The organism is Streptomyces roseoviridis (genome assembly GCF_039535235.1).
Classification (GTDB): domain Bacteria; phylum Actinomycetota; class Actinomycetes; order Streptomycetales; family Streptomycetaceae; genus Streptomyces; species Streptomyces roseoviridis.
The window spans coordinates 2,288,697-2,344,508 of the sequence record NZ_BAAAWU010000001.1 but is presented as its reverse complement, the minus strand read 5'-3'; the positions used below and the strand labels follow the sequence as shown (position 1 = coordinate 2,344,508).

Genomic DNA, 55,812 nt, shown 5'->3' with positions numbered 1-55,812 from the left:
CCTCCTCCCGCGCTACGTCGAGAGCCGCATCTACAACGCGCTGCTTCAGTCCTCGGCCTCGAAGCACGCCGCCACGCGGCGCGCGATGAAGTCGGCGACCGACAACGCGGGTGAGCTGATCACCAATCTCACCCGACTTGCCAACGCGGCCCGCCAGGCCGACATCACCCAGGAAATCAGCGAGATCGTCGGTGGCACCGCAGCCCTGGCCGACGCGACCGCGGGGAGTGACAAGTAATGACGACCACTGTTGAGACGGCCGCCGCCACGGGCCGCGTCGCCCGGGTCATCGGCCCGGTCGTCGACGTGGAGTTCCCCGTCGACGCGATGCCGGAGATCTACAACGCGCTGAACGTCCAGGTGCCGGACCCGTCCGGCGAGGGCACCAAGACGCTGACCCTCGAGGTCGCGCAGCACCTCGGTGACGGCATGGTCCGCACCATCTCGATGCAGCCCACCGACGGTCTGGTCCGCCAGGCCCCGGTGACCGACACGGGCGACGCGATCACCGTCCCCGTCGGTGACGTCACCAAGGGCAAGGTGTTCAACACCCTGGGCGAGGTCCTCAACGAGGACCCCTCCACGGTCGCGGACGCCGAGCGCTGGGGGATCCACCGCAAGGCCCCGGCCTTCGACCAGCTCGAGTCCAAGACCGAGATGTTCGAGACCGGCCTGAAGGTCGTCGACCTCCTCACCCCGTACGTCAAGGGTGGAAAGATCGGTCTGTTCGGTGGTGCCGGTGTCGGCAAGACCGTTCTGATCCAGGAAATGATCATGCGTGTGGCGAAGCTGCACGAGGGTGTGTCGGTCTTCGCGGGCGTCGGCGAGCGCACCCGTGAGGGCAACGACCTCATGGTCGAGATGGAGGAGGCCGGCGTTCTCGACAAGACCGCGCTGGTCTTCGGCCAGATGGACGAGCCCCCGGGCACCCGTCTGCGCGTGGCCCTCGCCGGTCTGACCATGGCGGAGTACTTCCGCGATGTGCAGAAGCAGGACGTGCTGTTCTTCATCGACAACATCTTCCGCTTCACCCAGGCCGGTTCCGAGGTGTCGACCCTGCTCGGCCGCATGCCCTCCGCGGTGGGTTACCAGCCGAACCTGGCCGACGAGATGGGTCTCCTCCAGGAGCGCATCACCTCGACCCGTGGTCACTCGATCACCTCGATGCAGGCGATCTACGTCCCCGCCGACGACCTCACCGACCCGGCGCCGGCGACCACCTTCGCCCACCTCGACGCGACGACGGTTCTCTCCCGTCCGATCTCCGAGAAGGGCATCTACCCGGCCGTGGACCCGCTGGACTCCACGTCCCGGATCCTGGACCCGCGTTACATCGCGCAGGACCACTACGACACCGCCATGCGGGTCAAGGGCATCCTGCAGAAGTACAAGGACCTCCAGGACATCATCGCGATCCTCGGTATCGACGAGCTGAGCGAGGAGGACAAGCTGGTCGTCCACCGCGCCCGGCGTGTCGAGCGCTTCCTGTCCCAGAACACCCACGCGGCGAAGCAGTTCACCGGTGTGGACGGTTCGGACGTTCCGCTCGACGAGTCGATCTCCGCGTTCAACGCGATCTGCGACGGAGAGTTCGACCACTTCCCGGAGCAGGCCTTCTTCATGTGTGGTGGTCTCGAGGACCTCAAGAAGAACGCCAAGGAGCTCGGCGTCTCCTGAGCCCCGTGCTCGCCTGAGGGGGGCGGGATCGGTCCCGCCCCCCTCGTCACGCCCACTAGAATTGATCCCAACACCCGGCAGCACCGCCGGGTGGTGACCCGAGGAGCCAACCTTGGCTGCTGAGCTGCACGTCGAGCTGGTCGCCGCTGACCGGAGTGTCTGGTCCGGCGAGGCCACCCTGGTCATCGCGCGTACCACCTCCGGCGACATCGGCGTCATGCCCGGTCACCAGCCGCTGCTCGGTGTGCTGGAGTCGGGCCCGGTGACGATCCGCACGAGCGAGGGCGGCACCGTCGTCGTCGCCGTCCACGGCGGGTTCATCTCCTTCGCCGATGACAAGCTGTCTCTGCTCGCGGAGATCGCCGAGCTGGCGGACGAGATCGACGCCCAGCGTGCCGAGCGCGCGCTGGAGCGGGCCAAGGCCGAGGAGGACGCCGCCGCCGAGCGGCGCGCCGAGGTCCGGCTGCGCGCGGTAGCGGTCCGCTAGCGGACCGCGCCGAGAGTTGTTTCCTCAGCCGCGGCACGGCTGGAATTTTCCAGACCGTGCCGCGGCTGAGGCGATGCAGATGCAGGTTGTATTCGGTCAGACCGGGTCCACCGGTCACGGGAAGCGGCGAGGAGGTCGGTGAAGATGTTCCTCGCGCTGCTTGTCTGCGGCCTGGTCGTCGCACTGGTGGTGATCGGGCTCTTCGTCTTCGGCTTGCGACGGAGACTGATCCAGCGCGCCGGCGGCACCTTCGACTGTTCCCTGCGCTGGAACGTGCCGGAGACGCCGGACACCACCGGCAAGGGCTGGGTCTACGGCGTCGCCCGCTACAGCGGTGACGAGATCGCCTGGTTCCGTGTCTTCTCGTACGCGCCCCGCCCGCGCCGGGTCCTGGAGCGCTCGGCCATCGAGGTCCTGGAGCGCCGGATGCCGGAGGGCGAGGAGGAGCTGGCCCTGCTGTCGGACTCCGTGATCCAGGGCTGTCTGGTGAAGGGCACCCGCCTGGAGCTGGCGATGAGCGAGGACGCGCTCACCGGCTTCCTGGCCTGGCTGGAGGCGGCGCCTCCGGGGCAGAGGGTCAACGTCGCCTGATCATGACCGCCGATTCCGCCCCCGATGTTCTTGTACGGCCCGGTGAGTGCCACGTGTGGACCGCCCGGGCCGTTTCCGTTTCCCCGGACCGGCTGCGGCTGCTCGACGACCGCGAGCGGCGGGTGTACGAGTCGCTGCTGCGTCCGGGTGAACGCGCGCTGTACCTGACCGCGCACGCCCTGCTGCGGCTGGTCCTGGGGGAGGCGCTGGGCCGGGATCCGGCGGGGCTGGTCTTCGCGGCCGGTCCGCACGGCAAGCCGTACCTGGAGGACGCTCCGGTCGAGTTCTCGCTCTCGCACTCGGGGGAGCGGGTGGCGGTGGCGCTGACCTCGGGCACCCCGGTGGGCGTGGACGTGGAGCGGGTCACCCGTCCGGCCGAGCTGCCGCTTCCGGTGCTGTCCGAGGAGGAGCGGGTCGCGTTCGATCGCGTGCCGGGGCCGGAGCGCGCGGCCGCCTTCACCGCGTACTGGGTGCGCAAGGAGGCGGTCCTGAAGGCGACCGGGGAGGGCCTGCGGGTCGATCCGGCCCGGCTGACCGTCTCGGCCCCCGACCGGCCGGCGAGGCTGATCGGCTGGCGGGGGCGAAACGACGTACAGCCGCACCGGACGGTGCGGCTGTACGACCTGGACGCGGGGGAGGACTACCGGGGGGCCGTCGCCCTGCTGGGGGGCGGGGCCCACCGGATCGTGCGGCGGACGGTCAGCTCAGTCCGCTGTTGAGGGCGCCGACCAGCTCGCCGTTCGAGGTGTCGCCGCTGAACTCCCAGAAGAAGGCGCCGCCCAGGCCCTGGTTCTTGGCCCAGCCCATCTTCGAGGTGACGGTGGCGGGGGTGTCGTAGCTCCACCAGTTGGTGCCGCAGTGGGCGTAGGCGGTGCCGGCGACGGTGCCGTTGGCCGGGCAGGAGTTCTTGAGGACCTTGTAGTCCTCGATGCCCTGCTCGTAGGTGCCGGCGGCGGGCCCGGTGGCGGTGCCGCCCGGCTCCTTCTGGGTGACTCCGGTCCAGCCCCGGCCGTAGAAGCCGATGCCGAGCAGCAGCTTGTTCGCCGGGACGCCCTTGGCCTTGAACTTGGCGATCGCCTCGGCGGAGTTGAAGCCCGCCTGCGGGATGCCGGGGTACGAGGTGAGCGGGGAGTGCGGGGCCGTCGGACCCTTCGCCGCCCAGGCGCCGAAGAAGTCGTACGTCATCACGTTGAACCAGTCCATGTACGGCGCGGCGCCCGCGTAGTCGGTGGCGTCGATCTTGCCGCCGGCGGAGGCGTCGGCCGTGACGGCCGCGGTGACCAGGTTGTTCGCGCCGAACTTGGCGCGCATGGCCTGCATCATGTTCTTGAAGGCGTTCGGACCGCTGGTGTCACAGGACAGACCGCAGGCGTTGGGGTACTCCCAGTCGAGGTCGATGCCGTCGAAGACATCGGCCCAGCGCGGGTCCTCCACCAGGTCGTAGCAGGACTGCGCGAAGGCGGTCGGGTTCTGCACGGCCTGGCCGAAGCCGCCGGACCAGGTCCAGCCGCCGAAGGACCAGAGGACCTTGATGTGCGGGTAGGCCTTCTTCAGCTTGCGCAGCTGGTTGAAGTTGCCGCGCAGCGGCTGGTCCCAGGTGTCGGCGACGCCGTCGACGGACTGGTCGGCGGTGTAGGCCTTGTCGTAGTCGGCGTAGGCGTCGCCGATGGTGCACTTGCCGCCGGTGACGTTGCCGAAGGCGTAGTTGATGTGGGTGATCTTGGACGCGGAGCCCGAGGTCACGATGTTCTTGACGTGGTAGTTGCGCCCGTAGACGCCCCAGTTGGTGAAGTAGCCCATCTTCACCGCGCTGCCGGGCTGGGGGTTGCCCCCGCCGCCCGTGGTGCGCACGGAGACGGCTCCGCTGGCCGGGCCGGTCTGGTCGGCGGTGTCGCGGGCGACGACGGTGTAGGTGTAGTCGGTGCCCGCGGTCAGTCCGGTGTTGGTGTAGGTCAGCCCGGTGACGGTGGCGACGGTGGTCCCGTTGCGCTTGACGTCGTAGTTCTTGATGCCCTTGTCGTCGGTGGCCGCGGTCCAGGTGAGCTTCACCGAGGTGTCGGTGACGCCGGAGGCCACGGGCGTGCCGGGGGCGGAGGGGGCGCTGTCGCCGGGCTGGGTGGAGCCGTCGCAGGAGCCGCCGTTGACCTTACAGCCGCTGGGCGAACCGGAGCCGGTGCCGTTGAAGCCGAAGGAGACGGTGGCGCCGGGGGCGAGGGTGCCGTTCCAGCCGATGTTCTTGGCGGTCCAGTGGGTGCCGGAGCCGGTGACGGTGGCGTCCCAGGCCGAGGTGACCGCGGTGCCGGAGGGGAAGTCCCACTCGACGGTCCAGGAGGAGAGGGTGGTGGTGCCGGTGTTCTTCACCGTCCACTTGCCCTCGAAGCCGGATCCCCAGTCGGAGACCTTGGTGTAGGTGGCGGTGGCGGAGGTGGCCGCCTCGGCGGGGGCGGCGAGACCGACCATGGCGGCCAGGGGCAGGGCGAGGGCGGTCAGACCGGCGGCGATCCGGTGTCTGAAGCCTGCTCTGCGCGTCGGTGCTTGAGTGCTCAACGGTGCTCCTCAAGTTGCGGACGGACAAAGTGGGGGGTGGTCCGTGGAGATGCGCGCGCCCCGCGAGCGTAGGAAGGTCTGGACCAATCGTCAAGAGGTCCAGACCAACGTCGCCCAGGCTTCTACAACCCCAACTCCCTGGCCAGAACCGCCGCTTGCACCCTGCTTCGCAGCTCCAGCTTGCCGAGCACCTTCGACACATGGGTCTTCACGGTCGCCTCCGCCATCTCCAGGCGCACCGCGATCTCCGCGTTGGACAGCCCCGCGCCGAGCGCCGCGAGCACCTCCCGCTCCCGGGGCGTCAGCGCGTCGAGGGCACCCGGGGGCGCGGCGGCCGGCCGGGTCGGCGCCGCGAACTCGGCGATCAGCCGCCGGGTCACCGCCGGCGCGATCAGTCCCTCGCCGCGCGCCACCGTCCGCACCGCCTCCACCAGGTCCTTCGCGTCCGTGTTCTTCAGCAGGAAGCCCGCGGCGCCCGCCCGCAGCGCCCCGAACACGTACTCGTCGAGATCGAAGGTGGTCAGCACCAGGACGTCGGCGAGCCCCTCCGCCACCACCTGCCGGGTCGCCGACACCCCGTCGAGCCTCGGCATCTGCACGTCCATCAGGACCAGGTCGGGGCGCAGCTCGCGCGCCAGCTCCACCGCCCGCTCGCCGTCCGCCGCCTCGCCCACCACCTCGATGTCGGGCGCGCTGCCCAGGATCAGCACGAGCCCCGCCCGTACCGCGCTCTGGTCCTCGGCGACCACGATCCGGATCGTCATCCCTCCGGCGTCCTCTCCTCGGCGGGCAGCACGGCCCGCACCTGCCAGGTCTTCGTCCCGTCCCCGTCCGGCACGGGCCCCGCCTCGAACGTGCCGCCGAGCAGCGCCACCCGCTCCCGCATGCCGACGAGGCCGGCCCCCGAACCCGGCGCACGAGGGCCCGGACGGTCCCCGAACGGGCTGGTCACCCGTACCGTCAGCGCTCCGGCGTCCCGGGCCAGGTGCACGACGACCGGTCCGGCGGAGGCGTGCTTGAGGGCGTTGGTCAGCGACTCCTGCACGATCCGGTACGCGGCGAGCTCGACCGGCGCGGGTAGCCGCTCGCCCGTCTCCTCGCGGGTGTCGTCGAGGACGAAGGCGAGACCGCTGGAGGAGCCGTTCGTCCCGGCCTGCGCGAGCAGCGCGTCCAGGCCGGCGAGCGTGGGCGCGGCCGCCGGTTCGGCGTCCCCGCTGCTGTCCCGCAGCAGGCCGATCAGGCGGCGCATCTCGGCGAGACCCGCGACGCTGTTCTCCCGGATCACGCCCAGCGCGGTCCGGGTGGTGTCCGGGTCGTCGAGCGACAGCGCCGCCGTGGAGTGGATGGCGATCGCCGAGAGGTGGTTGGCCACCATGTCGTGCAGCTCGCGGGCCATCCGGGCGCGCTCGGCGGTCACCGCCTGGATGCGGTCCTTCTCGGCGAGCAGCGCCGTCTGCTCGGCGCGCAGCCGGGCGGCGTCGGCGGCCTGCCGGTGGTTGCGCACCACGGCGCCGGTGAGCGCCGGCAGGAAGCAGACGATGCCGCTGGCGAGGCCGACCAGGAGGGCGATGGCGTTCTGCCACCACACCAGGAAGCCGACGGTGACGCCGACGGTGATCAGACCGGTCGTGTACGGGATGCGGCGGGCCGAGGCGGGCGGGCCGTACACGACGGCGGCGTAGACCACGTCGGTGAACATCAGGATGGTCAGGACGTTGCCGTGGGTGAACTCGTTCGCCACGACGGTGACCGTGCCGACGAGCAGGGCGGTGCGCGGCAGGGAGCGGCGGACCGTCTCCGCCGCGGTCATCACCAGCAGCGGGATCAGCGGCGCCCAGCGGGTCTCGACGAGGGCGTCCGTACGGACGACCATGCCGAAGCCCCACAGCAGCAGGCCGCAGGCCAGGCCACAGGCGGCGATGAGCAGGTCGACGCGGTGCGGGCGGGGGAGTCTCACCCTCCTATCCAACACGCCGCCGGCCGCCCGGGCGTCGCCGTCCGGGCCGATCCGCGGCGTGCCGCCCCTCCGTCGAAGGATGTAGACGCACCTCGTCGCGCGCGACGACGAAACGGGCCCGGCGGCACGGGAGGCTGGGAGGGACAACGGGGGGACCGGAAGGAGCCTGGTCGTGATCGTCACGCTCATCGTCGTCTGCGAGGTCGGGTTCTGGGTGCTGCTGGCAGCCGGACTCGCCACCCGCTACCTGCTGAAGATGCCGCGCACCGGCCTCGCACTGCTGCTGTGCGAGCCGCTGCTCGAGGTCCTGCTGCTCGTCGTGACGGCGGTCGACCTCAAGAACGGTGCCGAGCCGAGCTGGCGGCACGGCCTGGCCGCCGTCTACATCGGCTACACCGTCGGCCACGGCCACCGCACCGTGAAGTGGCTCGACGGCCATGCCGCCCACCGCCTGGGCGGCGGCCCGCGGCCGGCCGGCCCGCCGAAGTACGGCCGGGCCCGCGCCCGCCACGAGGGCGAGATCTGGCTCGGCTCGCTGGTCGCCGGCGCCGTCGCGAGCGCCCTGCTGCTCGCCGCCGTCTGGTACGTGGGCGGCGACGGCGACACGTCCTCGCTGAAGAGCTGGATCTACGGGGCCTGGCGGGCCGTCGGCATCCACGGACTGATCGCCCTCAGCTACGCGATCTGGCCGAAGAAGGCGCCGGAGGGGACGGCGCCAAAGACGCGGGAGGAGACGCCGGCCGGGAAGGGCTCAGCGGTCGCCGCCCGGCACCCACAGGACGTCGCCGACCTCCCGGTTGGCGGTCCGCGCAAGGATGAAGAGCAGGTCTGAGAGCCGGTTGAGGTACGTGGCGGTCAGCGGGTTCATCGTCTCGCCGTGTACCTCCATGGCCGCCCAGGTCGAGCGCTCCGCGCGCCGGACCACCGTGCACGCCTGGTGCAGCAGCGCCGCACCGGGCGTGCCGCCGGGCAGGATGAAGGAGCGCAGCTTCTCCAGCGGCTCCAGGAAGCGGTCGCAGTCCGCCTCCAGCTTGTCGACGTACGACTGCTCCACCCGCAGCGGCGGGTACTCCGGGTTCTCGACGACCGGCGTGGCCAGATCGGCGCCCACGTCGAACAGGTCGTTCTGGACCCGGACGAGGACCTTCACGACCTCCTCGTCGAGCTGCCCCAGCGCGACGGCCGTGCCGATCACGGCGTTGGCCTCGTTGGCGTCGGCGTAGGCCGCGATCCGCAGATCGGTCTTGGCGGTCCGGCTCATGTCGCCGAGGGCGGTGGTGCCCTGGTCGCCGGTGCGGGTGTAGATGCGCGTCAGATTGACCATGCGACCAGCCTAGTTTCGCGCCGGCCTCCCGGAACGCCCCTGTGCCGATGGTCACGGCGCCGGGGTGCCGGGCTACGCCGTGCGGGGGCAGCCGGCCTGTCGCGAGTGTGACGTCCGTCAAACGGGACGTGACGCGCCTTACTTCTCGGTCACAACGCCGCCCGCGCCCGCTAATCTCCGCCGAAGAGCCAGAAGTGAACAGTCGTCGAGGGCATTGAGGGGTGGAAGACGTGGCCAGGAAGCTCGCCGTCATCGGGGCCGGACTCATGGGGTCCGGCATCGCGCAGGTTTCGGCCCAGGCAGGCTGGGACGTCGTCCTGCGCGACGTCACCGACGCCGCGCTGGTCCGGGGCACCGACGCCATCAAGACCTCCTACGAGCGCTTCGTCGCCAAGGGCAAGCTCGACGCCGCCGACGCCGAGGCCGCGCTCGGCCGGATCACCGCGACCACCGAGCTCGACGCGGTCGCCGACGCCGATGTCGTCGTCGAGGCCGTCTTCGAGAAGCTCGAGGTCAAGCACGAGATCTTCCGCTCCCTCGACAAGGTCGCCAAGGACGGCGCCGTCCTCGCCTCCAACACCTCCGCCATCCCGATCACCAAGATCGCCGCGGTGACGGAGCGCCCGGAGGCCGTCGTCGGCACCCACTTCTTCTCGCCGGTCCCGATGATGCAGCTGTGCGAGCTCGTGCGCGGCTACAAGACCAGCGACGAAACCCTCGCCACCGCCCGCGAGTTCGCCGAGTCCGTCGGCAAGACCTGTATCGTCGTCAACCGCGACGTGGCCGGCTTCGTCACCACCCGCCTCATCACGGCGCTCGTCGTCGAGGCCGCCAAGCTCTACGAGTCGGGCGTGGCCACCGCCGAGGACATCGACATCGCCTGCAAGCTCGGCTTCGGGCACGCCATGGGCCCGCTCGCCACCACCGACCTGACCGGCGTCGACATCCTCGTCAACGCCACCAGCAACATCTACGCCGAGACCCAGGACGAGAAGTTCGCCCCGCCGGAGCTGATGCGCCGGATGGTGGACGCGGGTGACATCGGCCGCAAGAGCGGGCAGGGCTTCTACAGCTACTGAGCCGCACACCGGTTCCGCACAGGGGTCCGACCGCCCCCGCACCATCGCCCTCAGGGGTGAATTTCGATATCGGTTCGCTTACAAGGCGCAACGCTTCTGCCGATCCGGCAGTCAAGCGTTGCGTGGACGGGCACACGACGGAGCACTCTCGGGGAGCGCATATGCACATCAGGGGCGACCACGCCGAGCTGGTCGTCGGGGGCCGCCTCGACGTCCGCAGCGCGGCGGACGCCCGAACGGTCCTGCACTCGGCGGTCGACGACGGAGTCGGCGACCTCGTGCTCGACCTGACCGGCCTCGACTCCTGGGACGCCACCGGGCTCGGCGTCATCATGGGCGCCCACCGCCGGGCCGGCCGCTGCGGCCGCCGCCTGGTGCTGCGCGGAGTGCCGCCCCAGATGCAGCGCCTCCTCGTCGCCACCCGACTCCACCGCATCCTCGCCATCGAGGGCGGCCTGGCCGCCGAGTCGCTGCCCCGCGTCTGAACGGACGTCACGTCACAGCCGCGACACGCGGCTGTGAAGCCACTGTGAGAACCAGGCGTCACGCGCAATCCTCACAAGACCGTGACGTCTTGGGCTCGGTGCCACCCCGACTGTTCCCGGAGGTCGGACAACCGTCTAGGGTCGGCTCGCCTGCACATCGCCCGCCGCTTGGGAGCTTGGACCATGGACCCGACCAACCGGGGACCGGAGGAGTACGGTCACGACGCCGAGGGCGCGGACACCCGCCCCGGACACGCCGTACCCACGCCCGCGTCCACCGCCCCCGCCCGGGTGCGCACCGCCCGGATCGTCTCCGGCGGCCTCCTGCTCAACGTCAACCCCCTCGACGGCAGCGAGATCGAGGTCTGCCCGCCCGGAGAACAGCCCCCGGCCCCCCGCCGCCGCACCGACCGGGAGCGCGCCGAGGCCGCCCGCGCGGCCCACCCGCCCGTACCGCCCGGCCCCGCGGCACCCGCCCTTCCCCTGCTCGAACGGCAGGAACAGCGCGACCAGCTCGTCCACCACCTCAGCCGGGGCCGCTCCGCCCGGCTCACCGGCCCCGCCGGCTCCGGCCGCAGCACCCTCCTCGACGCCGTCGCCGCCGACTGCGCGGACATCGCCCCCGACGGCGTCGTCCGGCTCTCCGGACACCACCGCACGCCCACCGACCTGCTGTACGAGCTCTTCCACGCCGTCCAGCACGCCCCCGGCTACCGGCCCGACCGCGAGGAACTCCTCATCGAGGTCCGCGGCATCGGCGCCATCGTCGTCGTCGACGACCTGGAGTTCGGTGGCGCCGCCCTCGACGAACTGCTCGCCGCCACCCCCGACTGCGCCTTCCTCCTCGCCGCCACCCCCGACACCCCCGCCGCCTCGCCGGAGGCCGCCCTCGAGGAGGTCGAGCTCCCCGGACTCGGCCGCGCCGCCGCCGTCACCCTCCTGGAGAGCGCCGTCGGCCGCTCGCTGACCGAGGACGAGGCCAACTGGGCCGGCGACCTCTGGTTCGAGTCCGAAGGGCTGCCGCTCCGCTTCGTCCAGGCCGGCGCCCTGCTCCGGCAGCGCGACCGGCTCCGGGTCGGTCCCGCCGAGTTCGACGCCTTCGGCGCCCTGGAGGAGGCATTCGGCCCGTCCGCCGGCACCGGTGCCGCCGGCCCGCGCGCGACGGCAGGACCGCCCGAGGACCCCGACGTCGAGGTCCGCGACATACCGCTGCCCAGCCTCGGCGAGGGCGCCGCCCCGGCCGCCCTCCTCGCCTCCCGGCTCAGCCGCGCCGCCCAGGAAACCCTGCGCTTCGCCGTCGCCCTCGGCGGCGAGGTGCCCCACCAGGCGCACCTGCCCGCCCTCGTCGGCGACACCCACGCCGACGCCGCCGTCGGCGAGCTCATGTCCTGCGGTCTGCTCTCCCCGGTCGGCACCCGCTACCGGCTCGCCGCCGGCGTCCTCACCCAGCTCCTCGCGCGGAACTACGAGCCCGACCCCGCGGCCCGCGCCCACACCGTCGCCCAGCACTACGCCTGGTGGGCCGGACACCCCTCCGTCAGCGCCGAGCGCGCCACCGCCGAGGCCGACTCCCTGCTCGCCGCCCTCACCGTGCTGATCACCGGCACCGCACCCGAACACCCGGCCACCGCCGTCCAGCTCGCCCGCGCCGCCGCCCCCGCCTTCGCCGCCGGACTGCACTGGAGCGCCTGGGAACGCGCCCTGCGCGGCGGCCAGGAGGCCGCCCGCCTCGCCGGCGAGGTCGCCGAAGAGGCTTTCTTCCACCACGAGTTGGGCATCCTCGCGCTCTGCCGGGGCAGCCTGCAGCGGGCCCGTGCCGAGCTGGAGGCATCCATCGCCCTGCGCGGCGCCCTCGCCGACAAGCGCGGCACGGTCGCCGGCCGCCGGGCCCTCGCGCTCGTCGCCGACCTGGCCGGCGAGCCCGCTCCCGTGGAACCGGCCGCCCCTGCCACGCCGCCCGCGGGCACCCCGACCGCCGCGCCGGCCGCCCGGCCCCCGGCCCTGCCGCGCCGCGAAGGCCCCGCCTCGCCGCCCCGCGGCATCCCGGCGAACGCCCCGCTCCCGGCCAGGTCCGCGAAGCCGGCCTTCCCGGAGCTCGCCCCGCCGACCCCGCCGCGTTCCTTCCCGGCCGTCATCACGGAGCCCCCGACCGTCGTCGGCGGCGCGGGCAGCGCCGTGGGCGCCGCCACGGCCCCGATCCCCTCCGGCGACCGGGACGGGGGCCGGGACCGGGACGACGACCGGCCGGGCGGCCTGCGCAAGGGCATCCTCACCGGAGCCCGCCGCAACCTGGCCGCCGTGGGCGCGGGCGCCCTCCTCGTCGCCGTACTCGGCACGGTGGTCACCCTCGGCGCCACCTCCGGCGACGGCACCGAGCCCGGCGCCGACCGGGTCACCTCCGACAGCAGCGCGACCCCGGACGGCACGGACGACGGCACCGGTGGCGAACCCGAGCCCACCGACGACGCCACCGACCGCCCCGCCGACCCGGCGTCCCCCGGGCCGACCGGCACGGCGGCACCGGGCGCGACCGGCCCGGCCACCGGTTCGCCGAGGCCGACGGACTCGCCGTCCGCGACGGACAGCGGTGAGCCGGGCGACCCGACGAAGACGCCGCCGCGCCCGACGATGTCGCCGACGGGAACGACGTCCCCGACGCCCACTCCGTCGTCCTCGTCGACCACGCCGAGCACGCCGAGCACGTCTCCGTCGACGGGGACGTCGAACCCGACGCCCACCGGCACCCCCAGCGGCTCCACCTCCACCTCCGCCTCGGCCTCCGGCTCCCAGTCCGCCCCCTCCACCGGCAGCGGCGCCCCGGCCTGACCCGCGTACGCCGAAGGCCCGGGTGCGCTCACCGCACCCGGGCCTTCGCCGTGTCCCTGTCCGTACGTACGTACCGGGGGTCAGAACAGCCGCAGCTTGTCGTCCTCGATCCCGCGCAGCGCGTCGTAGTCCAGCACCACGCAGTCGATCCCGCGGTCGGTCGCGAGCACCCGGGCCTGCGGCTTGATCTCCTGGGCCGCGAAGATGCCCTTCACCGGCGCCAGGTGCGGGTCGCGGTTGAGCAGCTCCAGATAGCGGGTCAGCTGCTCCACGCCGTCGATCTCGCCGCGCCGCTTGATCTCCACCGCGACCGTCGCCCCGTCGGCGTCCCGGCACAGGATGTCCACCGGGCCGATGGCGGTCGGGTACTCCCGGCGGACCAGGGTCCAGCCCTCGCCCAGCGTCTCGATGCGGTCCGCGAGGAGCTCCTGGAGGTGCGCTTCCACGCCGTCCTTGATGAGACCCGGGTCGACACCCAGTTCGTGCGAGGAATCGTGGAGGATCTCCTCCATCGTGATGATCAGTTTCTCGCCCGCTTTGTTGATCACGGTCCAGACCGCGGCCGCCCCGTTCTCCACGGCCTCGCCGTCGACGGATTCCTTCAGCGTGCAGGGCGGCGACATCCAGTTGAGCGGTTTGTACGCCCGGTCGTCCGCGTGGATGGAGACGCTGCCGTCGGCCTTGACCAGGATCAGACGGGGCGCGGAGGGCAGGTGGGCCGTGAGCCGGCCCGCGTAGTCCACGGAGCAACGGGCAATGACGAGACGCATGGTCCGCAACGCTACAAGACGCACGCCGCTCTACGCGATTCGGGCCGTAACGCCCGCCGGGCGTACGCCCAACACCCGTCGCTTATTGGCCGGTTGTGTGCCCAATCTCCTGGTGCGGTCAGGACCCGGCGCTTACCGTGGAGGACAGGAGGTCGTCGCCCGTGCACGCTGCGTGCGCGTCACCGGCCCCTGCCCCTGCCCGCAAGACCCCGCTCGCGGGGTCGCGAGAGGAGAACCCATGTCGCTCGACGTCTCACCGGCGCTGTTGGAACAGGCCGAGCGAGGCGAGGTCGACGAAGCCGACTTCGTCGACTGCGTCCGGACCTCCCTGCCCTACGCGTGGGAGATGATCAGTTCTCTGGTGGCACAGCTGAAGGTCGACGGCGGAGAGTTCGCCGACAACCAGACGCCGCCGCCGAACGAGCAGGCACGCGGTCAGCTGCTGCGTGCCCTCGCGAGCGATGCCATCCGCGGTGCGCTGCAGCGGCACTTCGGGGTGCGTCTCGCCTTCCAGAACTGCCACCGGGTGGCGGTCTTCCCGCTGGACCCGTCGGTGGACGAGCGGCTCGCCCGCTTCACCTCCGTCCGGGGGCAGCTTCTCAACCAGTCGCCGGAACTGCGCGACTGCTGACGGACCTGGCCGTCGCCGCTCCGCATCGCGGGAGAAGGAAAAGGATGCCGGAGCGGCGGCGCGGTCCCGCACCGCCACGAGCCGTCACGCCGCATGAACCGTCACGCCAGCAGGGGCAGCACCTCGGCGCCCAGCCGCCGCACGTTCTCCTCCGTCGCCGTGAGGTCACCCGAGCCCTCGGCGAGCAGCGCGAAGCGGGTGATGCCGGTGCGCTCGGCGGTCGCCGCGAGCCGGTCCGCCGCGAGCCGGGGCGTGCCCACCGGGTGCAGCCCGCACAGCAGCTCCGTGTACGCGACCGGGTCGCGCATCGCGCGCTGCCGGCCGTCCACCGTCACATGCGCGTCCAGGCCCTGCTTCAGCCAACCGGGCATCGCCTTCACCAGTGCCTCCGCCGCGTCGGCGGTGCGGTCGGCGACCTGGGCCACCCCGGCCGACACGTGGCCGGCGCCGATGCGCGCGATCTCGTCCGGGTCGCGTCCGGCCTCCCGCGCGCACCGCTCCCAGCAGGCCACCATCTCGGCCTTCTCCTCGTCCCCGCAGTGCATGCCGAGCAGCATCGGCAGGCCCCGCTCGGCGGCCAGCCGCACACTGTGCTGCGAGGTGCAGGCGACCACCACCTCGGGGGCGGCCGGGCCGCCGATCAGCTCGCCCGGAGCGGGCACGACCGCCACCTCGCGGAAAGCGAATCGTTCCCCCTGGGCGCCGACCCGGGGCTCGGACAGCCAGCGGAGCAGCAGATCGAGCGACTCGGGGAAGTCCCGCTCGTACGCGGGCAGTCCCGAACCGAAGACCTCCAGGTCCACCCAGGGCCCGCCCCGGCCCACCCCGAGGGTGAACCGGCCGCCCGAGGTGACGTGCAGCAGCGCCGCCTGCTCGCCCAGCGCCACCGGGTGGACGCTCGGCAGCACGCTGACCGCCGTGCCGACCCGGATCCGGCGGGTGCGGCCCAGGAGCAGCGCCGCCAGCGTGACCGCGGAGGGGCACACCCCGTACGGCACGAAGTGGTGCTCGGCCAGCCAGACGGAGTCGAGCCCCGCCTCCTCGGCGACCTCGGCGGTCCGCACCGCGCGATGCAGTGCTTCCCCCTGGCCCTGGCCCGGGAACTGGGCGGCCAGTACGAACGTACCCACGCGCATCGTTTCTGCCTCCTCGCGGACGGCGCGTCTCCCCCCTCGGACTTCCCCACGTACCGGCAACAACGTCTGACACGTGCCAAAGGCAACGGCCCTTCATGAAGTTCTTGCGATTTTCCGCTCATCCCTGTCAGGCGGGGGAGTGGGCACCCCGTCGCGGCCCGTACGCTGGACGGAACCTTCCGTGTTCCGTCCCCCCAGCGAGGTGTCGAAGTGTCCCCGCGCCACAACCGCCCCCGTGGCGGCGCGAAGCCCACAGCACAGGGTGATCCGGGAGAGCGGTACGGCGGTGTGCAGCGCACCGAGAGCTGGCAGGGCGAGGAGTGGTACGTCCGCCTGGTGGCCGGCGCGAGCGCGCCCGGCAAGCGCTACCGCTGCCCGGGCTGCGACCAGGAGATCCCCTCCGGCGCCCCGCACCTGGTGGCCTGGCCGGAGTACGGCGGCGTGGACGACCGCCGCCACTGGCACAAGGCCTGCTGGAACGCCAAGGACCGCCGCACCACCCGGGTGCAGCGGTCCCGCAACGCGCCTCGCTACTGAGCGGCCCGTGTCCCGGGCCCCTCGGACGGCTACACGTCCCGGCTGTTGAGCAGCGCGAACGCGCTGCCGAGGACGGCCGCGGTGAGCCCGGCGACGATCAGCACCGGCTCCCAGCCGGCCGGACCCTGGTCGTTGAACGGCGCCGACTCGCTGTAGAGCGCGATCATCTGCGAGGGGATCGCGTACATGAACAGCGTCTCCTGCACCGAGCGCAGCGCCTGGGAGAACATGAACAGCGCCGCGACCAGCGGCAGCAGCAGCACCCCGATCATCACCGTGATCGCACCGGCCGAGTGCCGCATGATCGCGCCGACGGCCATCGCCAGCAGACCCAGCAGCGCCAGGAAGAGCCCCACGCCGACGGTGGCCCGCAGCCACTGCGCACCGGTCGGCTGGGCCGCGTCGACCATGGCCACCTGGGCCGCGGCGACCACCGCCGCCATCGCCGTGACCAGCGAGAAGACCAGCACGAAGAAGACGATGGCCTTCGCCGTGAGCACCCGCGACCGGCTGGGGCAGGCGGTCAGCGTCGTACGGATCATGCCCGTGCCGTACTCGGAGCTGATGCTGAGCACGCCCAGGGTCATCACACAGATCGAGGCCGGCAGCATGCCGAAGAAGCCGAGCCCCAGCGCGGACTCCTCCGACATCTCCGGGCCCGCGGCGGCGGCGACCGCACCCACCGCGAGGCCGATGCCGAGCATCAGCAGCACCATGATCCCCACCGTCCACATCGTGGAGCGCACCGAGCGGATCTTGGTCCACTCGGAGGCGAGCGCGTCGCCGAGGTGCGCCCGGCGGACCGGGATGGGGGAGACGTACGAGTACGGGGCCGGCGGCGGGGTGGTCATCGGGCGTCCTCGGGGTTCTGGCTCTGCTGCGGGCTCTGCGCGTAGGGGTTCGGCCCGTCCGGGTTCTGCGCGTACGGGTTCTGTCCGGGCGGCGGCGGGGCGTACCAGCCCTGCTGCGGCACCTCGGGGATCACGTATCCCTGGTCCTGCGGCTGCTGGTGCGGCGGCAGCGGCGGCTGGAGGTGGGCCAGCCGGTCGTCGGTGGAGCGGTAGTCCACGGCGCCCTGCGTCATGCGCATGTACGCCTCCTCCAGCGACGCCTGGTGCGGCGAGAGCTCCCACAGCCGCACGTCCGCCTCGTGCGCCAGGTCGCTGATCCGCGGCAGCGCGAGCCCGGTCACCCGCAGCGCCCCGTCCGGCTCCGACAGCACGCTGCCGCCGGCCTCGGTAAGCACCGCGGTCAGCTTCTCCCGCTGCTGCGGCTCGGCCTGCGGGGTCCGCACCCGGGCGAAGTCCGCCGAGTTCGCCGAGATGAAGTCCTTCACGCTCATGTCCGCGAGCAGCTGCCCGCGGCCGATCACGATCAGGTGGTCCGCCGTCAGCGCCATCTCGCTCATCAGATGGCTGGAGACGAAGACCGTCCGGCCCTCGGCCGCCAGCTTCTTCATCAGGTTGCGCACCCAGAGGATGCCCTCCGGGTCGAGGCCGTTGACCGGCTCGTCGAAGAGCAGCACCTGCGGGTCGCCGAGCAGCGCCGCCGCGATCCCGAGCCGCTGGCCCATACCGAGCGAGAAGCCCTTGGAGCGGCGCCGGGCGACGTCCTGGAGGCCGACGACGCCGAGCACCTCGTCGACCCGCTGCGCCGGGATGCCGGCGAGCTGGGCGAGCGACAGCAGGTGGTTGCGGGCGCTGCGCCCGCCGTGCACCGCCTTCGCGTCGAGCAGCGCGCCGACCTGCCGGGGAGCGTTGGGAAGCTGCCGGAAGGGGTGCCCGCCGATGGTGACATGCCCGGACGTCGGCCGGTCAAGGCCGAGGATCATGCGCATGGTCGTCGACTTGCCCGAGCCGTTGGGACCCAGGAAGCCCGTGACGTGCCCGGGCCTCACCTGGAAGGAAAGGTTGTACACGGCCGTCTTGGCGCCGTAGCGCTTCGTCAGGCCGACTGCCTCGATCATTCTCCAGCCCCATCGACAGGTCAGGTCGTCGTCGGGGCGTCACGGCCGGCGGCCGGAGCCCCCCGTACGAGCGAAGAGCTTATCCAGCCGTTCACGGTTCCGCCGATGCGCGAATCGTGACCTGGGGGCGGACCAGGGACGTCTCAGGGTCGGCTCAGGGTCGGCTCCGGACGGTCTCAGGGTCGGCTCCGGGACGGTCTCGGGGTCGGCTCCGGGACGTCTCGGGGGCGGGCAGCGGGGCCGTCCCGGAACACCCCCTCAGCCCCCGGGGCTCCGTCAGGCGTCCCGCTCCTTCAGCACCAGGTAGCCGCCGACCAGCGCCGCCACCACCCAGACCAGCATGATCCCGAGACCGCCCCACGGCCCGTACGGCGCCTTCTCCGAGCCCATCGCGTCCGGCACCACCTGCATGATCTTCGAGCCGGCCTGGTCGGGGAAGTAACGGGCGACCTCCTTGGCCTTCGGCACCGCCGACAGGATCTGCGAGATCAGGAAGAAGAACGGCACCAGGATGCCGAGCGACAGCATCGAGGAGCGCAGCATCGCCGCCACGCCCATCGAGAAGACGGCGATCAGCCCCATGTAGAGCCCGCCGCCGACCACGGCCCGCAGCACGTTGTCCGCGCCCAGCGTGGTGCGGTGCTCACCGAGCAGCGCCTGGCCGAGGAAGAAGGACAGGAAGCTGGTCGCGAGGCCCACCGCCAGGGCGAGGGCACCGGCCACGGCGATCTTGGAGAAGAGGAAGCTCGCCCGCTGCGGGACGGCCGCCAGGGACGTGCGGATCATCCCCGACGAGTACTCGGTCCCCACCACGAGGACGCCGAAGACCACCATCGCCAGCTGCCCGAGCATCATCCCCGAGAAACTGAGGAAGGTCGGGTCGAAGGTCGCCCGCTCCACCTCGGAGAGGTTGTCGAACTCCGACCTCATCAGCGCGCACAGCGCCGCACTCATCGCCACCGTCACCAGCAGGGCGCTCGCCAGCGTCCACACCGTCGACGAGACCGTCCTGATCTTGGTCCACTCCGACTGGAGGACCGCGGATGCCGCTGCCATCGTTCAGGCTCCCTCGAAGGTCTCGCCCCACCGGGGCCCGGCCGCGCCACCGCCGCCGTGTACGTCCGTCCCGTGCGCGTGGTACTCCACCGCGCCCGCCGTCATCTGCATGAACGCCTCCTCCAAGGAGGCCCGCTGGGAACTCAGTTCGTGCAGCACGATCTGGTGCGCGGCCGCCAGCTCGCCCAGCGTCTCCGTCGTCGTCCCGTCGACCTCCAGGACGCCCCCGCCCGCCTCGACCGCCACAAAACCGCCTGCGTGCAGCGCGTCCCGCAGGCGTTCCTGCTGCGGCGAGCGCAACCGGACGTAACTCCGGGAATTCTGCTGGATGAAATCCGCCATCGACGTGTCGGCCAGCAGCTTTCCCTGCCCGATCACGATCAGATGATCGGCCGTCAGCGCCATTTCACTCATCAGATGGCTGGAAACGAAGATCGTCCGTCCCTCCGCGGCCAGCGCCTTCATCAGATTGCGGATCCAGTGAATTCCCTCGGGGTCCAGACCATTGACGGGTTCGTCGAACATCAGGATCTCCGGATCCCCCAGCAACGCCGAGGCGATTCCGAGGCGTTGGCCCATGCCGAGCGAGAAGCCCTTCGACTTCTTCTTCGCGACCGGCGTCAGACCCACCAGATCGAGCACCTCGTCGACCCGGCGCCGCGGAATGCGGTTCGCCTGGGCCAGACACAGCAGGTTGTTGTACGCGGAGCGGCCGCCGTGCATCGCCTTGGCGTCCAGCAGCGCCCCGATGTACTTCAGCGGCTCCTGCAACTCCCGGTAGTGCCTGCCGTCGATCCGGACCGTCCCGCTCGTCGGGTTGTCCAGACCGAGCACCATCCGCATCGTGGTCGACTTGCCCGCCCCGTTCGGCCCCAGGAAGCCGGTGACCACGCCCGGCCGTACGGTGAAGGTGAGATGGTCGACCGCCGTCTTCTGCCCGTACCGCTTGGTGAGGCCCTCAAGCTCGATCATGCGTACCAACCTACGGGCACGCAAAACCCCCCGCCACCGGAATGACGGGGGGTCTGCTACGCGTCGGAACCCCGGGGCTCCGGTCAGCGCGACTGCTGGGCCGGGACGCCCGCGGTGCGCTCGTCGTCGATCGGGGAGCCGGCCGCCGCGACCGCGGCACCGGTCAGCGTCGCCAGCATCTCGCGGACGTTGGTCAGCTGCGCGTTGATGGAGTCGCGGCGGTTCGTCAGCGCCGCCAGCTCGCGCTCCGATTCGCTGCGGATCCGGTCCGCCTTGGCGTTGGCGTCGGCCACGATGTCCTCGGCCTGGCGCTGCGCGGTCTCCACCGTCTGACGGGCGCGGCGCTCCGCGTCCGTACGCAGCTTCTCGGCCTCCAGGCGCAGCTGCTCCGCCCGGTGCTCGATCTCCGCGAGGCGCTTCTCCGCCTTCGCCTGACGCGAGGCCAGGTCGCGCTCCGACTGCTCGCGGCGCTTGGCCAGGTTCGTCTCGAAGTCCGCGGCGGCCTGGGCGGCCTTGGCGCGGGTCTCCTCGAAGAGCGCGTCGGCCTCCTCGCGCTTCGACTGCGCGTCCTTCTGGGCCTCGGCACGCAGCGAGTTGGCCTCGCCCTGCGCCTTCTCGACGATCCGGACGCCCTCGTCCTCGGCCTTCGCCTTGCGCTCGGCCGCGAACGCCTCGGCGTCGTTGCGGACCTGCTGGGCGGCGGACTCGGCCAGCTCACGGTGCTGCTCGGCGGCGCGACGGGCCTCCTCGCGCAGGTCCTTCGCCTCCTCCTCGGCCAGCCGGAGGATCTTCTCGACGCGGGCGCCGAGACCGGCGTACGACGGCTCGGCGTCGGTGACCTGCGCCTGGGCGTTCTGCGTTTCGAGGTGCAGTTCCTCGATGCGCTTTTCCAGAGAGGTGATTCGGGCCAGAGCACTGTCACGGTCGGCGACGAGCTTGGTAATGCGGTCGTCCACCTGACCGCGGTCGTAACCACGCCGCACGAGCTCGAAGCCGAAGGGGGAGGAAGTGTCGCTCATGGGGTTCCTGTCGAATGAGACCGGTGAGGTGTTAGAGGGAATCCTAGGGGTCGAAGCGGCGTGTCATCGAGCGTATGCCCGTTTGATCTGGAGAATGTCCAGCCTTTTGAGTGGCTAGCCGTCGGAGGACTTGCCACCCGAACGGGTGGACCCCACCGACGCGGCTGCCTTGGCCCCTTCCCGCACGGCGGACTTGTCCCCGCCGGACGGCGTCTCGAAAGACTCCAACGCTTCGAGGACGTCCTGGACACGGGAGATCTCGGCATTGATGTCCTCGCGCCGGCGCACCAGCACGTCCAGCTCGCGCTTGCCCTCCGACACCGTCTCCTCGGCCTCCCGTTCGGCCTCCGCCTTGATCCGCTCCGCCTCCGCGATGAGCGACGCCTTCTTCTGCTCGGCCTCCTTCAGGAGCGCCTCGGCCTTCTTCACGGCGGCGATGCGCACCTTGCTCGCCTCCGAACTCGCCTCGGACACCAGCTCCCTGGCCTTCTCCTCGGCTTCCGCCCGCTGCTCCTCGGCGGCCTTCACCAGCTTGTCCACGCGCTCGCCGGCCGTCTTCATCTGCTCGGCCGTCTCGCGCCGCGCCCGCTCGTGCAGCTCCTCGATCTCGGCCTCGACCCGGGAACGCAGCTCCTCCGCCCGCTCCCTTATGGCCGTCGCGTCGCTGCGCGCCCCGACGAGCAGCTCGTCGGCGTCCGTACGGGCCTTCTCCACCAGCGAGTTGCCCTCGATGGTCGCCTCGGCGACGATCCGCTCGGCCTCCTTGCGGGCCGCGCCGACCATCGTGTCCGCCTGCGCCTCCGCCTCGGTGGTGGCGCGCAGCGCCTCCTCCTGGGCCTTGGCCATCAGCTGGTCCGCCTGCTCGGCCGCGTCCGCGCGCCGCTTGGCACCGGCCTCCCGCGCCTCGTCGAGCGTGCGGTCGGCCTCGGCGCGCGCGTCCGCCCGCATCTCCTCGGCCGCGGCCTCCGCCTCCGCCTTGACCCGCTCCGCCTCCGCGGCGATCCGCTCGGCCTCGGCCGTGGCCTCGCCCACGAGGGCGTCGGCCTGCTCGGCGGCCTCGGACCGGCGCTGGTCGGCGGCCTTGCGGGCCTCGTCCAGGATCCGGTCGGCGTCCGCGAGCGCGGCACTGCGCAGCGCCTGCGCGTGCGCCTCGCCGTCGACCTTGACCTGCTCGGCCTCGGTCCGCAGCCGCAGGGCCTCCTGCTCGGTCGACTCCAGGAGCTCGGCGGCCTCCGTCGTGATCCGCTCGGCTTCGGCGGTCGCCTCGCCGATGAGGGTGTCGGCCTGTTCGGCGGCGTCGGTGCGGCGCTGGTCGGCGGCCTTGCGGGCCTCGTCGAGGACCTGTTCGCCGTCGGCGCGGGCGGCGGCGCGCAGGGCTTCGGCCTCGGCGACGCCGTCGGCCTTGACCTGCTCGGCCTCCGTGAGGAGCCGTTCGGCTTCGGCGGCGATCCGCTCGGCTTCGGCGGTCGCCTCGCCGATGAGGGTGTCGGCCTGTTCGGCGGCGTCGGTGCGGCGCTGGTCGGCGGCCTTGCGGGCCTCGTCGAGGACCTGTTCGCCGTCGGCGCGGGCGGCGGCGCGCAGGGCTTCGGCCTCGGCGACGCCGTCGGCCTTGACCTGCTCGGCCTCCGTGAGGAGCCGTTCGGCTTCGGCGGCGATCCGCTCGGCCTCGGCGGTCGCCTCGCCGATGAGGCTGTCGGCCTGCTCGGCGGCGTCCGCGCGGCGCTTGTCGGCCGCCTCGCGGGCCTCGTCCAGGGTCCGCGACGCCTCCTCGCCGATCCGCTCCGCCTCCGCACGGGCCTCGCCGACCACCGTCTCCGCCTGCGCGGCCGCCTCCGAACGGATCCGGTTGGCGTCCTCGCGGGCGTCCGCACGGGTGCGGGCCGCGTCCTGCTCGGCCGACGCCAGGGCGTCCGTCGCCTCGGTCCGTACCCGCTGCGCGTACTCGGCGGTGTCCGAGCGCAGCTTCTCCGCCTCGGCCAGCGCGTCCGTGACGGTCCGCTCGGCCAGCGCCTTCGCCGCCTCGGACTCCTCCTGGGCCCGCTCGCGGATGCGGTTCGCGTCCTCGGTGGCCCGCTCCCGCTCCTCGTACGCGTCGGCGCGGACCCGGTCCGCCTCCTCCTGCGCCTCCGTGCGGGTGCGCTCGGCCGCGTGCTCGGCCGCGCTGCGCAGCCCGGCGATCTCCTCCTCGGCCGTCTCCCGCAGACCCGCGACCGAGTCACGGACCTCCTGCGCGGTCTGCTCGGCCGCCGACACCATCTCGGTGGCGCGGGCGTCCGCCTCCTCGACCAGACGGTGCGCCTCGGCCTGTGCCTCCTCGACCCGCTTGCGGGCGGAGGCCAGCAGCTCCTCGCTCTGTTCGCGGGCGAGCTCGCGCTCCCGGCCGGCCTCGGAACGGGCCGAGTCCAGCGTCTCCTCGGCCTCCCGGCGGCGCCGGTTGGCCTCCTCCTGCGCGGCGGCGAGCGCCTCCGCGGCCTCCGCGGCGATCCGCTCGGCCGCGGCCGCGGCCTCGGCCCGTACCCGGTCGGCCGTCTCCTGCGCCTCCGAGCGCAGCCGCTCGGCCTCGGCCTGCGCCTCCTCGCGCAGCGCGGTGGCCGCGGCCTCCGCCTCGGAGCGGGCGGTCGACGCGTCCGTCGCCGCCTCCGTCCGCAGCCGCTCGGCCTCCTGCTCGGCCTGCGCCTGGAGCGTACGGATCCGCTCGGCGGCCTCGGTCCGCAGCCGCTCGGTCTCCTCGGCGGCCTCGCGGCGGATCCGCTCGCCCTCGGCGCGCGCGTCGTCAAGCTCCTGACCGGCCGACGACAGCTTCGTCTCGGCCTCGGTGTGCAGCCGCGCCAGCTCCTCGGCGGCCTCCGCCTGCCGGGCCGCGGCGGCCCGCTCGGCCTCCTCGCGCAGCCGGGCCGCGGCGGCCTCCGCCGCCTCCTTGACCGACTCGGCCTGCTCCTCGGCCTCGGCGCGCATCCGCTCCGCCTCGGCGCGGGTCCGCTCCAGGGTCTCCTCGGCCTGGGTGCGCAGCGTCTGCGCCCGCTCCATGGCCTCGCCGCGCACCCGCTCGCTCTCGGCGCCCGCGCTGGTGCGCAGCTCGTCGGCGTCCTTGCGGGCCTTGGCGAGCAGCTCCTCGGCGGTCTTCGCCGCCTCCTCGATCTGCTGGACGGCCTCGCGCCGGGCCTCGCCGCGGATCCGCTCGCCCTCGGCGACGGCCTCGGCGCGCAGCTGCTCGGCCTCGCCGCGCAGCCGGCGCGCCTCCTCCTGCAGCTCGACCGTCTTGGCGCGGTACTCCTTGGTGTCGTCCTTCGCCGAACCGAGCAGCTCGTCGGCCTGCTCCTCGGCCCGGGAACGCAGCCGGTCGGCCTCCGCCTCGGCCTCGCGGCGGATCCGCTCGGCCTCCTCGGCGGCCTTGCGGGTGGTCTCCTGGGCGTCCTGGGACGCCTTGTTCAGGACCTCCTCGGCGGTACGGGCGGCCTTGGCGAGGGCCGCGGCGGAGTCCTCCGCGGCGACCGTACGGGCCTTCTCGGCCGCTTCCGCGACCATCTTCTCGGCCTCGGCGGTCGCCTCGCGCAGCTTCTCCTCGGCCTGCTCCTTGAGGGCCTCGGCCTCCTTGGTGGCCTCGCCGACGAGCCGGGCGATCTCCGTCTTGGCGGTACGGGTGCGCTGCTCGTTGACGGACTCGGCGGTGGCGAGCTGCCGGGCCGCCGTCTCCTTGGCCTCGGCAAGGGTGCGCTCCGCCTCCGCCCTGGCCTCGCGCAGCCGCTCCTCGGCAGCCTGGACGCGCAGCTCGGCGGCGCGGGACAGCTCGGCGGCCTCACGGCGGGCCTGCTCGGTCTCGGCGGTCGTCGAGGAACGCAGCTGTTCGGCGTGGCTGGTGGCCTCCTGCGCCTGGCTGGAGGCGGCGTTCAGCAGCCGCTCGGCGTCCTTGCGGGCCCGCAGCAGAATCGCTTCGGCCTCGGCACGGGCCGCCTCCGCCTCGGAACCCACCCGGCGGCGGGTCTCCTCCGCGATCCGGGCGGCCTCGGCGCGCGCGGCGGCGAGCGACTGCTCGGCCTCGGCGCGGGACTCCTCCAGCAGGCGGCGGGCCTGGGACTCGGTGCGGGCGCGCAGCTGCTCGGCCCACGCCACGTTCTCGTTGACGTGCGACTCGACGGTCTGACGGCGCTCGTTCAGCTCCTGGTCGAGCTGCTGACGGCGCTGGACGGCCTCGTTGTGCAGCTCCGCCTGGAGGCGGGCCTGCTGCTCGGCGTGCTCCTGGAGGATGCGCTGCGTCTGGGCACGGGCCTCCCGCAGCTCGCGCTCGGCGTCCTGGCGCAGCTGCTCGGCCTGGATCTGCGCGTTGCGCAGCATCTGTTCGGCCTGGTAGCCGATGTCCGCGCTGTCGTAGGCGGGACGGGTCGCGATGGTGCGCCGCGCCTCGTGGAGCTTGGCGCGCAACACCTCGACCTGGTACCCGAGGTCCTCGGCGTGCTGGACGGCCTTCTCTCGCTCCTTCTTCAGCCGGTCCATCTCGGCTTCGAACCGCGAAAGATGGTCGTCTTCAGCTCGGTGGCTCTCCTGGCGTTCGTAGCCCCGCACTGCGCGGTCCATCCTTCCCCGAGCTCTCCGAGCAGGGGAGACCCCAACCCTGCTCGCAACTCCAACGAGCACCGTTCACCGGACAGAACGGCCCCCCGGGGAATCGTGGCAGATCGGACGACCCCGACATCCCGACTTCGGTGCCGTGCGCACACGGCTCCGACCGGCCCCGGCCCGGAGTGGCCCACTCTACCGGGCCGGGAATCCGGAGGTCAGTGCTCCGCTGAGGAGTGGTCAGCCGAGGGCTTCGCCGAAGTGACCAGTTCCGTCAGGACGCCGTGGCAGTCCTTGGGGTGGAGGAAGGTGATGCGGGAGCCCATGGAGCCGATCCGCGGCTCGTCGTAGAGCACCCGGACGCCCTTGGAGCGGATGGCCTCGGCGTCGCCGTCGACGTCGGCGGTCCCGAAGGCGATGTGGTGCACGCCCTCGCCGTTCTTGGCCAGCCACTTGCCCACCGCCGAGTCCTCGCGGGTGGGCTCCAGGAGCTGGAGGTAGGAGGCCCCGCCGTCGGAGGTCTCGTTGATCTTGAGCATGGCCTCCCGGACGCCCTGCTCCTCGTTGACCTCCTCGTGGAAGACCTCGAAGCCGTACGTGGCCCGGTAGAACTCGACGGTCTCGTCGAGGTTCCGGCAGGCGATCCCGATGTGGTCGATTCGCGTCAGCATGCCTCCAGTGCAGCGCCGACCGGATGGTTACGCAACGTGCGCGCGATCACACCGGCAGGCCGGTGACCCGGTGAGGCACCGCTCAGTACATTGGCGGTAAACCCTCGTTCACTCCTCATCCCAAGGGGCCGTGCCTCATGTCTGGAACGACCGGTACCACCTCAGTGATCGTCGCGGGCGCCCGCACGCCCATGGGTCGCCTGCTGGGCTCGCTCAAGTCCTTCTCCGGCGCCGACCTCGGCGGCTTCGCCATCAAGGCCGCCCTGGACCGCGCCGGCATCGGCGGCGACCAGGTGCAGTACGTGATCATGGGCCAGGTGCTCCAGGCGGGCGCCGGGCAGATCCCCGCCCGCCAGGCCGCCGTCAAGGCCGGCATCCCGATGAACGTCCCCGCCCTCACCGTCAACAAGGTCTGCCTCTCCGGCCTCGACGCCATCGCGCTCGCCGACCAGCTGATCCGCGCGGGCGAATTCGACGTGATCGTCGCCGGCGGCCAGGAGTCCATGACCAACGCCCCGCACCTGCTCCCGAAGTCCCGCGAGGGCTACAAGTACGGCGCCATCGAGATGCTCGACGCGATGGCGTACGACGGCCTCACCGACTCCTTCGAGGGCATCGCCATGGGCGAGTCCACCGAGAAGCACAACACGCGCCTCGGCATCCCGCGCGAGGTGCAGGACGAGATCGCCGCCCTCTCGCACCAGCGCGCCGCCGCCGCCCAGAAGAACGGCATCTTCGAGGCCGAGATCACCCCGGTCGAGATCCCGCAGCGCAAGGGCGAGCCGGTCGTCTTCTCCCAGGACGAGGGCATCCGCGCCGAGACCACCGCCGAGTCCCTCGCCAAGCTCCGCCCGGCCTTCGCCAAGGACGGCACGATCACCGCCGGCACGTCCTCGCAGATCTCCGACGGCGCCGCCGCCGTGGTCGTGATGAGCAAGGCCAAGGCCCAGGAGCTCGGCCTGGAGTGGATCGCCGAGATCGGCGCCCACGGCAACGTGGCCGGCCCGGACAACTCCCTGCAGTCCCAGCCGTCCAACGCGATCCGCCACGCCCTGAAGAAGGAGGGCCTCCAGGTCGAGGACCTCGACCTGATCGAGATCAACGAGGCCTTCGCCGCGGTCGCCCACCAGTCAATGAAGGACCTCGGCGTCACCCCCGAAAAGGTGAACGTCAACGGTGGCGCCATCGCGCTCGGCCACCCCATCGGCATGTCCGGCGCCCGCGTGGTGCTGCACCTTGCCCTGGAGCTCAAGCGCCGCGGCGGCGGCGTGGGCGCGGCGGCCCTGTGCGGTGGCGGCGGCCAGGGCGACGCGCTGATCCTCAAGGTCCCGGGCAAGTAAGTCACCCACGTACAGCGCAAGGAGCTCGACTGATGGTGGACGTCCCCGCTCTGGTCGCCCAGGCACGGGAGGGCCGGCCGCGTGCCGTGGCCCGCTTGATCTCGCTGGTGGAGGGGGCGTCCCCGCAGCTGCGCGAGGTGATGGCGGCGCTCGCCCCGCTCACGGGCGGCGCCTACGTGGTGGGCCTGACCGGCTCGCCCGGCGTGGGCAAGTCCACGTCGACCTCGGCGCTGGTCTCCGCGTACCGCAGGGCGGGCAAGCGGGTCGGCGTGCTCGCCGTCGACCCGTCCTCGCCGTTCAGCGGCGGCGCGCTCCTCGGCGACCGGGTGCGGATGTCGGAGCACGCCTCCGACCCGGGCGTCTACATCCGCTCCATGGCGACCCGCGGCCACCTCGGCGGCCTGGCCTGGGCGGCCCCGCAGGCCATCCGCGTCCTGGACGCGGCCGGCTGCGAGGTGATCCTGGTGGAGACCGTCGGCGTCGGCCAGTCCGAGGTGGAGATCGCCTCCCAGGCCGACACCTCGGTGGTGCTGCTCGCGCCCGGCATGGGCGACGGCATCCAGGCCGCGAAGGCGGGCATCCTGGAGATCGGCGACGTGTACGTGGTCAACAAGGCCGACCGGGACGGTGCCGACGCCACCGCCCGGGAGCTCAACCACATGCTGGGCCTCGGCGAGGCCCGCGCCCCGGGCGACTGGCGGCCGCCGATCGTGAAGACGGTCGCGGCCCGCGGCGAGGGTGTGGACGAGGTCGTGGAGGCCCTGGAGAAGCACCGCGCGTGGATGGAGGAGCACGGCGTCCTCGCCGAGCGCCGCCGCTCCCGCGCGGCCCGCGAGGTCGAGACGATCACGATCACGGCCCTGCGCGAGCGGATCGGCGACCTGCGCGGCGACCGCCGCCTCGGCGCCCTCGCGGAGCGCATCACGGCGGGCGAGCTGGACCCGTACGCGGCGTCCGACGAGCTGGTGGCGAGCCTGACGGGCAGCTGAGCGGCTCGCGGCGCGGCGGGTGAGCGAAGGGCGCCGGCGACGCGCGCCGAGGGCGCCCGGAGGCGCACCGAGCCGCAGGAAAGAGACAAGGGCCTTCCCGGACGACCGGGAAGGCCCTTCTCGTATCGGCGTCGAATGTGTCAGGTCGTACGGGTCACGGCTTGCCGCGGCGCCCTCGGAGCTGCTCGGAGATGGGCTTCAGCGACTCGTGGAGGTCGCCGAGGGCCTCGGGGCTGAGCTGGTCGATGAAGTGCTTGCGGACCGACTCGACGTGGTGCGGGGCGACCTTGTGCATGGTCGCCATGCCCTCGTCGGTGAGCACCGCGTACAGCCCGCGCCGGTCCGACTCGCAGTTCTCCCGCCGGACCAGGCCGGCGTTCTCCATCCGGGTGATCTGGTGGGAGAGCCGGCTCTTGGACTGGAGGGTGGCCGACGCCAGGTCGCTCATCCGCAGACGCCGCTCCGCCGACTCCGAGAGGTTCACGAGGATCTCGTAGTCGTTGATCGTCAGGCCGAAGGGCTGGAGGTCCTTCTCCAGCTGGTACATCAGCATCCTGTTGACGTCCAGGTAGGTGCGCCAGGCGCACTGCTCGGCATCGGTGAGCCAGGGGGTGGCCGTCTCGGTCTCCATATATGGATTCTACCTAAGAAGTTGAATACTTGACGAATTCTGGGAGTGTGTTCGACGCGTCACTCTCCGCAGACTACCGCTCACAGGCCGAAGCGACGCTGCAGGTCCCCGAGCTGACCGGGAAGACGCGGTACCGAACCCGCCCCGCCCTGGCCGGAACCATGCCCTCCCGGCCCGCCGTGACCGCCCGGACCGCCACCGGGCTCCCCGATGCTCCGCTCCGGCATCAGCAGCTCCGTCGACTGGAGCAGCACCGTGCCCGCCCCCACGAACTCGAACTGGTGCTCCTCGCCCGAGGTGCCCCCGATGCCCGTCAGCGCGCGTACGCCGCCCATCACGCCCGTCAGATAGCCGTGGTCGTAGTGGTGGCAGGGGGAAGGGCAGTCGGCCCAGCCGACCAGCGCCTGCGGGTCCACCCGCAGCGGGGGCTCCATGAAGACCACCGGACCGTTGGACGCGGCGACGAACTTGCCCGTGCCGATCAGCGTCACGAAGCCCGGCACGATCGACTGCTTCAGCGCCAGCGACGGCTGGTAGGCGAGCAGGTTGCCGGAGCGGATCGTCAGATTGCCCTCGTCCAGGTCGAAGGAGTTCACGTCGAAGGCCCGGTCGGCGAGCAGCATCTTGCCGCTGCCCTCCGCCACCACCCAGTCGCTCGCGTGCAGCGGCGAGTGGAAGGAGGTGCGCACCAGCCGGTCGAGCCGGCCGTGACCGATGCCGTTGAACTCGATCTGCCCGTAGTAGGCGATCATCTTGCCCTTCTGCAGGAACCACTGGGAGCCCTTGAGCTCCACGCAGAAGGTGTACGGATTGACGTTGTCGTCGCTCGGCAGCGTCATCGGGTCATGCATCACGGGGGCGTTCACAGCTTCTCCTCCGACGCCTGGACGTACACCGCACCGCTGCCGCTCAGCTCCAGCTGGAACGCCTCGCCCGAGCCGCGGCCCACCATGTCGCGCCAGCCGAGCGCCGTGGACAGCTTGTTGCGCACGTCGCCGTGGTGGGCGACGTACGCCTGGGGATCCACGTGGACCGGCCGGCCGGGGGCGATCGGGAGCTCGATGACGCCGCCGTGGGCCATCACGGCCACGGCGCCGTGGCCCCTGAGGGTGGTCGTGAACAGGCCCTGGCCGGTCACCTGGCCCCGCACCATGCCCATCACGCCGCCCTGCGAGCCCATGAACATCGTGCCCTGCTCCAGGGTGCCGTCGAAGGCGAGGAGGCGGTCGGCCTCGACGTAGAGGGTGTCGCCGGTCATCCGGATCACCTGGATGTGGTGCCCGCCGTGCCCGAACATCACGGTGCCGTTGCCCTCGACCGTCATCAGCGGGGTCGCCTCGCCGGCCACCCGGCGGCCGATCATCGACATCAGGCCGCCCTGGCCGCCGGTGAGGTTCGGCGTGAAAGTGACGTCGCCGCGGTAGGCGAGCATCGCGCCACGCTGGCTGAACATGCGCTGCCCCGGCACGACCGTGGCCTCGACCATCTTCGAGTTGATCTCCCGGAACGGCATCAGACGTCCCCTCCGATCGTGTTCCGCTCGCTCGGCTGGACGTAGACGAGTCCGTCGCCTTCGAAGCGGATCTGGAACGCCTCGCCGCCGCCCTCGCCCAGGAACGTGCGGAAGGTCACACCGGACTGGAAGTGCTGCTGGAGGTTGCCCTGGTGGGCGATGTACGCGCCGGGGTCGACGGAGAGCGGGTACTGCGGGGTCACCCGGAGCACCACCGCCGGGCCGTCGGACATGATCGCGGCCTGGCCGGTGCCCTCGACGGTCGTCGTGAACAGACCGTTTCCGGTCGCGCCGCCGCGCAGGCCCGTGAAGGTGGTGCCGGTGCGCAGGCCCGCGTCGGTGCAGAGCAGATTGCTCGCCTCGACGTAGAGCTTGTCGCCGTGCAGCTGGACGAGGTTGATCTCGGAGGCGCGGTCGGCGAACCAGCAGGTGCCCTGCCCGCGGACCTCCATCACCTCCATCTGCTCCCCGGTGAGCCGGCGCGCCACCATGCCGCGCAGGCCCTCACCGCCGCCGGACATCTTCTTGAAGGCCATCTGGCCGTCGTAGGCGACCATGGAGCCGTTTTTCGCCTTGACGGCGTCGCCGGTCATGGTCACGGCGAGCACTTTGCTGCCCTGGAGTCGGAACGTTGCCACGAAGGGACGGTACTTGCCCCCCGGATAAAGAGACAGCAAAGTCGCCGTGCACAATAGGACGGCCCTTGTGCATCCGTTCACAAGATCGAACGAAGGTGACCCCTGTCGTGGACATCAAGACCGCCTCCTCCCTGCACCGGCTCCGGCTCGTCTCCGCGCCGGAAGCCGTGTCGTTCCTGCTGCTGCTCGTCTGCTCGGTGCTGAAGCGGACCACGGACTTCAACGCGGTGCCGGTCATGGGCGCGATCCACGGCCTCCTCTTCGTCCTCTACGTGCTCTTCTGGCTGGACGCCTGGAACCGCACCAAGTGGTCCTTCAAGACGGCGGCCCTCTACTTCGTCCTGTCCGTCCTGCCCTTCGGCGGCTTCTTCGCGGAGCGCAAGCTGAAGGCCGAGGCCGAGGCCGCGGTGATCGCCTCCCGCGCCCGCCGCGAGGGAGTGGTCAACGCATGATCGTCGCCTTCTCCGTGACCCCGCTGGGCGTGGGCGAGGAGGTCGGCGAGTACGTCGCCGACGCGGTGCGGGTCGTGCGCGAGTCGGGCCTGCCGAACCGTACGGACGCGATGTTCACGTCCGTCGAGGGCGACTGGGACGAGGTCATGGACGTCGTCAAGCGCGCGGTCGCCGCCGTGGAGGCGCGGGCGCCGCGGGTCTCCCTCGTCCTCAAGGCCGACATCCGCCCCGGCGTCACCGACGGCCTGACCTCGAAGGTCGAGACGGTGGAACGGCACCTGGGCGCCTGAGGCCCGTCCTGTTCCTCCGGCCCGACCGGGCCGGAGGAACGTTCATCCGCCCAGGCCCTGGAAGCCCTGCAAGCCCTGCAAGCCCTGGCCCTCAGGTCGCTCAGGCCAGCTTCTTGTACATGTGGACGTCCTCGGCCCCGCCGGGGATGCCCAGCGTCCTGCCCGTCTCGACGTAGCCGTGGCGCTGGTAGAACGCCGGCGCCTGGAACGTGAACGACGACACGCAGGCGCGGTCGCAGCCCCGGCGGCGCGCCTCGTCCTCCGCGGCCCGCAGCAGCTCGCCGCCCCGTCCGTCGCCCCGGCTGTCCTCGCGCACCCAGAGCATCTCGATGCCGAGCAGCCCGCCCCACGTCCACGCGGAAAGACCGCCGACCAGCTCGCCCGCCTCGTCGACGACCTTCACCGTCAGCGCGCCCTGATCGGCGGCCGTGGTGCCCGTCGCGGGGAAGTTGATCTCGTCGAGGCCCTGGGAGAGCCGCGCGTCCAGTGCCGCGTCGCGGTCGCCGACGCTCAGTCCGGGACGGGGGTGATCGTTCGCCATGCCGCAGAGTCTGGCACGCGCACACGAACCCCCGTTCGGATCTTGAGCATGTGCTCAAACCCCGCTACTGTCCTCGTGGGCACCGTTTTGAGCGGTCGCTCAAAGGGGGGATGGGCACGCTCATGGGGCTCTACGTCGAGACGCGCGTCCGCACGGACCTGGACACGCTCTGGGAGCGGACCCAGGATCCGGCCGAGCACCAGCGGTGGGACCTGCGGTTCACCGAGATCGCGTACCTGCCGGCCGAGCCGGGCGCCGACGACGGACCCCGGCGCTTCCGGTACGCCGTGCGCGTGCCGCCCTTTCCGGCCGTCGCCGGCACCGGTGTCTCCGCGGGGGAGCGCCACCGGGCCGGCGGCGACCGGGTGTCCGCCCTGCGGTTCGCCTCGCCGCATCCGCTGTCGCCGCTCGCCGAGGGCAGCGGCTACTGGCGCTACCTCCCGGAAGACGGTGAGGGCGGGGCCGGGATCCGGTTCCTCACCGGCTACGACTACCGGCCGCGCTGGGGGCGCTTCGGCCGGGTCGCCGACCGGCTGTTCTTCCGCCCCCTGATGGGGTGGGCGACCGCCTGGTCCTTCGACCGGCTGCGGCTGTGGTGCGAGCACGGCCTCACCCCGGAGCGGGCCCGCACCCACTGGCTGCTCGAACTCGCCGCCCGCGCCCTCCTGGTGGCCCTCTGCGCCGGCCACCCGCTGACGCTGGCCGCCGGCTGCGCCGCCGCCCTCCTCGTACCGCCGTCGCCGCGGACGCCCGCGGCCCGCCGCTGTCTGCGCACCCCGCCCGACCGGAGCCGTGCGCCGCGGCTCCTCGCCACCCTGGAGAGGCCATGACCTCGATCTTCCGTGCCGCCATGGGCGACGCCGCCTTCGAGCGGCTGCACCCCGAGCTGCGGCGGCGCTTCTCGGTCGGGCTCGCGAGCGGCGAGCTGTGCGTCGGACGCGGCGTCATGGACCGGATATGGCACGGCAAGGGGCTCACCCGGCCCCTCCTGAAGCCGTTCCTCGCGCTCGGCGCGACGCGCAACATCCTGTTGCCGCGCACCGGCCGCGACGTGCCCTTCGTCATCGAGAACACCCCCTACCTCGACTCCTACGGGCGGGAGACCGTCACCTTCGTGCGGACCTTCGCGCTGCCCGGCGGGCCGCGCCGCTTCGACGCCACCATGGTCCTCAGCCCCGCGCGCGGCTGTGTGCTCGACTACCTCGGCACCCACCAGCACCTCGCCAGCGAGCTGCGGATGACCGCCGAGCCGGACGGCTCGTTGCTCGTCCGCTCCGGCGAACACCGTTTCCGCGAGGGCCCCGTGGACCTGCGGGTGCCCGAACTGATCGGCGGGGACGCGGAGGTGCGGGAGTCCTTCGACGAGCGCACCGGCCGCTTCCGCATCCGGGTGCGGGTCGTCAACCGGTACGTGGGGCCGCTGTTCGGCTACGAGGGCTCCTTCACCGCCGCGTACGCCCCCGTCCGCGAACGCGGCGTGCGGCGGGGGCTGCGTCCCGTCCGCGAGGAGGTGCGGGCGTGAGCGCCGAGGACACCCGGACCAGGCTCATGGAGGGCGCGCTGCGCACCCTCGTCGAGCAGGGCATCGCCAAGACCTCGGCGCGGGCCGTGGCCGCCGCCGCGGGCGTCAACCAGGCGCTGATCTTCTACCACTTCGGCTCGGTCGACGACCTGCTGTCGGCCGCCTGCCGGCACGGTGCCGAGCGGCGGGTGGCCCGGCACCGCGAGCGGCTGAGGGCCGTCGGCAGCCTCTCCGAACTCCTCGCGTTCGGCCGTGAGATGCACGAGGAGGAGCGCGCGGCCGGTCACGTCGCCGTCCTCGGGCAGCTGCTCGCCGGCGCGCAGACCCATCCGCGGCTCGCCCCGGCCACGGCCGCCGGGCTCGACCTGTGGATCGAGGAGATCGAACGGGTGCTGCGGCGGGTGCTGGCCGGCGGTCCGCTCGACGGCATCGTCGACCCGGCCGGGCTCGCGCGCGCCCTCGCCGCCTCCTTCGTCGGGATGGAGCTGTACGAGGGGGTCGACCCGGCGGGCGCGGGCGCCGCCCTCGACGCGCTCGAACACCTGGGCGGGCTGATGGCCGCGCTCGACGAGCTCGGGCCGGTCACCCAGAAGGCCGTGCGCTACGCGCTGCGCCGGAAGAGTGGTTCCTCGTAAAACCCCTCACTCGGACGCGTCCGGTCGACACGTCGTTGAATGTCCCCTTTCGTGGGGCTATCGACCTGTTCGACGACAGCTGGAGGCACCGTGCGGCCGGGAGGCTACGACTACGACACCTACAGCCGACTCGCCGGTCCCCTCACGGAACCGGACCCGGGGGCGGGCCCCTACACGGTGCGCTACCGCAGCCTGCTCTCGAAGGAGCCGCACCGAATACGCGCGATCCTCCTCATGGGCCTCGCGCCCGTCCTCTCGGCGACGCTCCTGGTCTACCTCGTCTGGCCGAGCCACTGGACCGTCCGCGAGGGCGGCGCGCGGTGGCTGGTCCACTTCGACACCGTCATGCTCGTGTCGATCGGGCTCATCTGCTTCTTCATGCTGGTCAACGTCACGTCGATCGCCCACGCCACCCTCGTCGCCCGCGACCCCGTACCCGTCCGCCCCGAGCCCGGGACCCGGGTCGCCTTCCTCACCACCTACGTGCCCGGCAAGGAACCGCTCACCATGGTCCGGGCCACCCTCGAAGGCGCCGTACGGCTGCGCCACGACGGCCCCCTCGACGTCTGGCTGCTCGACGAGGGCGACAACGCCGCCGCCAAGGCCCTCTGCGCGGAACTCGGCGTCCGCCACTTCACCCGCGCCGGCGTCCCCGAATGGAACCGCGCCAAAGGCGTCCACAAGGCCCGCAGCAAGCACGGCAACTACAACGCCTGGCTCGCCATGCACGGCGACGCCTACGACTTCTTCGCCTCCGTCGACACCGACCACGTGCCGCTGCCGAACTTCCTGGAGCGGATGCTCGGCTACTTCCGCGACCCCGACGTCGCCTTCGTCGTCGGCCCCCAGGTCTACGGCAACTACGCCTCCGCCGTCACCAAGGCCGCCGAGTCCCAGCAGTTCCTCTTCCACGCGCTCATCCAGCGGGCCGGCAACCGCTACCGCGCCCCCATGTTCGTGGGCACCAACAACATCGTGCGGGTCGCCGCCCTCAAGCAGGTCGGCGGCCTGTACGACTCCGTCACCGAGGACATGGCCACCGGCTTCGAACTGCACCGCAGCCAAAACCCGCGGACCGGCCGCCACTGGCGCTCCGTCTACACCCCCGACGTGCTCGCCGTGGGGGAGGGGCCGGCCTCCTGGACCGACTTCTTCACCCAGCAGCTGCGCTGGTCCCGCGGCACCTACGAGACGCTGCTCAAGCAGTACTGGAAGGCGCCCTTGCGCATGCCGCCGGGCCGTCTCCTCAACTACACGCTGATGCTCGTCTACTACCCGATGACGGCCGTCAACTGGTTCCTCGGCATCCTCTCCTGCGTCCTCTTCCTGTGGCTCGGCGCCTCCGGCACCCAGGTGTCCTCCTCGGTCTGGCTGATGATCTACAGTGACGCCGTCGCCCTCCAGGTCGGCCTCTACCTGTGGAACCGGCGCCACAACGTCTCGCCCCACGAACCCGAGGGCTCCGGCGGCCTCGCCGGCATGGCCATGTCCGCGCTCTCCGCGCCGATCTACCTCAAGTCCCTCGGCTCGGCGCTCCTGCGCACCCGGGGCCGCTTCGTCGTCACCCCCAAGGGCGGCCAGGCCAGCCCCGACCGCGTCCTCACCTTCCGCATCCACCTCTGCTGGGCCGCGGTCCTCCTCGCCTCGCTCCTCGCCTCCGCGCACTTCGGCCACACCCACGCCGCCATGCGCACCTGGGCGGTCCTCGCCCTCGCCATCGCCCTCGCCCCGCTCGCCGTCTGGACCTTCACCACCCTGCGCGACCAGCGCCGCCTGCGCCTGCGCGACCGACTGCGCGCCCAGGTCAGGGCCCGGGCCAGGGCCCGCGGCCGGGCCGACGCCGCCCAGGGCGTCACCCTCGTCACCACCCCCGCGAAGTCCGCCACCGCGCCCACGGCCGGCCCCGCCGCCGCGCCCACGACGACCGGAGGGAACTGAGCCATGGCCTACCGGCCGTCCCAGCAGTTCAAGAAGACCCTGCTCGGCAGCGGCGCCGTCCTCGTCCTCGCGGCCCTCAACGCCCCCGCCGCCGTCTCCTTCGCCACCGAGAAGTACCACGCGTACAAGATCGCCCAGCCCGGGTACAAGAAGAGGTACGGCTCCTGGGCCGTCGTCGACGTACCCGAGCGCTACCGCATCAACGCCATCCACGCGGCCCTGCTGCACACCGGCAAGGTGCTGCTCATCGCCGGCTCGGGCAACGACCAGAAGAAGTTCGACGCCGGCACCTTCGACACCATCCTCTGGGACCCGGTGAAGAACACCTTCAAGACCGTCCCCACCCCCGAGGACTTCTTCTGCTCCGGCCACACCCAGCTCGCCGACGGCCGGCTGCTCGTCGCCGGCGGCACCGCCCGCTACGAGGTCCTCGACGGCGAGGTGAAGCGGGCCGGCGGCGGCATGCGGGTCAAGAACGAGAGCCCCGACAAGGCCGTCACCCTCAAGAAGGGCACCGTCTTCCGTTCCCCCTCCGGCGTCGAGTACGTCTCCACGACCGACGTCACCGTCCCCAGGGCCAAGCGCGAGTTCGAGATCTCGTACTTCAAGAGCGGCCAGATGAAGCCCTGGAAGACCAAGATCACCGCCGCCGAGGCCCGGGTCTTCGTCGAGGCGCGGAAGGAGGGCCCCCAGGCCCTCACCACGGAGGCCGCGCAGTACGAGATCCTCGGCCTCAAGGGCGACGACGCCGACAACGTCTACGGCCTCGCGCAGAAGCTCACCACCGAGAAGCAGGACTTCCAGGGCATCAGGGCCGCCTACGAGTTCGACCCGAAGGCCGAGCGCTACATCCCCGTCTCGCCCATGAAGGACGCCCGCTGGTACCCCACCCTCGTCACCCTGCAGGACGGCAAGGTGCTCGCCGTCTCCGGACTCAACGACGTCGGCGACGTCGTCCCCGGCGACAACGAGATCTACGACCCCGCCACCAGGAAGTGGTCCAAGGGACCCTTCCGCTACTTCCCCACCTACCCCGCGCTCTTCCTCACCAAGGGCGGCAAGCTCCTCTACACCGGCTCCAACGCCGGCTACGGACCCGCCGACAAGGGCCGCGAACCGGGCCTGTGGGACCTGAAGAAGAACACCTTCACCAAGCTCCGCGGCCTCACCGACCCCGACCAGCTGGAGACCTCCGCCTCGCTCATGCTGCCGCCGGTCCAGAACCAGAAGGTGATGGTCCTCGGCGGCGGCGGGGTCGGCGAGTCCCCCGCCTCCACCGCCCGCACCTCGATCATCGACCTGTCCAAGGACAGCCCCGTCTTCAGCGACGGACCCGCGCTGCCCCAGGGAACCCGCTACCTCAACAGCGTGCTGCTGCCCGACGACACCGTCTTCACCAGCGGCGGCTCCCGCGACTACCGCGGCCGCGGCGGCAGCGACATCCTCCGGGCCCAGTTCTACGACCCGAAGGCCAACGCCTTCGCCCGCGCCGCCGACCCCACCGTCGGCCGCAACTACCACTCCGCGGCGCTGCTGCTGCCCGACGGCCGGGTCGCGACCTTCGGCTCCGACCCGCTCTTCGACGACGCCGACAACACCAAGCTCGGCACCTTCGAGCAGCGCATCGAGGTCTTCACCCCGCCCGCCCTGCACCGGGGCGGCGCCGACCGGCCGGTCCTCGACGAGGGCCCGGCGGAGCTCGACCAGAACGGCCGCGCCACCTTCCGGACCGAGGACGCCGCCCGGATCGTCAAGGCCCGGCTGATGCGGCCGAGCGCCGTCACCCACACCACCGACGTCGAACAGCGCTCCGTCGAGCTCGCCCTGACGAAGGGAGCGGACGGCCGGACCGTCACCGTCCAGGCCCCCGACGACCCGACCCTGGTGCCGCCCGGCTGGTACATGCTGTTCGTGACCGACCGGGACGGGGTCCCGTCCGAGGCGAAGTGGATCCAGGTGGAAAACAGCCTCAGTGGACGTGCTTCCCCGAACTCCTAGCCGTTCGCCCGGCGGGCCAGGCCCAGCGCGTAGTCGGGCCACCAGGTGCCGGCCGCCGGGCCGCCCCGGCAGGTGCCGTCCGACTCGCCCGGCCGCTTGATCCACAGGTACGCGTCGACCAGCTCGTCCCCGGTGCGGTCGGTCGGCGGGACGCCGAGCGCCCGGCCCGGCGGATTGCACCAGGCGTCCGCCCGGTCGCCGGGCAGTGGACCCGCGCCGTTGCGGCTGGTGTCCACCGTGAAGTGGGTGCCGCCGAGCAGCCGGGACAGTCCCGCGCCGAAACCGCGCACGACGTCGTTCTTCTGGAAGTTGGCCACGTTGAGCGCGAAGCCGTCGGCCCGCGCGATGCCCGCCCGGCGCAGCGGTTCCACCAGCTTGGCCGGGGCGTCGATCCAGGCCGGGTTGCCCGCGTCCAGGTAGACCCGGGTGCGCGGCTGCCGCTTGAACCGCTCGACCGCACCGGCCAGCAGTTCGAGGCGTTCGGCGTGGTGCCCGGCCGGAGTGCACCCGTCCACGATGTGCGGCACCGCGTCCGGCTCCAGGATCACGATCGCGGGCGCGTCGCCGACGGCGGAGGCGAAGGCGTCCACCCAGTCCCGGTACGCCTGGGCGTCGCGCGCCCCGCCCGCCGAGTACATGCCGCAGTCGCGGTGCGGGATGTTGTACGCGACCAGGACCACCGTCCGCCCCTCGGGCGCGGCGCCCTTCACCACCCGGGTCACGTCCGGCACGGGATCGTCACCGGCCGGCCACTCCGCCAGCGGCCGGTTCGCGATCCGCCTCATGATCCGCGCGTCCTCCGCACGGCCCTGCTTCTCGTACTCCTCCACCTGCCGGGCCGCGTCGCTGTCCGGGTCCACCCAGAACGGCGAACCGCCGGTCGGCGGCGCCGCCTCGCCGCGCCCGGCGGGCGGGCCGACGGGGGACACGGGCGCGTCCTGTCCGGCGCACCCCGTGAGCAGCAGCAGCGCGGTGGCGAGCGCGAGGGTGGCAAGGGAACGACGGGACATCCGGCCCCCAGGGTCGGCTACGGGACGGCAGGGCAGGTCGCGCGGACGATACGCGACAGACCGGGCCATCCTGGCATAGCGGTCAGTCGCCGCCCGGCTCCGACACCGCGCGTGTGATCCCCGGCACCGAGGTCGCGGCGGTCGTACCGCGGCCGCCGCGACCTCGGTGCCGGGTCCGCCGCCGCGGCAGCGGTCGTCGTTCCCGCGCGCCGCGAAGTGCGGGCGACCGAAAGGCGAGACGCGGCTGACCGTCATATGACCAGTGGGTAAGGTCGACGCGTGCCGAAGCCGCTCAGTCTCTCGTTCGATCCCATCGCCCGCGCCGACGAACTCTGGCAGAAGCGCTGGGGGCCGGTTCCCTCGATGGCCGCGATCACCTCGATCATGCGCGCGCACCAGATCCTCCTGGGCGAGGTGGACGCCGTGGTAAAGCCGTACGGGCTGACCTTCGCCCGTTACGAGGCACTGGTGCTGCTGACCTTCTCCAAGGCCGGCGAGCTGCCCATGTCCAAGATCGGCGAGCGCCTGATGGTCCACCCGACCTCGGTGACCAACACGGTGGACCGGCTGGTGCGGTCCGGCCTGGTCGCCAAGCGGCCCAACCCCAACGACGGCCGCGGCACGCTGGCGTCGATCACCGAGAAGGGGCGCGAGGTCGTCGAGGCCGCGACCCGGGACCTGATGGCGATGGACTTCGGGCTGGGGGCGTACGACGCCGAGGAGTGCGCGGAGATCTTCGCGATGCTGCGGCCGCTGCGGGTCGCGGCGGGCGACTTCGAGGAGCGCTGAGCGGCCCGGAAGCGGGCAGGGCCCCGGCGGAAGATCGCCCGGAACGGACCGTTACGCTCGACGGCATGAAATCCAGCGTGCTGACCCGCTACCGCGTCATGGCGTACGTGACCGCCGTCATGCTCCTCATCCTGTGCGCGTGCATGGTCGCCAAGTACGGCTTCGACACGGGCGAGGACCTGACCTTCGCGGTCTCCCAGACCCACGGCGTCCTCTACATCATCTACCTCGTCTTCGCCTTCGACCTGGGCTCCAAGGCGAAGTGGCCGTTCGGCAAGCTCCTGTGGATCCTGCTGAGCGGAACGATCCCCTTCGTCGCCTTCTTCGTCGAGCGCAAGGTCACCCGCGAGACGCTTCCGCTGGTCAGCGGCGCGCAGCCGGCTCCCGCCAAGGCCTGACGCGGGCCCGGTCCGAACCTCCGCACGAGCGTGCGGAGGTTTGCCATCGACATTTACTAGGACGTCCTAGTAAATTCGAAGGTATGGACGCTGACGCCATCGAGGAAGGCCGCCGTCGCTGGCAGGCCCGTTACGACAAGGCCCGCAAGCGCGACGCCGACTTCACCACGCTCTCCGGGGACCCGGTCGACCCGGTCTACGGGCCCCGGCCCGGGGACACGTACGAGGGGTTCGAGCGGATCGGCTGGCCCGGTGAGTACCCCTTCACCCGCGGTCTGCACCCCACCGGCTACCGCGGCCGGACCTGGACCATCCGGCAGTTCGCCGGCTTCGGCAACGCCGAGCAGACCAACGAGCGCTACAAGATGATCCTCGCCGCCGGCGGCGGCGGGCTCTCGGTCGCCTTCGACATGCCCACCCTGATGGGCCGCGACTCCGACGACCCCCGCTCGCTCGGCGAGGTCGGCCACTGCGGCGTCGCCATCGACTCCGCCGCCGACATGGAGGTCCTCTTCAAGGACATCCCGCTCGGCGACGTCACCACGTCGATGACGATCTCCGGCCCGGCCGTCCCGGTCTTCTGCATGTACCTGGTCGCCGCCGAGCGCCAGGGCGTCGACCCGTCCGTGCTCAACGGCACGCTGCAGACCGACATCTTCAAGGAGTACATCGCGCAGAAGGAGTGGCTCTTCCAGCCCGAGCCGCACCTGCGCCTCATCGGTGACCTGATGGAGCACTGCGCGGCGAAGATCCCCGCGTACAAGCCGCTCTCGGTCTCCGGGTACCACATCCGCGAGGCCGGCGCGACGGCCGCGCAGGAGCTCGCGTACACCCTCGCCGACGGCTTCGGCTACGTGGAGCTCGGCCTGTCCCGCGGCCTCGACGTGGACGTCTTCGCGCCCGGCCTGTCCTTCTTCTTCGACGCCCACGTCGACTTCTTCGAGGAGATCGCGAAGTTCCGCGCGGCCCGCCGGATCTGGGCCCGCTGGATGAAGGAGGTCTACGGCGCCCGGACCGACAAGGCGCAGTGGCTCCGCTTCCACACCCAGACCGCCGGTGTCTCGCTCACCGCCCAGCAGCCGTACAACAACGTCGTACGGACCGCGGTCGAGGCCCTCGCGGCCGTCCTCGGCGGCACCAACTCGCTGCACACCAACGCCCTCGACGAGACCCTCGCGCTCCCCAGCGAGCAGGCCGCCGAGATCGCCCTGCGCACCCAGCAGGTGCTCATGGAGGAGACCGGCGTCGCCAACGTGGCCGACCCGCTGGGCGGCTCCTGGTACGTCGAGCAGCTCACCGACCGGATCGAGGCCGACGCCGAGAAGATCTTCGACCAGATCAAGGAGCGCGGACTGCGCGCCCACCCGGACGGGCAGCACCCGATCGGTCCGATCACCTCCGGCATCCTGCGCGGCATCGAGGACGGCTGGTTCACCGGCGAGATCGCCGAGTCCGCCTTCCGCTACCAGCAGGCCCTGGAGAAGGGCGACAAGCGGGTCGTCGGCGTCAACGTGCACCACGGCTCGGTCACCGGCGACCTGGAGATCCTGCGGGTCAGCCACGAGGTCGAGCGGGAGCAGGTCCGGGTGCTCGGCGAGCGCAAGGGCCGCCGCGACGAGGCGAAGGTCAAGAGCTGCCTGGACGCCATGCTGGCGGCTGCCCGGGACGGCTCCAACATGATCGGCCCCATGCTGGACGCCGTACGGGCGGAGGCCACGCTCGGCGAGATCTGCGGCGTGCTGCGCGACGAGTGGGGCGTGTACACCGAGCCCCCCGGCTTCTAGGACCGCCTGCGACCGAGGGCCCGTCCCGGACCTCCCCCCGGGGACCCGGCCTCCCGCCGTACGGCTCACGCTCCGGCGCCCCCGCCACGACCTCCCGGCCGTGCGGGGGCGCCTTCGTGCCTACAGCTCCGCCGCCGCCGTGAGGCCGCCCAGCATCAGGGCCGTGAGCCGCTGCACCCACGCCTGGTCCACCGGCTCGGCGCTGACCAGCGCACGGTGCACCACCGCGCCCGCGACCACGTCGAAGATCAGGTCGTCGACGGCCTCGACGGTCGCCGGATCGCGCTCCTCGGGGAGCTCGCCGCGTTCCTGGGCGCGCTGGCGGCCTTCCAGGACCAGCCGCTTCTGGCGGTCCACGATCGAGGTGCGGATGCGCTCGCGCAGCGGCTCGTCGCGGGTGGACTCGGCGACCACCGCCATCAGGGCGGTCTTGGTCTCGGGGCGTTCCAGGAGGGCCGCGAACTGGAGCACGACGTCCTCGATGTCGGCCTGGAGGGAACCGAGGTCGGGCAGCCGGAGTTCGTCGAAGAGGACGGCGACGGCGTCGACGACGAGTTCGTTCTTGTTGTTCCAGCGCCGGTACAGGGTGGTCTTGGCCACCCCCGCCCGGGTCGCCACGTCGCCCATGGTCAGCCTCGACCAGCCCAGCTCCACCAGGGCCGCCCGGGTCGCCTCCAGGATGGCCGTGTCGGCCTCGGCGGAACGGGGGCGTCCGGGTCGAGTGCGGGAGCGGGTGCGGCTACACATGGAGGTCGACCATACCCGCCGGTAGGTATTGCGCCAGAGGCCGGTCGTGTGAGGCAGTTCACGGCGGGGGCCTCGCCAAGATCGGGGCAGGAGGATTACGCTACGGCTCGTAGCGAAAGCCTGTGACGGGCCCTCGCGACAACCACTGGCGCCGGGTGGGGACTCGGCGCGTACGAACAGCAGACCGTGTCGTCCCGCCCGCGGGCGGCACGGTTCGGCCATCGCTTACCGGTTACGCGCGCGGAAGGGGGAGGATGTAGCCATGCAGCCCCGAAACATGTCCATGAGCGGCGTCGTCGACCTCGCCGCGGTGAAGGCGGCCGGCGAGGCCAAGGCGAAGGCGGAGCAGGCGCGCGCCCAGGCGGCCCGGCAGGGCGGGACGGCGGCCGTGGCCCCCTCCGCCCTGGTGATCGACGTCGACGAGGCGGGCTTCGAGCGCGACGTGCTCCAGCGTTCCGCCGAGGTCCCGGTCGTCATCGACTTCTGGGCCGAGTGGTGTGAGCCCTGCAAGCAGCTCGGCCCCCTTCTGGAGCGGCTCGCCGTCGAGTACAACGGCCGCTTCCTGCTCGCCAAGGTCGACGTCGACGCCAACCAGATGCTGATGCAGCAGTTCGGCATCCAGGGAATTCCGGCCGTTTTCGCGGTGGTCGCCGGTCAGGCGCTGCCGCTCTTCCAGGGCGCGGCCCCCGAGGCGCAGATCCGCCAGACCCTCGACCAGCTGGTCCAGGTCGCCGAGGAGCGCTTCGGCCTCACCGGCATCCAGGTGGACGCCGGTGCCGATCCGCACGCCGCGGCTCCCGTGCCGGCCGGTCCCTACGACGCGCTCCTGGAGGCGGCCATGTCCGCCCTCGACGCGGGCGACCTGGCCGGTGCCGTCCAGGCGTACAAGAACGTCCTCGCGGACGACCCGGCTCACCCCGAGGCCAAGCTCGGGCTCGCCCAGGCCGAGCTGCTCCAGCGGGTGCAGTCGGCGGACCCCGCCGAGGTGCGCAAGAAGGCCGCCGACGACCCGTCCGACGTCGCCGCGCAGATCGCCGCCGCCGACCTGGACCTGGTGGGCGGTCATGTGCAGGACGCCTTCGGGCGGCTGGTCGACACGGTGCGCCGTACGGCGGGCGAGGACCGGGACGCGGCGCGGCTGCGGCTCCTGGAGCTGTTCGAGGTCATCGGTCCCGAGGACCCGCGGGTGACGACCGCCCGCCAGGCCCTGGCGAGGGCCCTGTACTGACCGGTTCGCCCCGCCCGTACGGGGACGATATGGCGACACGGTGACATTCGGCGGCCGCGCTTTACCAAAACTTGGTAATCGCGGCCGCTGTTACTTGCAGTAAATCGAACCTGGATTTCCGTCCGGATTTCTCCGACCTCATCACCCTTTGTCGCATCAGCGTGCGGCACCCTGCGTCGTCAACCGGCGGCAGCCCGTCGTGCCGGGGTTATCAGGCCGTTACTAGCGAGTAACGAACCCCCTTGTGCGGGCGCCGGGAATGGACCACGATCGGCGACGCTCGGTCCGACACCGCACCAGCCCGGCAGCCCGCCGACTGTGCGGCGGCGGGTCCCCACCGAGCGGGCCGGCGGCACCGCCGCCGGTCGTGGACAGGGGGGTTCCTGCTCCTCGGGGCAGGGCCTGTCCAATCCGGTTGCGCAACGGCGTGGCCAGTGGTTGTCGCTCGGGGGTGATCGCCGGTGATTCGGACGCGCATCGTGCCGCCTGAGCCTTCGGCGCTCTCCTTCCCGAGGACGTAGCACTTCTCCCATCCCAGGACGGGCCCTGGGCCCATCCGGAGATGTACGTCCGAGAAGGAGGATTCTCATGAAGTCCCAGGTACGTGGCGGGACCAGATGGAAGCGGTTCGCCGTCGTCATGGTGCCGAGCGTGGCCGCGACGGCCGCGATCGGTGTCGGCCTGGCCCAGGGCGCGCTCGCCGCGTCCTTCAGCATCTCCGGCCAGGAATTCAAGGTGAAGACCGACAGCCTCGTCGGTAACGACTTCGTCCAGTACGGCAGCGTCAACGTCGGCAAGGACCTGGAGGGCAAGGACTTCGCCGCCCCGGTCGCGGTGTCCGGCTTCTCCGAGGCCTGGATCACCAACATGTGCCAGTCCGTCGTGACGCCGAACGTCCCGTTCGTCGGTGACGTGACGCTCCAGCTGACGGCCGGCACCGGCAAGGACAAGGTCTACGCGAAGAACATCTACCTGGATGTCTCCCAGCTGAAGACCGACGCCGAGTTCACCAACATCGACATCGGCGTCGCCGCCGGCAACCTGGCCAAGGCGCCGGGCAAGCCCGGCATCCAGCCCAACACCAAGGCGAACCCGTACGGCTTCGGCCAGCGCGCCGAGGTGGCGAAGCTCTCCAACGTCGAGCAGAAGGCGTGGGCGACCACCGCCGGCACCTTCAAGCTGCCCGACCTCAGCCTGTCCCTCCACCGGGGCAAGTCGGCCGAGTGCTTCTGAGGCTGAGGTCCCGCAAGGACTGACGCCCCAAGGGTGGGGGCCGTCGTGCGCGGCCCCCACCCGCTCCGGCCGAGCGCCCCCTTCTTCATCTTTCTTCTCAGCAACACCGCTTTCAGGGAGCTGTTTCCATGAGCGCCGAGTCCACTGCTTCCAGCGGAGTCCCCAAGGAGAACCGGTTCCGTGTCTGGCGGCAGACCCGGCCCTTCTGGGCGGGCCTGTTCACCATCCTCGGTGGCATTCCGATCGCCTACCTCCCGTACGGGGACATGCGGCTCGGCAACGTCACGCTCGCCATGGCGACGACGGCCGGCGCCGGTGCGCTGATCATCGGTGTCCTGCTCATCACGCTCGGACTGACGATGTGGTTCCAGCCCGTCGTCCGGGTCTTCGCGGGCGTCGCGGCGATCGTGCTCGGGCTCATCTCCATCCCCGTGTCGAACTTCGGCGGCCTGGTCGTCGGCTTCCTCTTCGCCCTCGTCGGCGGCGGCATGTCCGCCTCGTGGGCACCGGCCGAACCGGCCGCGGAGGACACCGCGTCCGAACCGGACGCCGAGGCGGCCCCCGGGGAGAGCACCGGGCAGGCGGAGGCCGGCTTCGAGGCCGCCCCGGCCGAGCACGCGCACATGCACGACGGCACGGCGCCGACGGTGATCCCGCAGCAGGGTTCCGAGGCGCCGGTGGCCGAGACGACGATCCACGTCAACGGCGGGAGGAACAGTGCGGGGTGACGAAACACAGTCGGCCGGGACGGCGAGAGGGCGCCACGCGGCCCCCCGCAAGTCCCTCCTGAACAAGCTCCAGGTCCCGGCCGGCAAGGCGATGGCCCTCGCGGCCATGCCCACCGCGGTGATCATGGGCATGGGTCTGGCGCCCCGGCTCGCCCTCGCCGACGAGAAGGACATCCCCTTCGCCCCCGGCCCGTGCGTGACCCGCTCGGACGAGCCGACGGCCGAGGAGACGAAGAAGCCCGCGGAGACAAAGACCCCGAAGCCGACGGCGAGCGCGACCGCCACCGACGAGCCGGCCCCCACGACCTCGGCCACCGCCGAGCCCAAGCCGACCGGGCCGGCCCCGACGGCCGGCACCGCGGCCCGCACCCAGGCCCCCCAGGCGCCCGGCGCGACCCCCTCGCCGACCCCGACGGCCACCAAGTCCGTCAACCCGCTCGACCCGCTGGGCGTCGGCGACGCGCTCAAGGACCTCCTCGACGGACCGGACCGGACGACCGCGGCCCCGGCGCCCACCCCGAGCGCCACCCGGACCGGCACGCCCGCCGCCCCCGCGCCGACGGCCACCAGGACCACCGCCCCGGTCGACAAGGCCGCCGAGCGCACCAAGGCGGCCATCAAGGACGCCGCGGACAGGGCCGGTGCCACGACCGAGGAGCTGCCGGACTCCGCCAAGGGCCTCGACGCCAAGAAGGACGAGGAGATCCCCGAGGGCGCCAAGCCGCGCTTCCCGTGCCCCGAACCGGACCCCGAGGCGCTCGCCGCGGCCGAGCTGGAGACCGGCATGCCGCTCCTGCCGGACGAGGCGTGGACCCTGCGGACCACGATGCTCACCCTGCGCGGCCTGGACTACAAGGGCATCGTCGAGGTGAAGACCGCGAGCGGGAAGATCAAGAAGGTCCTGAAGTTCACCGCGGACGAGATCGACATCAAGGACCTGCACCAGCTGACCGTCCACTCCGACGGCCGGACCGGACACGTCCGCTCCGACAAGGGCTCGACCTCGACCATGCGCGGCGGCACGGTGACCATGTACACGGAGCAGCTGAAGGGCAACCTCTTCGGCCTCATCCCGGTCACCTTCAGCCCCGAGACCCCGCCGCCGCTGAACGTGCCCTTCGCCTTCTTCTCCGACGCCACGGTGAAGCAGGCCGGCCAGTTCGGCGGCACGCTCAAGGTCCCGGGCCTGCGCAACACCGTCGAGGCCGACTGACCCCGCGGCGCGCGGGCTGCCGCACGACCCGTCCGGGAGCCGCACACGGCGAAGCCCCCGCCCTCCTGAAGAGGGGCGGGGGCTTCGCCGTCGTGTCGCCGGGCGGGGCGCTCAGTCGCGCTGGGCGCCGCCGAGGTGGTGCACCCGGACCATGTTGGTGGTGCCGGGGACGCCGGGGGGCGAACCGGCCGTGATCACCATGATGTCGCCGGCGTTGTAGCGCTGGAGCTTCAGCAGCTCGGCGTCGACCAGGTCGACCATGGCGTCGGTGGTCTCCACGAACGGGACCAGGAAGGACTCCACGCCCCAGCTCAGGGTGAGCTGGTTGCGGGTCGACTCGTCCGTCGTGAAGGCGAGGATCGGCTGCTGCGTGCGGTAGCGCGAGAGCCGGCGGGCGGTGTCGCCGGACTGGGTGAAGGCGATGAGCGCCTTGCCGTTCAGGAAGTCCGCGATCTCACAGGCCGCGCGGGCGACCGAACCGCCCTGCGTGCGCGGCTTCTTGCCCGGGACCAGCGGCTGCAGGCCCTTGGCGAGCAGCTCCTCCTCGGCCGCGGCGACGATCTTCGACATCGTCTTCACGGTCTCGATGGGGTAGGCGCCCACGCTGGACTCGGCCGACAGCATGACCGCGTCCGCGCCGTCCAGGATCGCGTTGGCGACGTCGCTCGCCTCGGCGCGGGTCGGCCGGGAGTTGGTGATCATCGACTCCATCATCTGGGTCGCCACGATGACCGGCTTGGCGTTGCGCCGGCACATCTCCACCAGGCGCTTCTGCACCATCGGGACCTTCTCCAGCGGGTACTCCACGGCGAGGTCGCCGCGGGCCACCATGACCGCGTCGAAGGCGGCGACGACGTCGGCCATGTTGTCGACGGCCTGCGGCTTCTCCACCTTGGCGATGACGGGGACGCGGCGGCCCTCCTCGTCCATCACCTTGTGGACGTCCTTGACGTCGTCGGCGTTGCGGACGAAGGAGAGCGCGACCATGTCGCAGCCCATGCGCAGCGCGAAGCGGAGGTCCTCGACGTCCTTCTCGGACAGGGCCGGGACGTTGACCGCGGCGCCGGGCAGGTTGATGCCCTTGTGGTCGGAGATGACGCCGCCCTCGACGACGATCGTCTTCACCCGCGGGCCCTCGACCTCGACGACGCGCAGCTCGACGTTGCCGTCGTTGATGAGGACCTGGTCGCCCTTGGAGACGTCGCCGGGCAGACCCTTGTACGTGGTGCCGCAGATGGACTTGTCGCCGGGGACGTCCTCGGTGGTGATGGTGAACTCGTCACCGCGCACCAGCTCGACGGGGCCCTCGGCGAAGGTCTCCAGACGGATCTTGGGGCCCTGGAGGTCGGCGAGCACGCCGACGGCGCGGCCGGTGTCCGCCACCGCCCTGCGGAGACGGTCGTACCGCTCCTGGTGCTCTGCCTGGGTCCCGTGGCTCATGTTGAATCGGGCCACGTTCATGCCGGCCTCGATGAGAGCCTTCAGCTGCTCATACGAGTCGACGGCGGGGCCCAGCGTGCAGACGATTTTGGAACGGCGCATGAGGCGGATCCTATCGGTTTGTTTCACTGCGGAATATTCCGTCTGGCGGAAAGTACAAATGGGCGGGACCCCGCTCAGGCGTTCACTTCTCCTGTGCCGGATCGTGCACCAGGGCGAAGGTCTGCCGGGCGATCTCCAGCTCCTCGTCGGTCGGGACGACGGCCACCGCCACCCGCGCGTACTCCGGCGAGATGATCCGGGCCTCGTCGGACCGCACGGCGTTCAGATCGGCGTCCACCGCCAGGCCCAGCTCCTCCAGGCCCGCGATCGCAGCTTCCCGCACCGGGGCCGCGTTCTCACCCACCCCCGCCGTGAACGCCACCGCGTCCACCCGGCCGAGCACCGCGTAGTACGCCCCGATGTACTTCTTCAGGCGGTGGACGTAGACGTCGAAGGCCAGTGCCGCCCGCTGGTCGCCCTCGTCGATCCGGCGCCGGATCTCGCGCATGTCGTTGTCGCCGCACAGCCCCACCAGCCCGGACCGCTTGTTCAGCAGGGTGTCGATCTCGTCCGCCGTCATCCCCGCCACCCGCATCAGGTGGAAGGTCACCGCCGGGTCGACGTCGCCCGAGCGGGTGCCCATGACCAGGCCCTCCAGCGGGGTCAGCCCCATCGAGGTGTCCACGCACCGGCCGCCCGCCACCGCCGAGGCGGAGGCCCCGTTGCCCAGGTGCAGCACGATCACGTTCACCTCCTCCGGAGCCTTGCCGAGCAGCCTGGCCGTCTCCCGGGACACGTACGCGTGCGAGGTGCCGTGGAAGCCGTAGCGGCGGATCCGGTACGCGTCGGCCGTGTCCACGTCGATCGCGTAGCGCGCCGCCGCCTCCGGCATCGTGGTGTGGAAGGCGGTGTCGAAGACCGCCACCTGCGGCAGGTCGGGGCGCAGCGTCATCGCCGTACGGATGCCGACGATGTTCGCCGGGTTGTGCAGCGGCGCCACCGGCACGAGCCGTTCGATCTCCGCGAGCACCTCCTCGTCGATGACGGTCGGCGCGGTGAACCTCAGCCCGCCGTGCACCACCCGGTGGCCGATGGCCGCGAGCTCGGGGGAGTCCAGACCGAGCCCGTCGGCCGCCAGCTCCTCGGCGACGGCCTTCAGGGCCGCCGCGTGGTCGGCGACGGTGCCGCTCCTTACGCGCTTCTCACCCCCGCGCAGCGGGGTGTGGACGAGCCGCGAGCCCTCCTCGCCGATCCGCTCGACCAGGCCGACCGCGAGCCGGCTGCCGTCCGCCATGTCGAGCAGCTGGTACTTCACCGACGACGAGCCGGAGTTGAGGACGAGGACGCGGGTGGGGGACGGGGTGGGGGCGGTCATGCGGGGAGCTCCTGGCCCTGGACGGCGTTCTGGGACCGGTCGGCGTCGTGGGACCGGTCGGGGTTCTGGGACTGGATCGCCGTGATGGCGACGGTGTTGACGATGTCGCTGACGAGCGCGCCGCGCGAGAGGTCGTTCACGGGCTTGCGCAGACCCTGCAGCACCGGGCCGACGGCGACCGCGCCGGCCGAGCGCTGCACGGCCTTGTAGGTGTTGTTGCCGGTGTTGAGGTCCGGGAAGATCAGCACGCTCGCCTGGCCCGCGACCTCCGAGCCGGGCAGCTTGGTCGCCGCGACGGAGGGCTCGACGGCGGCGTCGTACTGGATCGGACCCTCGATCTTCAGCTCGGGCCGGCTCTCGCGGACCAGCTTGGTCGCCTCGCGCACCTTGTCGACGTCCGCGCCGGAGCCGGAGGTGCCGGTGGAGTACGAGAGCATCGCGATCCGCGGCTCGACGCCGAAGCGCGCGGCGGTCGCCGCCGACTGGACGGCGATGTCGGCGAGCTGCTCGGCGTTCGGGTCCGGGTTGACCGCGCAGTCGCCGTACACCAGCACCTTGTCGGCCAGGCACATGAAGAAGACCGAGGAGACGATCCGCGCGTCCGGCTTGGTCTTGATGATCTCGAAGGCGGGCCGGATGGTCGCCGCCGTGGAGTGCACCGAGCCGGAGACCATGCCGTCGGCCAGGCCCTCCTGCACCATCAGGGTGCCGAAGTAGTTCACGTCCGACACCACGTCGTACGCCAGCTCCACGGTGACGCCCTTGTGGGCGCGCAGCGCCGCGTACTTCTCGGCGAACGCGTCCCGCAGCTCCGAGGTCTGCGGGTCGATCAGCTGGGTGTCGCGCAGGTCCACGCTCAGGTCGGCGGCCTTCTTGCGGATGGCCTCGACGTCGCCGAGCAGGGTCAGGTCGCAGACGTCGCGGCGGATCAGCACGTCGGCGGCGCGCAGCACCCGCTCCTCGGTGCCCTCGGGCAGGACGACCCGGCGGCGGTCTGCGCGGGCCTGTTCGAGCAGCTCGTGCTCGAACATCATCGGAGTGACCCGGCCGCTGCGGGCGACGGAGAGCCGCCGCAGCAGGTCGGCGGTGTCGACGTGCCGCTCGAACAGCCCGAGGGCCGTCTCCGCCTTGCGCGGGGTGGCCGCGTTCAGCTTGCCCTCCAGGGCGAACAGCTCGGCGGCGGTGGGGAAGCTGTTGCCGGGGACGGAGATGACCGGGGTGCCCGGCGCGAGCCGGGCGGCCAGGGTGAGGATCTCGTCGCTGGGCCGCTCGTTGAGGGTCAGCAGCACGCCCGCGATCGGCGGGGTGCCGGCCGAGTGCGCGGCGAGCGCGCCGACGACCAGGTCGGCCCGGTCGCCGGGGGTGACCACCAGACAGCCCGGGGTCAGGGCGTTCAGGAAGTTCGGCAGCATCGCGCCCCCGAAGACGAAGTCGAGGGCGTCGCGGGCCAGACCGGCGTCGTCGCCGAGGACGACGGTCGCGCCGAGCGCGTGGGTGATCTGGGCGACGGTCGGCGCGGCGAGGCTCGGATCGTCGGGCAGCACGTAGCAGGGCACCGGCAGCCGGGCCGAGAGCCGCTCGGCGATCGGGGCCCGGTCCTCGGCGGCGACCCGGTTGACCACCATCGCGAGCACGTCGCAGCCGAGGCCGTCGTAGGCGCGGAAGGCGTTGCGGGCCTCGGCCCGTACGGACTCGGCGGGCTGGCCCTTGCCGCCGACCACCGGTATCACCGAGGCGCCGAACTCGTTGGCGAGCCGCGCGTTGAGCGCGAGCTCGTCGGGCAGCTGGGTGGCCGCGAAGTCGGTGCCGAGGACGAGCACGACCTCGTAGTCCCGGGCCACCGCGTGGAAGCGGTCCACCAGCCGGGACACCAGCTCGTCGGTGCCGCGCTCGGCCTGGAGCGAGGACGCCTCGTGGTAGTCCATGCCGTAGACGGTGGCGGCGTCCTGGGTCAGCCGGTAACGGCTCCGCAGCAGGTCGAACAGGCGATCGGGGCCGTCGTGCACCAGCGGGCGGAACACCCCCACCCGGTCCACCTGGCGGGTCAGGAGCTCCATGACTCCCAGCTCGACGACCTGGCGGCCGTCTCCGCGGTCGATCCCGGTCACGTACACGCTGCGCGTCACGCCGTGGTCTCCTGTGTCCTTCGAAGTCGTTCAGGTGTCAGCAGGTGCCGCGCCCTCGGGTGTCAATCGAGTGTGTTCAAAAAACCCCGATAGGGTGGCAATGCCCTCTTGACAATACCCCCGCAGATCGATACGACGCCCGCTGGACGAAGGGCCCCGATCCCCGGCGCCGAAGGGCCCCACAGGCTCCGGGAGGCCGGACGCGCGGAGCGGCGGCGAGCGCGCCCGCACCTGAGGACCGTGTGAGAATCGACGCGGCTCCCACGTACCACTACCGAGCAGGAGACACGGCACGATGCGCATCGGAGTTCTGACAGCGGGCGGCGACTGTCCCGGCCTGAACGCGGTGATCCGGTCGATCGTCCACCGGGCCGTGACCCACTACGGCGACGAGGTCATCGGCTTCGAGGACGGCTACGCGGGCCTGCTCGACGGACGCTACCGTCCCCTCGACCTCAACGCCGTCAGCGGCATCCTCGCCCGCGGCGGCACCATTCTCGGCTCCTCCCGCCTGGAGCGCGACCGCTTCCGCGCCGCCTGCGACAACGCCAAGGAACTGATCGAGAAGAGCGGCTTCGACGCGCTCGTCCCGATCGGCGGCGAAGGCACCCTCACCGCCGCCCGGATGCTGTCGGAGGCGGGCGTCCCCGTCGTCGGCGTCCCCAAGACCATCGACAACGACATCTCCTCCACCGACCGCACCTTCGGCTTCGACACCGCCGTCGGCGTCGCCACCGAGGCCATGGACCGGCTCAAGACCACCGCCGAGTCCCACCAGCGCGTCATGGTCGTCGAGGTGATGGGCCGGCACGCCGGCTGGATCGCCCTGGAGTCCGGCATGGCCGGCGGCGCCCACGGCATCTGCCTGCCCGAGCGCCCCTTCGACCCCGCCGACCTGGTGAAGATGGTCGAGGAACGCTTCTCCCGCGGCAAGAAGTTCGCCGTCATCTGCGTCGCCGAGGGCGCGCACCCGGCCGACGGCACCATGGACTACGGCAAGGGCGCCATCGACCAGTTCGGCCACGAACGCTTCCAGGGCATCGGCACCGCCCTCGCCCACGAGCTGGAGAAGCGCCTCGGCAAGGAGGCCCGGCCCGTCATCCTCGGCCACGTCCAGCGCGGCGGCACGCCGACCCCGTACGACCGGGTGCTCGCCACCCGCTTCGGCTGGCACGCGGTGGAGGCCGTGCACCGCGGCGAGTTCGGCAACATGACCGCCCTGCGCGGCACCGACATCCGGATGGTCCCGCTGGCCGAGGCCGTCACCCAGCTCAAGACCGTCCCCGCCGAGCGGATGCGCGAGGCCGAGTCGGTCTTCTGACCTCGGCGGAACCGGCCCCGATCGTCCCCCCGTGGACGATCGGGGCCGAATCCATGCTTGAGCCCGGCGCCGCGATCAACAAGGCTTGGGCCTGTCCCGGACATGTCCCAACCCGTCCGGCCGGTGCGGATCGAGGGGAGCGGCGCGCAATGACCACGGGGGACACGGCTCCTGATCCGCGGGGGGCACGGAACCCGGCCGAGTTCATCGCGCGGCTCCAGGCCCTGAAGAACCGGTCCGGCCTCACCTACCGCGAGCTGGCCGCCCGCGCCGACGAGCGGGGCGACGTGCTGCCCCGCTCGACCGTCGCCAACATGCTGGCCCGCACGACCCTCCCGCGCGAGGAGCTCCTCGCCGCGTTCGTCCGCGCGTGCGGGCTCGGGCCGGACGAGGCGCGGGAATGGGAGGCGGTCCGGAAGGAGCTGGCGGCTCGGGGCGTCCACGAGCCGGGGACCGAGGGGCCGGTGCCGGACGAGCCCGAAGCGGCCGGTGCCGTGGCGGGCGAGCCGGGAGCGGGCGGGCCCGCCGGGACCGGCTCCGTGCCGGACGAGCCCGGGGCGGGTGGGCCCGCCGGGACCGGCTCCGTGCCGGACGAGCCCGGGGCGGCCGGCCCGGCGACGCGGGGACCCGGCGGGGCCGGCCCGGGAGCGGGTGGGCCGGGCGTCGGCCGCGCGGGCGGGGCGGAACCGGCCGGCCGCTCCGCGGAGGTGCCGCCGGTGTGGCCGGGAGCCGCCGTGGCGCAGCCGCCCGCCGCCGGCGAGGGACCCGGCGACGAGGGCACCGGTGACAGCGGCGGCCCCGGCGGCACCCGCCTGCGGCTGCACCGCACCCTGGTCGCCGTCGTCGCCGTCGCCGGGCTCGTCCTCGCCACCCTCAGCGTCGTCGCCTTCCTCCGCGAGGACACCCCGGCCCACCGCACCACCCCGCCCGTGCTCACCGCCCCCGCCGAGGGCCCCGTCCACATCCGGGTGATCGGCTCCGACCTGTGCCTGAACGAGCGGCGGGGCGGCCGGAGCGGCCAGATCCACCAGCGCCCCTGCGCGGGCGCCGACGTCCCCGCGTACGAGCTGAGACGGCTCGACGGCGACCAGTGGCGGATCGTCTCGCAGCACCCCGACTACGGCCCCGGCTGCTCCGGGATCCCCTCCGGCGGCCGGATGTCCGACGCCGCCTTCGAGGACTCCGAGTGCGGTGACCCCACCCGTGTCGAACGCTTCACGCTGGAGCCGCACGGCACCCCGGTCACCGGCTACCGCATCGTCCCGGCCGGCTCCGCGACCCCGGGCAGCTGCGTCACCGTCGTCGGCGACCCCGCGGCCGAGTGGTCCCGGCTCGCCCAGGCGCCGTGCAGACCGGACGCCCGGGGCCAGCTCTTCAGCTTCGACCGCCGCTAGACACCGCCGGCCGGAGGGTCGGACCCGCTCCACGAGCCGGGCCCGCAGCGCGTCCACCACCGCCGGCTCCAGACCCACGTGTCCGGTGACGTACCCGTACACCGAGCCGTGCTCCGCCCGCAGGTCCGCGAGGACGAGGCGCATGACCTCGGCGGGCGCCCGGCCGTAACCGGGCCGGCGCAGCTCGCGGCCGGGATGGGCGGCCTTCCCGT

The 55,812-nt window shown here is 72.0% G+C and carries 52 protein-coding genes and 1 pseudogene (2 of these 53 running past the window's edge); 29 read left to right on the top strand and 24 right to left on the bottom strand.

The features are described 5' to 3' along the window. The 5 genes from ABD954_RS10390 to ABD954_RS10370 all read left to right on the top strand — a co-directional run. A protein-coding gene (locus ABD954_RS10390) for a F0F1 ATP synthase subunit gamma (protein WP_345485612.1) crosses the window boundary here: on the top strand, positions 1 to 238 show its end. 680 nt of this gene lie to the left of the window's left edge; only the last 238 of its 918 coding nucleotides appear in the window; its start codon lies beyond the left edge, outside the window; the stop codon is at positions 236 to 238. Further along, on the top strand, positions 238 to 1,677 hold the full coding sequence (gene atpD / locus ABD954_RS10385) for a F0F1 ATP synthase subunit beta (protein WP_345485611.1): 1,440 nt from the start codon (positions 238 to 240) through the stop codon (positions 1,675 to 1,677). The genes ABD954_RS10390 and atpD overlap by 1 nt, the downstream gene beginning before the upstream one ends. A 112-nt stretch (positions 1,678 to 1,789) precedes the next feature. Continuing rightward, complete coding sequence (locus tag ABD954_RS10380) at positions 1,790 to 2,164, top strand: F0F1 ATP synthase subunit epsilon (protein WP_345485610.1); 375 nt, start codon at positions 1,790 to 1,792, stop codon at positions 2,162 to 2,164. Positions 2,165 to 2,308: 144 nt separating this feature from the next. Beyond that, entirely contained in the window at positions 2,309 to 2,755 is a 447-nt protein-coding gene (locus ABD954_RS10375; protein ID WP_345485609.1) for a DUF2550 domain-containing protein, read from the top strand. A 2-nt stretch (positions 2,756 to 2,757) separates the two neighbouring features. Further along, on the top strand, positions 2,758 to 3,474 hold the full coding sequence (locus tag ABD954_RS10370; RefSeq protein WP_345485608.1) for a 4'-phosphopantetheinyl transferase family protein: 717 nt from the start codon (positions 2,758 to 2,760) through the stop codon (positions 3,472 to 3,474). On the opposite strand, the gene ABD954_RS10365 is transcribed toward ABD954_RS10370, so the two are convergent. The 3 genes from ABD954_RS10365 to ABD954_RS10355 all read right to left on the bottom strand — a co-directional run bounded on the left by ABD954_RS10365 (position 3,455) and on the right by ABD954_RS10355 (position 7,259). After that, positions 3,455 to 5,302: a glycosyl hydrolase family 18 protein gene (locus ABD954_RS10365; RefSeq protein WP_382745882.1), complete on the bottom strand. Its 1,848-nt coding sequence runs from the start codon at positions 5,300 to 5,302 to the stop codon at positions 3,455 to 3,457. The two genes, ABD954_RS10370 and ABD954_RS10365, sit on opposite strands and share 20 nt — an antisense overlap. Before the next feature lie 122 nt (positions 5,303 to 5,424). Further along, positions 5,425 to 6,066: a response regulator gene (locus ABD954_RS10360; protein ID WP_345485607.1), complete on the bottom strand. Its 642-nt coding sequence runs from the start codon at positions 6,064 to 6,066 to the stop codon at positions 5,425 to 5,427. Next, positions 6,063 to 7,259: a sensor histidine kinase gene (locus ABD954_RS10355; RefSeq protein ID WP_345485606.1), complete on the bottom strand. Its 1,197-nt coding sequence runs from the start codon at positions 7,257 to 7,259 to the stop codon at positions 6,063 to 6,065. The genes ABD954_RS10360 and ABD954_RS10355 overlap by 4 nt, the downstream gene beginning before the upstream one ends. Positions 7,260 to 7,431: 172 nt before the next feature. Between ABD954_RS10355 and ABD954_RS10350 the strand changes: the two genes are divergently transcribed. After that, positions 7,432 to 8,091 carry a hypothetical protein gene (locus ABD954_RS10350; protein ID WP_345485605.1) on the top strand — a complete coding sequence of 220 codons (660 nt, stop codon included), beginning with the start codon at positions 7,432 to 7,434 and terminating at the stop codon, positions 8,089 to 8,091. Here ABD954_RS10350 and ABD954_RS10345 read toward each other — a convergent pair. After that, a complete protein-coding gene (locus ABD954_RS10345; protein WP_345485604.1) occupies positions 8,011 to 8,583 on the bottom strand; it encodes a cob(I)yrinic acid a,c-diamide adenosyltransferase in 573 nt (190 codons plus the stop codon). The genes ABD954_RS10350 and ABD954_RS10345 overlap by 81 nt on opposite strands. Positions 8,584 to 8,813: 230 nt before the next feature. On the opposite strand from ABD954_RS10345, the gene ABD954_RS10340 reads away from it, so the two are divergent. From ABD954_RS10340 to ABD954_RS10330, 3 genes are all read left to right on the top strand, one after another. Next, positions 8,814 to 9,662: a 3-hydroxyacyl-CoA dehydrogenase family protein gene (locus tag ABD954_RS10340; protein WP_345485602.1), complete on the top strand. Its 849-nt coding sequence runs from the start codon at positions 8,814 to 8,816 to the stop codon at positions 9,660 to 9,662. 161 nt (positions 9,663 to 9,823) lie between these two features. Continuing rightward, complete coding sequence (locus ABD954_RS10335; RefSeq protein ID WP_019889522.1) at positions 9,824 to 10,147, top strand: STAS domain-containing protein; 324 nt, start codon at positions 9,824 to 9,826, stop codon at positions 10,145 to 10,147. A 183-nt stretch (positions 10,148 to 10,330) separates the two neighbouring features. Next, positions 10,331 to 12,973: an ATP-binding protein gene (locus tag ABD954_RS10330; RefSeq protein WP_345485600.1), complete on the top strand. Its 2,643-nt coding sequence runs from the start codon at positions 10,331 to 10,333 to the stop codon at positions 12,971 to 12,973. Positions 12,974 to 13,053: 80 nt separating this feature from the next. Here ABD954_RS10330 and nucS read toward each other — a convergent pair whose 3' ends face one another. Further along, positions 13,054 to 13,743, bottom strand: coding sequence for an endonuclease NucS (gene nucS / locus ABD954_RS10325; RefSeq protein ID WP_345485599.1), 690 nt, complete (start codon positions 13,741 to 13,743; stop codon positions 13,054 to 13,056). A 238-nt stretch (positions 13,744 to 13,981) separates the two neighbouring features. On the opposite strand from nucS, the gene ABD954_RS10320 reads away from it, so the two are divergent. Further along, positions 13,982 to 14,374 (top strand): SCO5389 family protein, encoded by a 393-nt coding sequence (locus ABD954_RS10320; RefSeq protein ID WP_015036224.1) that lies wholly within the window; start codon positions 13,982 to 13,984, stop codon positions 14,372 to 14,374. Between the two features lie 101 nt (positions 14,375 to 14,475). Here ABD954_RS10320 and ABD954_RS10315 read toward each other — a convergent pair whose 3' ends face one another. Then, on the bottom strand, positions 14,476 to 15,510 hold the full coding sequence (locus tag ABD954_RS10315; RefSeq protein WP_345485598.1) for an LLM class flavin-dependent oxidoreductase: 1,035 nt from the start codon (positions 15,508 to 15,510) through the stop codon (positions 14,476 to 14,478). A gap of 210 nt (positions 15,511 to 15,720) precedes the next feature. Here ABD954_RS10315 and ABD954_RS10310 point away from each other — a divergent pair, with 210 nt between their 5' ends. Next, positions 15,721 to 16,047 (top strand): ATP/GTP-binding protein, encoded by a 327-nt coding sequence (locus ABD954_RS10310; protein ID WP_345485597.1) that lies wholly within the window; start codon positions 15,721 to 15,723, stop codon positions 16,045 to 16,047. A 29-nt stretch (positions 16,048 to 16,076) separates the two neighbouring features. On the opposite strand, the gene ABD954_RS10305 is transcribed toward ABD954_RS10310, so the two are convergent. The 7 genes from ABD954_RS10305 to mce all read right to left on the bottom strand — a co-directional run bounded on the left by ABD954_RS10305 (position 16,077) and on the right by mce (position 26,285). Next, positions 16,077 to 16,898, bottom strand: a complete 822-nt coding sequence (locus ABD954_RS10305) for an ABC transporter permease (RefSeq protein ID WP_345485596.1) — start codon at positions 16,896 to 16,898, stop codon at positions 16,077 to 16,079. After that, the gene (locus tag ABD954_RS10300; protein ID WP_345485594.1) at positions 16,895 to 18,013 is read right to left on the bottom strand and encodes an ATP-binding cassette domain-containing protein; all 1,119 of its coding nucleotides are present in this window, start codon (positions 18,011 to 18,013) and stop codon (positions 16,895 to 16,897) included. The genes ABD954_RS10305 and ABD954_RS10300 overlap by 4 nt, the downstream gene beginning before the upstream one ends. A gap of 276 nt (positions 18,014 to 18,289) precedes the next feature. Continuing rightward, positions 18,290 to 19,069 carry an ABC transporter permease gene (locus ABD954_RS10295; protein WP_345485593.1) on the bottom strand — a complete coding sequence of 260 codons (780 nt, stop codon included), beginning with the start codon at positions 19,067 to 19,069 and terminating at the stop codon, positions 18,290 to 18,292. A gap of 3 nt (positions 19,070 to 19,072) precedes the next feature. Then, complete coding sequence (locus ABD954_RS10290) at positions 19,073 to 20,041, bottom strand: ABC transporter ATP-binding protein (protein ID WP_345485592.1); 969 nt, start codon at positions 20,039 to 20,041, stop codon at positions 19,073 to 19,075. 83 nt (positions 20,042 to 20,124) lie between these two features. Continuing rightward, entirely contained in the window at positions 20,125 to 21,060 is a 936-nt protein-coding gene (locus ABD954_RS10285; protein ID WP_345485591.1) for a coiled-coil domain-containing protein, read from the bottom strand. Positions 21,061 to 21,174: 114 nt separating this feature from the next. Next, positions 21,175 to 25,620: a polarized growth protein Scy gene (gene scy, locus ABD954_RS10280; protein WP_425584110.1), complete on the bottom strand. Its 4,446-nt coding sequence runs from the start codon at positions 25,618 to 25,620 to the stop codon at positions 21,175 to 21,177. Between the two features lie 212 nt (positions 25,621 to 25,832). Further along, entirely contained in the window at positions 25,833 to 26,285 is a 453-nt protein-coding gene (gene mce, locus ABD954_RS10275; RefSeq protein WP_345485589.1) for a methylmalonyl-CoA epimerase, read from the bottom strand. 137 nt (positions 26,286 to 26,422) lie between these two features. Between mce and ABD954_RS10270 the strand changes: the two genes are divergently transcribed. Both ABD954_RS10270 and meaB read left to right on the top strand, forming a co-directional pair. Continuing rightward, positions 26,423 to 27,625, top strand: a complete 1,203-nt coding sequence (locus ABD954_RS10270) for an acetyl-CoA C-acetyltransferase (protein WP_345485588.1) — start codon at positions 26,423 to 26,425, stop codon at positions 27,623 to 27,625. 32 nt (positions 27,626 to 27,657) lie between these two features. After that, positions 27,658 to 28,614: a methylmalonyl Co-A mutase-associated GTPase MeaB gene (meaB, locus tag ABD954_RS10265; protein ID WP_345485587.1), complete on the top strand. Its 957-nt coding sequence runs from the start codon at positions 27,658 to 27,660 to the stop codon at positions 28,612 to 28,614. 154 nt (positions 28,615 to 28,768) lie between these two features. Here meaB and ABD954_RS10260 read toward each other — a convergent pair whose 3' ends face one another. The 4 genes from ABD954_RS10260 to ABD954_RS10245 all read right to left on the bottom strand — a co-directional run bounded on the left by ABD954_RS10260 (position 28,769) and on the right by ABD954_RS10245 (position 31,396). Then, positions 28,769 to 29,245, bottom strand: a complete 477-nt coding sequence (locus ABD954_RS10260) for a MarR family winged helix-turn-helix transcriptional regulator (RefSeq protein ID WP_345485586.1) — start codon at positions 29,243 to 29,245, stop codon at positions 28,769 to 28,771. A gap of 80 nt (positions 29,246 to 29,325) precedes the next feature. Further along, the gene (locus tag ABD954_RS10255) at positions 29,326 to 30,096 is read right to left on the bottom strand and encodes an AIM24 family protein (protein WP_382745901.1); all 771 of its coding nucleotides are present in this window, start codon (positions 30,094 to 30,096) and stop codon (positions 29,326 to 29,328) included. 11 nt (positions 30,097 to 30,107) lie between these two features. After that, the gene (locus ABD954_RS10250; RefSeq protein WP_345485584.1) at positions 30,108 to 30,758 is read right to left on the bottom strand and encodes an AIM24 family protein; all 651 of its coding nucleotides are present in this window, start codon (positions 30,756 to 30,758) and stop codon (positions 30,108 to 30,110) included. Beyond that, complete coding sequence (locus tag ABD954_RS10245) at positions 30,758 to 31,396, bottom strand: AIM24 family protein (protein ID WP_345485583.1); 639 nt, start codon at positions 31,394 to 31,396, stop codon at positions 30,758 to 30,760. The genes ABD954_RS10250 and ABD954_RS10245 overlap by 1 nt, the downstream gene beginning before the upstream one ends. Before the next feature lie 107 nt (positions 31,397 to 31,503). Here ABD954_RS10245 and ABD954_RS10240 point away from each other — a divergent pair, with 107 nt between their 5' ends. Next, entirely contained in the window at positions 31,504 to 31,848 is a 345-nt protein-coding gene (locus ABD954_RS10240; protein ID WP_345485582.1) for a DUF3817 domain-containing protein, read from the top strand. Beyond that, positions 31,845 to 32,138, top strand: coding sequence for an MTH1187 family thiamine-binding protein (locus ABD954_RS10235; RefSeq protein WP_345485581.1), 294 nt, complete (start codon positions 31,845 to 31,847; stop codon positions 32,136 to 32,138). The genes ABD954_RS10240 and ABD954_RS10235 overlap by 4 nt, the downstream gene beginning before the upstream one ends. 100 nt (positions 32,139 to 32,238) lie before the next feature. Here the strand turns inward: ABD954_RS10235 and ABD954_RS10230 are convergent, their stop codons facing one another. Further along, positions 32,239 to 32,679, bottom strand: a complete 441-nt coding sequence (locus tag ABD954_RS10230) for a GNAT family N-acetyltransferase (protein ID WP_345485579.1) — start codon at positions 32,677 to 32,679, stop codon at positions 32,239 to 32,241. A 122-nt stretch (positions 32,680 to 32,801) separates the two neighbouring features. Between ABD954_RS10230 and ABD954_RS10225 the strand changes: the two genes are divergently transcribed. From ABD954_RS10225 to glxA, 5 genes are all read left to right on the top strand, one after another. Further along, positions 32,802 to 33,509: a hypothetical protein gene (locus tag ABD954_RS10225; RefSeq protein WP_345492069.1), complete on the top strand. Its 708-nt coding sequence runs from the start codon at positions 32,802 to 32,804 to the stop codon at positions 33,507 to 33,509. After that, complete coding sequence (locus tag ABD954_RS10220; protein ID WP_345485578.1) at positions 33,506 to 34,201, top strand: DUF4166 domain-containing protein; 696 nt, start codon at positions 33,506 to 33,508, stop codon at positions 34,199 to 34,201. The genes ABD954_RS10225 and ABD954_RS10220 overlap by 4 nt, the downstream gene beginning before the upstream one ends. A 26-nt stretch (positions 34,202 to 34,227) precedes the next feature. Beyond that, a complete protein-coding gene (locus tag ABD954_RS10215; protein WP_345492067.1) occupies positions 34,228 to 34,836 on the top strand; it encodes a TetR/AcrR family transcriptional regulator in 609 nt (202 codons plus the stop codon). Positions 34,837 to 34,926: 90 nt separating this feature from the next. Further along, positions 34,927 to 36,774: a glycosyltransferase family 2 protein gene (locus tag ABD954_RS10210; protein WP_345485577.1), complete on the top strand. Its 1,848-nt coding sequence runs from the start codon at positions 34,927 to 34,929 to the stop codon at positions 36,772 to 36,774. Between the two features lie 3 nt (positions 36,775 to 36,777). Then, entirely contained in the window at positions 36,778 to 38,772 is a 1,995-nt protein-coding gene (gene glxA, locus ABD954_RS10205) for a radical copper oxidase GlxA (protein WP_345485576.1), read from the top strand. On the opposite strand, the gene ABD954_RS10200 is transcribed toward glxA, so the two are convergent. Next, positions 38,769 to 39,782, bottom strand: coding sequence for a glycoside hydrolase family 6 protein (locus ABD954_RS10200; RefSeq protein ID WP_345485575.1), 1,014 nt, complete (start codon positions 39,780 to 39,782; stop codon positions 38,769 to 38,771). The genes glxA and ABD954_RS10200 overlap by 4 nt on opposite strands. A 279-nt stretch (positions 39,783 to 40,061) precedes the next feature. Between ABD954_RS10200 and ABD954_RS10195 the strand changes: the two genes are divergently transcribed. From ABD954_RS10195 to icmA, 3 genes are all read left to right on the top strand, one after another. Continuing rightward, the gene (locus ABD954_RS10195) at positions 40,062 to 40,571 is read left to right on the top strand and encodes a MarR family winged helix-turn-helix transcriptional regulator (RefSeq protein ID WP_345485574.1); all 510 of its coding nucleotides are present in this window, start codon (positions 40,062 to 40,064) and stop codon (positions 40,569 to 40,571) included. Between the two features lie 65 nt (positions 40,572 to 40,636). Further along, positions 40,637 to 40,969 carry a DUF3817 domain-containing protein gene (locus ABD954_RS10190; protein WP_345485573.1) on the top strand — a complete coding sequence of 111 codons (333 nt, stop codon included), beginning with the start codon at positions 40,637 to 40,639 and terminating at the stop codon, positions 40,967 to 40,969. Between the two features lie 83 nt (positions 40,970 to 41,052). Continuing rightward, positions 41,053 to 42,753, top strand: coding sequence for a coenzyme B12-dependent isobutyryl-CoA mutase large subunit (gene icmA / locus ABD954_RS10185; RefSeq protein WP_345485572.1), 1,701 nt, complete (start codon positions 41,053 to 41,055; stop codon positions 42,751 to 42,753). A 120-nt stretch (positions 42,754 to 42,873) separates the two neighbouring features. On the opposite strand, the gene ABD954_RS10180 is transcribed toward icmA, so the two are convergent. Further along, a complete protein-coding gene (locus tag ABD954_RS10180; protein ID WP_345485571.1) occupies positions 42,874 to 43,500 on the bottom strand; it encodes a TetR/AcrR family transcriptional regulator in 627 nt (208 codons plus the stop codon). Positions 43,501 to 43,762: 262 nt separating this feature from the next. Here ABD954_RS10180 and ABD954_RS10175 point away from each other — a divergent pair, with 262 nt between their 5' ends. The 4 genes from ABD954_RS10175 to ABD954_RS10160 all read left to right on the top strand — a co-directional run bounded on the left by ABD954_RS10175 (position 43,763) and on the right by ABD954_RS10160 (position 47,902). Continuing rightward, positions 43,763 to 44,728 (top strand): tetratricopeptide repeat protein, encoded by a 966-nt coding sequence (locus ABD954_RS10175; RefSeq protein WP_345485570.1) that lies wholly within the window; start codon positions 43,763 to 43,765, stop codon positions 44,726 to 44,728. A 588-nt stretch (positions 44,729 to 45,316) separates the two neighbouring features. Next, a complete protein-coding gene (locus tag ABD954_RS10170) occupies positions 45,317 to 45,961 on the top strand; it encodes a DUF6230 family protein (protein ID WP_345485569.1) in 645 nt (214 codons plus the stop codon). Positions 45,962 to 46,089: 128 nt separating this feature from the next. Continuing rightward, positions 46,090 to 46,689, top strand: coding sequence for a DUF6114 domain-containing protein (locus tag ABD954_RS10165; protein ID WP_345485568.1), 600 nt, complete (start codon positions 46,090 to 46,092; stop codon positions 46,687 to 46,689). Beyond that, on the top strand, positions 46,679 to 47,902 hold the full coding sequence (locus ABD954_RS10160; protein WP_345485567.1) for a hypothetical protein: 1,224 nt from the start codon (positions 46,679 to 46,681) through the stop codon (positions 47,900 to 47,902). The genes ABD954_RS10165 and ABD954_RS10160 overlap by 11 nt, the downstream gene beginning before the upstream one ends. 111 nt (positions 47,903 to 48,013) lie before the next feature. On the opposite strand, the gene pyk is transcribed toward ABD954_RS10160, so the two are convergent. The 3 genes from pyk to pta all read right to left on the bottom strand — a co-directional run bounded on the left by pyk (position 48,014) and on the right by pta (position 52,885). Next, positions 48,014 to 49,444, bottom strand: a complete 1,431-nt coding sequence (gene pyk, locus ABD954_RS10155; RefSeq protein ID WP_345485566.1) for a pyruvate kinase — start codon at positions 49,442 to 49,444, stop codon at positions 48,014 to 48,016. Between the two features lie 82 nt (positions 49,445 to 49,526). Then, positions 49,527 to 50,759, bottom strand: a complete 1,233-nt coding sequence (locus ABD954_RS10150; RefSeq protein ID WP_345485564.1) for an acetate kinase — start codon at positions 50,757 to 50,759, stop codon at positions 49,527 to 49,529. Further along, positions 50,756 to 52,885 (bottom strand): phosphate acetyltransferase, encoded by a 2,130-nt coding sequence (pta, locus tag ABD954_RS10145; protein ID WP_345485563.1) that lies wholly within the window; start codon positions 52,883 to 52,885, stop codon positions 50,756 to 50,758. Before pta ends, ABD954_RS10150 begins: the two co-directional genes overlap by 4 nt. A 295-nt stretch (positions 52,886 to 53,180) precedes the next feature. Here pta and ABD954_RS10140 point away from each other — a divergent pair, with 295 nt between their 5' ends. Together ABD954_RS10140 and ABD954_RS10135 are read left to right on the top strand one after the other, a co-directional pair. Continuing rightward, positions 53,181 to 54,206, top strand: coding sequence for an ATP-dependent 6-phosphofructokinase (locus ABD954_RS10140; RefSeq protein ID WP_345485562.1), 1,026 nt, complete (start codon positions 53,181 to 53,183; stop codon positions 54,204 to 54,206). 149 nt (positions 54,207 to 54,355) lie between these two features. Then, positions 54,356 to 55,600 carry a helix-turn-helix domain-containing protein gene (locus ABD954_RS10135; protein WP_345485561.1) on the top strand — a complete coding sequence of 415 codons (1,245 nt, stop codon included), beginning with the start codon at positions 54,356 to 54,358 and terminating at the stop codon, positions 55,598 to 55,600. Between the two features lie 87 nt (positions 55,601 to 55,687). On the opposite strand, the pseudogene ABD954_RS10130 reads toward ABD954_RS10135, so the two are convergent. Continuing rightward, positions 55,688 to 55,812: pseudogene (locus ABD954_RS10130) on the bottom strand (tyrosine-protein phosphatase); its annotated part runs 538 nt beyond the window's last position; the annotation flags it as partial.

Bases quoted from the DNA above. Each gene is read 5' to 3' on its own strand.
- ABD954_RS10370 (WP_345485608.1), top strand. From the start codon at position 2,758: ATGACCGCCGATTCCGCCCCCGATGTTCTTGTACGGCCCGGTGAGTGC.
- ABD954_RS10190 (WP_345485573.1), top strand. From the start codon at position 40,637: ATGAAATCCAGCGTGCTGACCCGCTACCGCGTCATGGCGTACGTGACC.
- ABD954_RS10335 (WP_019889522.1), top strand. From the start codon at position 9,824: ATGCACATCAGGGGCGACCACGCCGAGCTGGTCGTCGGGGGCCGCCTC.
- ABD954_RS10165 (WP_345485568.1), top strand. From the start codon at position 46,090: ATGAGCGCCGAGTCCACTGCTTCCAGCGGAGTCCCCAAGGAGAACCGG.
- ABD954_RS10300 (WP_345485594.1), bottom strand. From the start codon at position 18,013: ATGATCGAGGCAGTCGGCCTGACGAAGCGCTACGGCGCCAAGACGGCC.
- meaB (WP_345485587.1), top strand. From the start codon at position 27,658: ATGGTGGACGTCCCCGCTCTGGTCGCCCAGGCACGGGAGGGCCGGCCG.
- ABD954_RS10220 (WP_345485578.1), top strand. From the start codon at position 33,506: ATGACCTCGATCTTCCGTGCCGCCATGGGCGACGCCGCCTTCGAGCGG.
- ABD954_RS10375 (WP_345485609.1), top strand. From the start codon at position 2,309: ATGTTCCTCGCGCTGCTTGTCTGCGGCCTGGTCGTCGCACTGGTGGTG.
- ABD954_RS10330 (WP_345485600.1), top strand. From the start codon at position 10,331: ATGGACCCGACCAACCGGGGACCGGAGGAGTACGGTCACGACGCCGAG.
- pyk (WP_345485566.1), bottom strand. From the start codon at position 49,444: ATGCGCCGTTCCAAAATCGTCTGCACGCTGGGCCCCGCCGTCGACTCG.
- ABD954_RS10295 (WP_345485593.1), bottom strand. From the start codon at position 19,069: ATGGCAGCGGCATCCGCGGTCCTCCAGTCGGAGTGGACCAAGATCAGG.
- icmA (WP_345485572.1), top strand. From the start codon at position 41,053: ATGGACGCTGACGCCATCGAGGAAGGCCGCCGTCGCTGGCAGGCCCGT.
- ABD954_RS10215 (WP_345492067.1), top strand. From the start codon at position 34,228: ATGGAGGGCGCGCTGCGCACCCTCGTCGAGCAGGGCATCGCCAAGACC.
- ABD954_RS10320 (WP_015036224.1), top strand. From the start codon at position 13,982: ATGTCGCTCGACGTCTCACCGGCGCTGTTGGAACAGGCCGAGCGAGGC.
- atpD (WP_345485611.1), top strand. From the start codon at position 238: ATGACGACCACTGTTGAGACGGCCGCCGCCACGGGCCGCGTCGCCCGG.
- glxA (WP_345485576.1), top strand. From the start codon at position 36,778: ATGGCCTACCGGCCGTCCCAGCAGTTCAAGAAGACCCTGCTCGGCAGC.
- ABD954_RS10360 (WP_345485607.1), bottom strand. From the start codon at position 6,066: ATGACGATCCGGATCGTGGTCGCCGAGGACCAGAGCGCGGTACGGGCG.
- ABD954_RS10260 (WP_345485586.1), bottom strand. From the start codon at position 29,245: ATGGAGACCGAGACGGCCACCCCCTGGCTCACCGATGCCGAGCAGTGC.
- ABD954_RS10230 (WP_345485579.1), bottom strand. From the start codon at position 32,679: ATGGCGAACGATCACCCCCGTCCCGGACTGAGCGTCGGCGACCGCGAC.
- ABD954_RS10315 (WP_345485598.1), bottom strand. From the start codon at position 15,510: ATGCGCGTGGGTACGTTCGTACTGGCCGCCCAGTTCCCGGGCCAGGGC.
- ABD954_RS10345 (WP_345485604.1), bottom strand. From the start codon at position 8,583: ATGGTCAATCTGACGCGCATCTACACCCGCACCGGCGACCAGGGCACC.
- ABD954_RS10305 (WP_345485596.1), bottom strand. From the start codon at position 16,898: ATGACCACCCCGCCGCCGGCCCCGTACTCGTACGTCTCCCCCATCCCG.
- ABD954_RS10180 (WP_345485571.1), bottom strand. From the start codon at position 43,500: ATGTGTAGCCGCACCCGCTCCCGCACTCGACCCGGACGCCCCCGTTCC.
- ABD954_RS10140 (WP_345485562.1), top strand. From the start codon at position 53,181: ATGCGCATCGGAGTTCTGACAGCGGGCGGCGACTGTCCCGGCCTGAAC.
- ABD954_RS10285 (WP_345485591.1), bottom strand. From the start codon at position 21,060: ATGAGCGACACTTCCTCCCCCTTCGGCTTCGAGCTCGTGCGGCGTGGT.
- ABD954_RS10150 (WP_345485564.1), bottom strand. From the start codon at position 50,759: ATGACCGCCCCCACCCCGTCCCCCACCCGCGTCCTCGTCCTCAACTCC.
- ABD954_RS10170 (WP_345485569.1), top strand. From the start codon at position 45,317: ATGAAGTCCCAGGTACGTGGCGGGACCAGATGGAAGCGGTTCGCCGTC.
- ABD954_RS10175 (WP_345485570.1), top strand. From the start codon at position 43,763: ATGCAGCCCCGAAACATGTCCATGAGCGGCGTCGTCGACCTCGCCGCG.
- ABD954_RS10270 (WP_345485588.1), top strand. From the start codon at position 26,423: ATGTCTGGAACGACCGGTACCACCTCAGTGATCGTCGCGGGCGCCCGC.
- ABD954_RS10135 (WP_345485561.1), top strand. From the start codon at position 54,356: ATGACCACGGGGGACACGGCTCCTGATCCGCGGGGGGCACGGAACCCG.
- nucS (WP_345485599.1), bottom strand. From the start codon at position 13,743: ATGCGTCTCGTCATTGCCCGTTGCTCCGTGGACTACGCGGGCCGGCTC.
- ABD954_RS10225 (WP_345492069.1), top strand. From the start codon at position 32,802: ATGGGGCTCTACGTCGAGACGCGCGTCCGCACGGACCTGGACACGCTC.
- mce (WP_345485589.1), bottom strand. From the start codon at position 26,285: ATGCTGACGCGAATCGACCACATCGGGATCGCCTGCCGGAACCTCGAC.
- ABD954_RS10290 (WP_345485592.1), bottom strand. From the start codon at position 20,041: ATGATCGAGCTTGAGGGCCTCACCAAGCGGTACGGGCAGAAGACGGCG.
- ABD954_RS10250 (WP_345485584.1), bottom strand. From the start codon at position 30,758: ATGCCGTTCCGGGAGATCAACTCGAAGATGGTCGAGGCCACGGTCGTG.
- ABD954_RS10200 (WP_345485575.1), bottom strand. From the start codon at position 39,782: ATGTCCCGTCGTTCCCTTGCCACCCTCGCGCTCGCCACCGCGCTGCTG.
- ABD954_RS10255 (WP_382745901.1), bottom strand. From the start codon at position 30,096: ATGCATGACCCGATGACGCTGCCGAGCGACGACAACGTCAATCCGTAC.
- ABD954_RS10235 (WP_345485581.1), top strand. From the start codon at position 31,845: ATGATCGTCGCCTTCTCCGTGACCCCGCTGGGCGTGGGCGAGGAGGTC.